Below are 40,658 nucleotides of genomic sequence, written 5' to 3'. Positions count from 1 at the left end.
AAGCTTCCGGCGAACTGCCGGAAAACCGGTAAAGAAGTGAAATAAAATAAGACTGGAGCAAATCTATCTCTATCATACAGGTTTGCTCCAGTTTTGTATAGGTACGGACTATCTACCGTTTACAAAAGAAAAAGCAATGAGGTTCGTCCCCATTGCTTTTTCTTTTTTTATCTTTAAAAATCCTTCTCCATCTCCGCGATCTCCGTTTCACCCAGCACTTCGCACTTCTTATCCCGGATCGCATACACTCTCGTACAGATCCCAAGTACCGTCGGCCGGTGTGTCGTTACAATACAGGTTCGCGGATACGTATCCGTCATAATATTTTTCAGCACCTTCCGCTCTGTCGCCACATCGAGCGCTGAGGTCGCCTCATCCAGCAGCAGAATCGGTGATTTTCGAAGCAGTGCACGTGCAATCGAAAGACGCTGCGCCTGTCCTTCTGAAAATCCGCCGCCGCGTTCTTTTATCATACTCTCAATGCCATCCGGCAGCTTTTCCACAAACTCCCAGGCACATGCCAGTTTTAACGCCTCCACAATCTCTTCATCCGTGGCTTCCGGCTTCACATTGCGCATATTCTCTGCAATCGTTCCGGAAAACATTGTATTTCCCTGCGGCACATAGGAAAACAGCTTTCTTGTGGACGGCGACAGCGTAATCCGCTGTGACCGGTCTTCTCCTGCACCGACCCAGGCTTCTCCCTCCTGTGCACGCAGCAAAGATAAAATCAAACGCAGCATGGTCGTTTTTCCCTCACCGGACGGCCCAACCAGTGCAATGATTTCATGCGGCCATGCCTCCAGCGAAGCTTTCGAAAATACTTCGGTTCCTGTGTGATACGTATAGCTCAGATCTTTCATTTCCAGTCCGATACCGCCGGACTGATACTTTTTCGCAAACTGTTCCACTTCTCCGTCCGCGCTGTAGTCCTCCTGCTGCATCTCCACAATATCCATCAGACGGCCAGCTGAAATGCCAAGTGAAATCGCCGACGGTACAAGGCTCACCAGCGAGTTGACGGAACCGGTCAGCGTACCGGACAAAGACAGGAACATTGTCATCGTACCATAAGATATCGCTCCGCTCCAGACACGGTAAATTCCCCAGCCGTAACAGCTGTAAGAAACGATGTAACTGATCAGGGTCATCAGAATGGAGGTCGCCATCGACATTTTCTGAAAATCGAGGCGCATCTTAATGTATTCCTTCTGCAAGCCTTTCAGGCGGTCCACATAGAAACGAATCATATCGAATGCCTTGATCGTCTGAATATTGGAAAATGCCTCCTGGTTAAAGCCGTACAGCTTCGCACTCATCTGTGCACTCCGCTGGTTATTCTTCGTCATCCGGCGCAGCAGCGGACGCGAAAGCAGCGCACTGAACGGAATGCCGAGCAGCGCAAAGACTGCGAACGTTGGATCGTAATGAACTACGATTGCCAGTGCACTGATAAACTTTACGGTATAAATCACGAGGTTCGGCAGCCAGTTTAAGATGCCGCTTGAAATATTTGATGCATCAGAACTCCAGCGTGTCACCAGGTCACCGGTATGATATGCTGTCAGTGACTCCCAGTCCGTCACCAGAATTTTTGCGAAGATATCGTTCTGAATTTCACGGTCTACTTTCAGATTAATCATCGTGGACGCATAATTAGATGCCTGTGAAATCAATGTGTTTCCAAACGAAAATCCAATCATCATGGCAAACGTCTGCACCAGTTTTCCAGTCTGATGACCCGTGATGATATCGACAAGATCTTTGGAAATCACACTGGATGCCAGAGAGACGCCGGTTCCGAAGATGCCCAGCACCGTATAGAAAATCATGGCTTTCCAGTATCTTCTGGCATACTGACAGATCCACAGAAATTCTTTCCACATCTTCTGCAGCATATCCGCCTGAAGGTACTTTCCTGCTTTCTGCCGAAACTCCGTCATCTTCCTGCCTCCTGCACCTTTTTTTCATCATCCGTAATTTTCTGATGCATAACCTCCGCAGCCGTATCATTTTTCGTGCAGCGCAGGAAATAAACCGGCTTTTCCTCCGCAATTGCTTCGGCAAATTTCAGATTTTTTACCATCAGTTCCGCGGTCCACGGCGGAGAAATCATGCGCTGCATGACGCGGAGCGTTTTCTGTTCTTTTTTCAGAGAGACAATCTCTTCCACTGCCGCTTTTTCCAACAGTATAATACCACCGAGTTCTTTTTTCTCTGTTGTAAAGATCTCCGACGTTCCGCACCATGGAATGCCGTAAACCCAAAAGTGGTTTCCTTCTTTTCCAATCAGGTTCAGATCCCCGTTCAGATACGGTGTGTTAAACAGCTTTTTCCAGAGTGCTGTGTGTGTGGATTTTCCCATACCGGACGGGCCGGAAAACAGCCATGCTTTTTCAAGATACAACAGCGATGCTGAGTGCAGTGCAAACATGCCTTTTCTCTGTGCCAGAAATAAAAATACCGGGCGGATTGCCAGAAAAAGAGAATCCTGCTCCTCCTCTTTCATCGGACGGCGGTAATATATCCGCGCATAACTGCCGTCCTCTTTCATCCAGATTTCATAAATATTTTCCAGTGCATCAAACCGAAGAACGTATCCTTCCTCCCAGGTGCAGACCGTCAAGTCCTTATTTCGGATCAGAAGGGTTCCATTCTGATGACTCTCCGGCATCCGTTCTGCCAGTTCCAATGTGAGATCCGGCATTTTCTTTCCCGAATTATCATCTGCAGAACGAAATGCGCCAAGCTGTTTCGGAATACATCCTTTTGCTCCATACACTGCAATTTCCAGTCCGGCAATTTCCAGCCTGCCTTCACACGTTCCGACGGGGCATCCCAGTTCCCGGCGCACAGCTCCGAACGCGATCAGTTCCTGTACAAAAGCCGCAATATCTTTTGCCAGTTCCTCCTGCCCGCCCTCTGGAATTTCATAATACGCTGCTGTTTTTGCCGCCAGCTCCTCCATCGTCTGCGGCTGCTCCAGTGCCTCCCACAGCACCAGTGCTGTCTCATTCAGCTCCATCCCCCGCTTCTGATCTGCAATTTTCTGTCCATAAGGCAGAAGATGATACGTGTTTCCAATTTTCTGCAGCAGATATCCTTCCTGCCTTCTGATTCTCATTGTTTTCGTTCCTTTCTGTCTTTTCGCTCCGAAAAAGAAATGATATAATAAACATATCTTTTTCAGAACGGAGTTTTTTATCATGTATACTTACGATATTGAACAGCTTTTAAAAGATGGTTCCGCCATCCAGCTGAAACCACAGGGCTACAGTATGTATCCGCTTTTTCATCCCGGACGGGATGAAGCCATCATTGAAGCGTATCCCATTGATCAGCTCCGCCGCGGCGATGTGATTCTCTACCGCCGCGATCAGGGAATCCTTGTTCTTCACCGGATCTGCCGTATTACTTCTGACGGCTTCTATCTGGTCGGGGACAATCAGACCGAGATCGAAGGACCGCTCCGTCCAGATCAAATCCGTGGAAAGATGACCGGCATTGTACGCGGCGGAAAATCCTTTTCTGTCTCCCATCCGCTTTATCGAGTGCTTTCTTCACTCTGGCTTTTCCTGCGTCCCATCCGTCCGCTGTTCTGGCGTACTGCGGCACTTTTCCGCAAAATTCTGCAAAAAAGTTAAAAATGCCTTTTCTTATCTTCTCATTCCGCGTACCATCCGGACGATGCTCTGAAGTCTCCATCCTCTTCCGAAGAATACGGCATCCAGTGCCAGCGGTACCAGAATGCAGAGAAGAAAGCAGATACAAAACAGCACCATACCGCCGTTTCCATAAACAATTGGGACTACTTTCTGCATCAGTGCAACCTCCGCAGCCATCACTGTAAGGTACTCTCCCAGATCTCTTGCATAGCGCAGGGCTTCTTCCCGCATCTGCAGGAAATCACGGAAAAAGATAATATAACGATAGCAGATCTGCAGCAGGTAGGAAACCAGAGTTCCGAGAAGAACACCTGTCATCCCATATGGTTTCACAAGCGCAAGCGATACAACAAGATTCAGAATCGCACTCGATGCACCAACATTTTTTTCTTTCTCAAACAGGCCTGTTACGCCCATCACCATGTTGAGCGGAAGCCCCATAATTCTCACCATCAGAACCACAATACAAAGTACCGCAGTTCCCCAGCCAAGTTCATAGGACGGCCCGAGCCAGATGTCACGCACAAACGGTGTAATCAGGGAAAACAGTCCCACTGCAACGACAGAAGAAATGCAGAAAAATGCAAACGTAATCTGCCGCAGGATCTCATAGTTTCTGCGGTAATTTTTCTCTGTAAAATAGTCCCCGATGGTTGGCTGAATGGTATTTGCCAGAATCGTAAGAATGTTGATGATCGCCTGTGTGATCATACTGTAGTTTGCGTATCTTCCTACAGTAGCAACTCCAATAAATCCGGAAATAATCAGATTATCCGTACAGTTCAGCATCTTCTCTGAAACTCTGGAGATAAACAGACTTTTCAGATCCTTCATAATCCTGCTGGTAAGGTGCGGCGAGCTTTTCTCTTTTCGCATTTCATGCAGAAACGGATATTTCTTTTCCACATACCAGCTGATCCAGAGATTCAGCAGTACCTCGACTACAATATTAAAGGCAAGCGCTGTCAGATAACGCTGTGTATAGGTAACCAGAAGGATAATCGCCCCATAACTGGTAATATTCAAAATCAGGCCGGCTATACTTGCTATATACTCTTTCTGATCCGCAATCAGGAGCGATTTCCGGTATGTCAGCAGATATGACAGCACCGTTCGAAGCAGCCACATCGCATACAGGGTACGAATGTAGGTGAGAGGATAGCTGTTGTTTTTCATGAACAGATGAATAAACGGCAGCAGTACCATTCCGGCTGCAAAAATGATGACAGCGAAGATATGGTATGCTTTCCGGTAGAGATTCATCAGTGAGGCAATCTCATGCTCATCCTTCCTTGCAATCGCTCCATACAGGTGATAGACAATCGCCGTCGAAATGCCAAGCTCTGTCACAGAAAGAATGTTGATGACGTTGGAAATAACACCATTCATGCCAACCAGTTCTGCGCCCATATACAAATTCATCGCTCTCTGACTGAAAACCCCCAGAATCAGGAGTGCAAACTGCGAAACCATGCTGAAAAAGCTGTTTCGAAATAGATTTTTAATTCGCATGCTGTCCTCCTCCGTCTTTTTTTATCTTTGCTATTTTCTGCTGTTTTCATAGATTTTGCAATCTCGAAATGGTATGATACTGATATTACCTGTTTTTATGAAAGGATATTTATCAAATTTTATGAAAAAAAGACCGCTTTCCCGCATTTTGTTTTTTCTTCTGCTCCTGCTGTTTCTCGTACTGTTTGCGTTCCTTGGCATCCGCACTTTTTATCATGCTGCTTACACACCCGAAACATGTACGGAGACTGTTGAAGAATTATCCAATCCCTATATCGGATTTTATCACATGTATGGATATGTCCCCGGCAGCGATACACTCTCCAATCTTCCCTCCGATGATAATTCTGATCCGGAAGAAGCGCCGGGTCTTGTCATGCTGGAACTGAATCTGCGGCAGTTTTCCAATGAAGATCTCTCTGACCTGGCACTCTCGCAGATTGATACAATTCTGTCCGCCTGGCAGAAACATGGAGCTCAGGTGATTCTGCGTTTTCTTTACGACTGGGATGGCGAAGCCACCGCAACTGAGCCGCAGAATCTCGAACAGATTCTGCGTCATATGGATCAGGCAGCAGACATTGTGAACCGCTACACAGACTGTGTTTTTCTGATGCAGGGTATTTTTGTCGGAAACTGCGGGGAAATGAATAACTCCAACTACATGTCCGATGAAAATTGTACCGTCCTGATGCAGCATCTGTCCAGCGTAATTAACCCATCAATTTTTCTGTCGGTCCGCACCCCGGTGCAGCGGAGAAAAATTCTGGATTCCATGGAACTTCCTTCGGCAGAAACCGCCTTTGACGGCTCTCTTTCTTCCCGGCTCGGTCTTTTTAATGATGGAATGCTGGGAACCGCGAACGACACCGGCACCTACGGGGAGACATCTGCTTCCGCCGATACTTACCGCTCTGCATGGGTGCGCGAAGATGAACTTGCATTTCAGAATACGCTCTGCAATTTTGTCCCGAATGGCGGAGAAGTAATTCTTGATAATCCTTTCAACGACCTTGATCGTGCCATTTCCGATCTGACGCAGATGCATGTTTCCTACTTAAATTCAGAGCATGATCTGGCCGTTCTGAATAAATGGAAAAATACGGTTTATGATGATGAAGCCTCCATTTTTCATGGCATCTCCGGCTATGATTATATCGGCCGTCATCTCGGCTACCGCTACGTAATACGCGGCACCAGCCTGGATCGTTCTTCGTTGACCATTCAGCTGGAAAATGTCGGATTCTCTGTCAATTACCGCAGGATGGATCTGCTGCTTACGCTGGTTTCCGATACCGGAGAAGTTTTGTCTTATCCGCTTTCCGATGACTCCAGATTCTGGACACCGGGAAACAGTACAGAACTTTCCGTTTCACTTCCTTTGCGTGAACTGGAAAAGGGAACTTACACCGTGTATTTTCAGATGACCGATCCATCTCTGCAGCGGGAAATTATGATTGCCAATACGTTTTCCCACAGTGAATACGGATTTCAGCTCGGTACTTTTGAACTGGAAAAGCTGATGTGATACGTTCCCAGCAGCACACGTCCGGATTCCGTCTCCTGGTTGGCAAACAGGATCGGCCGTTGATCCCGCCTGCGGTATAATGCAAGAAACAGTCTTTGCTGTTCCGGTGCCGCAGGCAGTTTTACTGTCTGGCGGAGAATTGTTTTTTCTCCGCTGTTCCAGGATCGCGGGTCCGCGGCAATCTGGATTTTTTCGCCTGATTCCGTTTCGAGATAACAGTCTGTTTCTTCGGTCAGCTCAGCAAAACCGCGGTTTTTCAGCGTGATTTCCACCTGAGTTTTCCACACATCCTTCTCTCCTGCCGGATGCATTTCCACATTTTCCACCACAAAGCGGTAGCCAAGACGTTTTCCAATGGCGTCTGTCCCGGATATGCCGTCCACATTTTCCCGTTTCCATTGTTCCAGAAGCCGCAGATCATATGTGCTGTTCAGATACGAAACATGCATTTTTTCCAGATCTTTGATCGCTTCCGCGGCAGAAATATTCTGTTTTCCGTCCACACTCTGTACTGCCTCGCCGCCGCAGAAATGGCCGCGCATTGCCGTATTCTGCCAGGCGAGCTCTGCTTCACGGCTCTGCGGTTCCTGCCCCGGTGTCTCCATGGCAAAGGTACCGTATGTGCCAAGATCGGTTTCCGATCCGAAAATTCCATCATTATACAGATTCAGATGTTCTTTTTCTTCCTCATTCCAGTCTTTCGTAAGCTCCCGCCACTGGGAGGGTCTGCGCACTGCCAAAGGACATGTGCCGTCAAGTGCATTCAGCATCGTATGGGTCAGTGTCTGGAATCCGCCCGGTGTCAGATACCGGGAGCCATGCATTTCTCCCCAGTTCCCAATCAGGATTCCCTGTACAGCATAGATAACCTCCGAAAATTCCCGGATCACTCCGCCAAGCTGCCGCATATGTTCCTGCACTGTTTTGATGCTGCCCGGCTCGTGCTCCAGTCCTTTTCCCTCCAGATCATAAGCGAACCGAAGGATCATTCCCCTTTTTTTACCCCGGAAAAATACGAGGATTTTTCGAATCCACTCCATTGATTCCTGCGGGATCGCGCCGGATGCAAACGCTCCGATGCCGATCCGCAGAAGCACGAGCTCCTCGTCCTCACAAGTAACATACAATGGCTCGTCTGTTTTTGCCGCATCAAACGTATACAGATGATACCATCCGCAGCCCGGATTTCGCACCGCCATGCTGCATTCCGCAAAATCCGCCAGGCAGAAGGTGAAGTTATCCGTTGTTTGCTGTCCCCTCAGAAGGCTTTTCAGTTTTTCTTTCCACATCTTTTCGTCCTGCTCCCGCATCCATTTTTAAAACCTTACACCGGAAAATTACGGCCAGCACGCTGTAAAACATGCGCATCATATACCAGATGGGTTTCAGTCCGGAGTGCATGCTTTTTCCCGAGGTCCGTATGTGCATGACTGCCGGAATTTCGACCACCTTGAAATCGAGCAGCATCATCTGCGTGATCATATTGGTGTCCGGGTATTTATCATCAAAATGATTATACTGGGAATAGTACAGCACCGCTTTGCGGCTGAGTCCCTGCAGTCCCGTCGTCGGATCTGCGATCCATCTTCCCGTCGCGATATGCAGCATACGCCGAAACAGGTGGAAGGCCAGTTTTTTCGCAAAACCCACATGAAACTCTGCACTTCCATCCATAAAGCGGGAGCCCAGCACGATATCCGGTGTTCTTCCGTCCTCATCTTTTTCTTTCAGTCTTTCATAAATCTTTCGAATATTGCATACATCATGCTGGCCATCCGCATCCATCTGGATCACGTACTGGTACCCACGGCGAATGGCATATTTATAGCCAAGCTGCAGTCCGCTTCCATAACCAAGATTAAAGACATGTGTTACTACCGCATAACCGCGCTGTTTTGCCATCCAGTTTGTGTTATCCGAGGATGCATCATTCATAACCAGTACATCGACAATATCGGAGATCTCCGGCTGTGCCAGCTGGTTCATCACTTTTCCTATGTTTTTTTCTTCGTTGTATGCCGGAATAATCAGCAGTACCTCTTTTTGTCCCATATTTCCCGCCTCATTTCATCAGATCCAGCAGCCGCTGAATGTCCTCTGTCTGTCCGTTCGCTTTCTGTTTTGCTGCCGCAGCAAGCCGATTCTTTTTTTCAGGATCATCAATTAATTCCTCTATCTTTTCTGCAATGCCCTCCGGTGTCAGCGGGCAGAGCAGACCATCAACGCCATCTTCCATCTGCTCCCTGTTTCCGGCGCAGTCCGATGCAATCACAGCACAGCCAAGCATCTGTGCTTCCTGAATGGCAATGCTTTTTCCCTCAAACCGCGTCGCATGCACATAGAGATCGCACTGTGCATAGTAGGGAAATGGATTTTCTTTCATTCCAAGCAGTACAAAATCCGCCTGCAGACCCAGCTCTGCAATTTGTTTTTCGAGTGCTTTCCGCTCGGCCCCCTCGCCGATAATATACCACCGCGCCTGATAACCGGCATCTTTAATCTGTCTCATCGCCTGAACGGCAATATCATACGCTTTCTGATATGCCAGTCTCCCGACCGTCAGAATACGGACACCGTCATAGGAATCTGAAAAACCGCCCGGCTTTTTCGCCTCGCGCTCAATTCTTTCGCTGTCTATTATATTATGGAAAATCTGAACTTTTTTCTCATACTCCGGATAAAATTCCAGAAAATGGCGACGAGTCTCTTTCGAAACAGTGTAAATCACATCCATTTTTTCATAACAACCACGGTCCATTTCCCGTGTATAGCCCGAATCGCCGTAAGCAATATGAACAAATGCAGCTTTTTTCTTTGCATTTACGTGATCTGCAACGTAATATGTCGAACCTCCCTCCAGATAGGCAACTGCCAGATCAAACTTTTCATCAAACCGGTCCGCGCCATCAGAAACCACACGCCAGAGCAGTTTGTCTGGTTGGATTTTTCCCGTCTTTTTCATCACGCACAGATTTTTAATTATGTAAGCAATCTTTTCCCTGGTATGTCCATTTCGGAACAGTGCCGCCAACGATGTAAGCAGCATTTTCTGCCGTCCCGCACTGGAAAGTACAGAATCGGTACAGATTTTCTTATTTTTTACATGAATCTTCTGCGGTACCTTTGAGATCATTTCTCCCTGTCCTAAAAGCACATACAAAGAAATCTCATATTCATCCACATCGAGATAGTTCAGAAGTTCGATGAGTGCTGTCTCTGCTCCTGCCCGTCCAAGTGTATTTATCACAAACAATATTTTTTTCATGTATCTTTTCCGCCTGACTTGTTTTATAACTCTCTGGTGCTCTTTCCCGTCAATTTTTCCAATTCCTGCAAAATCCTTTCATTCTCCTGATTTAAAAGCGAAACCTGTATTGCAAGTTCCTGATTTTTCATAATCAGTGAAGAAATTTGTATCGTCATCTGATAAACACCCCATAATACCAGAAATGCAGTTATAAGAAGCACCACAAGACTTCCAAGACTTAATCGGCGGCTCCATCCGGAAAACTTCGGAACTGCACCGCTTAAAATTGCAGCTATACCAAGCAGTTCCCAGGTAACCGCCAGATTTACTGTCAGTTTCTTTTCCGCATGCAGCACAAATGTGATCGCCATAATTCCAATTCCAACCAGAATAACACAAAACTTTACAATCGCAGCCGTACTCATTTACATTTCCTCCTTCTGTTCCTCTTTGTCTGCTCTCTGGTAAACCATACCGGACGGCCGTTTTCCTTTTCCGCGCCGGATCAGATTGCCGCGGCAGAAAACGTGTGCATCCATATTTTTCTCGACCCAGCGCAGTCTCGCAAACGCCATGCTCCAGCCGGCAAATGCGCCCGCTATGACTCCCGCACCGTACCAGATCACCGGCAGATGTGTCGCAATGATGCTTCCGATCCAGGTAACGAGGCAGAACACAATCGCCGTCAGGATTGCGCCAGTCAGATCGTCGAAATAATACAGAAAAATGATTTCCGCATACATGAGAAACAGAATAAAATATCCAACCGCAAGGGACGGATAAATTTTCAGGGTCATGCCGGAAAATCCTTTTCTTGGTAATAGAATAACACAAATCAGATAAACTACAACAGAAATAATAAACTGAAGGCGCGCAAGTGTCATCAATTCACTGGAAAGCTGGCGGAACATACGCTTCTTCGCATTATCAATATCCGCGCCCCTTCCTCCGATGACCGCCTCGGAATACAGTTTATATTTCTCATGGAAACGCATTTCGACGCGCGCAATGAAAATGATCGACGCGGAAATATTCGTAAACATGGCAAGGCAGGAAGCCATATCGTACGGCTGATTGCAGACGAAAGTCTTCACGAGTTCCATGCGCATGTCGGTTGTCCAGAATACAAAGTTGTGAATATACAGTCCCAGAATATACAGGAAATTCGTAAAAATGAGTTTCCAGTATTTTTTGAAATACTGCAGCACCGGCCAGTAACGGTTGCTGTTTTTAACGAAATACCGACGGATCAGCGCATTTTCCAATGTCGCCGTCACAAAGAACCCGACGGTCAGCGAAAACAGCATACTGCGGGTGGTCTCCCACTTCACAATGAAATGCAGAATCAGAGCAAGAACAAACGCAACTAGCATTCCAAAGAAGAAATACTGTGAGATTCTCTGATAATCCTTACAGATGGAAAGGTAAATCATCGAATAGAAAACCAGTACGAGACTGATGTAGCCGCAAAATCCACAGAACACATACGCAGTCGACACTTTTCCGACGAAATGCTCCCATAGACAGAACGGTATGCCTGCCAGACAGCTTAAACCGATGTTCAGAATCATTCCAATATGGTAACACGGAAGGATATCCTGATACCGCTCCTCGTAAATCACGTCCGACATATAGCGGGACAACACCGCGTTGAATGGTGATGCTGTCAGTAAGGAAAAAATAAAGATATAGAGAATCGTACAGGAGAACAGCTCACGCGTGGCATATCCAACGCTGGAAAACTCAAGCAGATACTCCATTAAGATCAGATTGATGATAATAACCATCATCGGCGCGATTGTTACTACGGTACTGTATAAAAATCCAATCAGGTCTGTCGTAATTGTGTTTTTTTCAAAAATCCGGTTCAGACGAACTCCTATTCCTGCCATGTTTTCTGCCCCTTTCCACTCGTGGTGCTGTATTTATTCGTGTGTTTCCGGCAGTTTTACCGGTTCTTCTTTCCACTCCAGACCCATCTGTTCTGCAAAATCGTGGTAAATATCCCAGTATGTTTTCTGCATATATTCCACGCGGTACTTCTGCATCACGCGGCGGTAACCGATCTCGCCCATTTCAAGACGTCTTTTCTCACTTGCAGCCATATCCAGCATCGCCTGCGCAATTTCTTCAATATTCATGATGTGCGTGACAATTCCAGCCGCACCAAAATCATCGCTTTCACCATAAATTAAGCCATAGCAATTTCCGACATCCGTCGCAATGACCGGCTTATGTGCTGCATAGCTCTCAAGGATCGTCAACGGCTGACCTTCACTGATGCTGGTGAGGATGGTTACATCCATGCGTCCAAGATAATCGCGGATATTAATTCTTCCAGTGAATACCACATCCGCAATTTCCATATCGGACACAAGTTGAAAGCATTCTTCCGCATACTCGCGGTCCTCTTCCCACGGTCCCATGATCCAGAGCTTCAGACGGCTGTCACGTTCTTTTGCAAAGGCGAATGCCTGAATCATCGTTTTCACGTCTTTGATCGGCGTGACACGAAGGACCGCACCGATATTGATCTTGCCCTCATCCTCCTCTGTTTTTTCCGGAATGTTCTGAAGATTTTCCACGCGGATTCCGTTCGGTGTTACCATGGTTTTTTCCACCGGGCATCCAAGTTCAATCTGCAGTTCACGGGCATGCTCAAACAGAGATGTGATCAATGTTCCTTCGTTATAGGCCAGCTTTGACATTTTTCGGAACTGATCGATCCAGATGTTTTTGTAGATTCCTGCAACCCATTTCGCTTTGATCAGTTCTTCCTCTCGCTCACGGGTATAGATTCCATGCTCGGAAATCAGAAGACGGCTGCCGTAGAAATGCTTTGCCATAGCCCCAAGCACGCCGGCATAACCGGTTGCAACGCAGTGATAGAGATCTGCTTTGGGGAGCTCGGTCTGCATTGTAAGGAACAGCGGCAGATAGATCGAGCGCATTGTCCATAAAAAGTCTGAGAATACGATCTGGCTGTATTTCAGATTATAGCAGTCTCTTACGGCATTCAGGAAGTCCTCTCCCATCAAAAGACCGTTCAGAGAAATATTTTCTTTCTGGAACAAATCAAACAGGACATTCCACTCGATATCCTGATCGAGAATCAGGCTTCGAAGCGCCTGGTACTGCTCTTTTTTCAGGCGGTGCCGGTACATTTTCTTGCTTCCGCCCCAGTCTACATCATCAAGATACAGTTCGTAGACGGCAGAGACATTTTTCGGCAGTTCATACGCATACTTTCCGCGCTGTGAACGATTCGCCGCAATCGCAAGAATAATAAATTCCGTTTCCGGAAACAGCTGGATCAGACTGTGCACCCAGCTCGAAACGCCGCCCACCACAAAGGGGTAACAGCCTTCTGCTACAATACAGACTTTCATTTGTTTTTCGCCCCTTTCTCGTAATAATAGCGGTGATCCGCCGCACCAAGTGTGATGGTGACTTCGCTCTTTTCGGCTCGGATCAGCCATGCAGAATCTTCCAGCTGTTCTGCGGTTCCGCCGGTGACCTTCTCGACACTTTCATTGTGTGTCCGGATTACATAATAGGCCGTTTTCTCTGTTCCCGTGGTCTTTAAGGTGATCGTATCATCCTCTCTTTCATCCTCGTAACGGGAGTTCAGAAAAGTACGGATTCTCGAATCACAGTCGGAAACGGTGGTTCCGTCAAAGCCGGAAAATGGCTGCCAGTAGGTTCCAACATTGGAAGCAAATTCTTTCACGATTTTTTCCCAGCGGTCATTCTCTGTTTTCGGATAAATCACTTTGTTCAGATCCAGTTCAACGCTGGCATAGCCGAGTGCACTTTCAATGCTCTTCATTTTCATCCAGGAACGGTACGTAAATTGATCGGTATCTTCTGTGACAATTTTCTGCCGCGTCGTCTGTTTGTCCAGATATCCGACAAGATCGCCCTCTGTATCCTGATCGGTGACTACTGTGCGGACATTCTGCAGAATGGACTGCTGCAGTGCGTTCTGTATTTCTTTCTCACTTAAGTTTCCGCTGTAAAAAGAAGAAAACTGAAAATCGGAAAGATTGTTCTTCATAAATTCCTGATCTTCTGTCAGTTTTTCTTTTAAGACTGTTTCGGATTCTGTAAAACCGGAAAGTCCCATTTCTCCTTTTTCTTCGTTGAGCAGTTTCGCATAATAGTTCAGCAGACTGCCGTCCGGCTCTGCCGGATTGTCATAGTCCAGTTTCGGCGCTGTCATACAGGTAAGGCCAAAGTGGTTTTTTTCGTAAATGGATGCAATCGACGGCCAGATAATATCACGGTTCACGCCTTTCGTTCCGTTTCCGTAGATTTCCTGCATCTCATTCGTATTTTCTTCCGCAAGAGACGGAAAGTTCTGCATAATGAGGTTCTGTGCATTGACAACCGGATAGATCAGATAGTTTCTCGTTTCATAGAGCATTCCCGTCAGCAGTCCCAGTCCGACTTCGTCTTCCATGTAATCTCCGTTTACCACAAACACACTGGCCGTCTCAAAATTTTTTCTCCAGATCACAACAGGATAGTCCTGCGTTTTCAGTGTTTCGTCCTCCGGAAAACCCTTCATATAGGCTTTCGTTCCGTTGGCGAGCTTAAACCACGGAAAAGTGAGTTCCAGATCCTGCATTTTTTCTTCTGCTTTCTTCTCGGCCTGATAAATATTTTCTCCGCCGAGCATCAGATTGTCATACAGATCCAACCCTTTAACGGTTGTCGAATCTTCTCTTACTTCTGTAATTCCAATCAGTTCCCGCAGCTTCTGATTCTTTTTGATTACAGATACATCCGGAAGATTTGCAAACACAACGTGAATGCCCTCGTCAACACAGTCCTGCAGATCCATGACATCCTTTAAGGTGGTCCAGTCAATGCTCTCCGAATTTACGACAATTATTTCCGGCTGTACGGCACCTTTTTTCGCCATGGCCTTGTCGTATTTGCTCATGGATTTGCAGGATACCGCTTCATACTTCATATACCGGCACCACTCAGAGATAACGGCTCCCACAGAGCTGTCCATATCATTTCCAATATAGACCATCTTTCCTCTGCTGCCCTCCACGTTTACTTCCCCGGAAGTATCTTCTGCACCAAAGACGTTGCTGTTGTCTTCCAGTTCTTCTTTCTCAGCCGCATACGCATTCCTTTCATAATGGTTCAGCTTTTCCTTCGCCAGATTCAGCCCCTGAAACAAAAAGAGGACGATTGCCATAATCATTGTAATTGCTGCAAAGTTTCTGCGGGAAACCATAGTTACTCCTCCTTGTTCTCCGTTTTCGGCATCGGGTTATTGTAGCCGTAATCAATCGCAAGATTGTAAGGACTGTTGACATTCTGATTAAGCCGATAGCAGACAAAGCTGTCGGACTCATAATAAACTTCCATTTCATCCGGATACAGTTCTTTGAATTTCTGTGCCCAGTAGTAGATGTGGCTCATGGTGATCCAGCGGGATTCCTGTGTATAAGGAAGAATTCCGGAACTCCATGGAACTGGTTCTTCTGCTCCTTCTTTGGTTACTTCCTCATGACCCGTGACTCCATCCACATCCACCGGAATTTTTTCGATAAAGAAATAGACATTCTGCGTCGGAATAATAATTTCCGTATTGTTCTCCAGATTCTTCATTTCCCGCAGGAGTGTGATGATCTCATAGTGATAACCATAAAACTCTATCATTTGAAATTCATCATTGGCCGAACAGATTGTCCAGGTAAAATCTTTATTTTCCCGCAAAATGTTGGTCAGGCAGGTCATGGCTCCGTTATCTTCCAGTGCTCCGACTTTGATCGGTTCTCTTATGAGATCCTGCGATAAAACGCCTGTTACGGCCATCGCAAGTGCCAAAATGGAAGCCGCATTGCTGATCCATCGGTTCTTCCACCAGCGCACTGCCAGATACAGAACCGCATCCACGCCCAACGCCCAGGCAAAACAAACGGAATAGCAGAGAAAAATACCGCAGCGGTTGGCATCCATCAACGCCGGAAGATGAAGCAGTGAGGCACACTGCAGAGAGCACATACTAAGCAGATAAACTGACGCAGAAAGAATGGATCCCGCAAAATCATTTTCCCGCAATACCAGCATCAAAATCCCAAGAACCATTAAAGCAAGAATACTTCCCAATGTAATCTCTACAATATATGGTTTTACGTTCATGACATTAATTCGAATACTGCTTCGAATTGCCGTCAGTTTTTCCTTCAATTTCTCCGACAGCGGTTTCTGCTGTTCCTGCAATTGTCTCTCCGCTTCTTTTCGCAGTTCTTCTACCTGTGACTCGCTGAGTGCAGAACTGTTTGTGTCTTCCCCTGCTGTGCTGCCTGAAAGAGTATCTGACGCATCCGATGTTCCCCCGCTGCCTCCCATTTCACTATCTGCAGAAACGCTGGACGCATCTACCTGAGACGATATGCTCTCTGTGTCCGCATCTTCATCTTTTCCGCCTGTGATAACGCTCATGCCCCAGTACAGCGATCCCTGCAGACCCTTTCCCATGGCAACGCCGGCCGCCATCGGCAGAACAGAAATCAGAACGCTTAGAATTCCCGTAACCATGATTCTCCGGAAGTATTTCCATCTGACAAACCGAAAACAGAAGCCGGCAGCAACGCCGATGCAGAACAGTCCGGCAACCATGGTACTGTAAAAATGAATCGTCAGGGTCAGCGAAAATCCAATTGCAAACTGCACCAGATACCAGCTGCAGTTTTTGTCCAGTTCTTTTTTCTCCTCCTCCGGCGCTTTCTGTTCTTTGGCAAATTCCTGAAAGAAACGGATTGCCATACAAACGGAAGTCAGAATAAAAATCATACTGAATTCCTGCGGAAGCGCACTCTCAAAGCGTGCATACGTATTCCGGTTGAAGATATCCATCACATAAAACAGCACCCCCAGATACGGCGTAAATCTCCCCTTACACACCATCTTCAGTGCCGCAACCAGTGCCAGATATACAAAGTACGTCTGCACCACGCCGAAAATCCGCAGCAGCACATACGTCTTAATTCCAAACACCACATGAAGATAATAAATCACAATGTGGAATCCATACGGATACACGCCCGCAGCCCAGATATTGTTCCGGTCAAGTTCATTGATCCAGTAGTTGTGTACCGGGATATCACTCGCCTTGTAGCCGAACACTTTCACCATATTCGGCCCGTACACATACGTAACCGCGGCAATCGCAAATCCCAGCACCGCCAGTTCCGGCAGCACATTCATCCACTGCCTCCGTCTGCCACGGAAACACCGCTCGTAAATCATCCTCCGGATCTGCACCAGCGAGGTCTTCTTTCCCCGCTCCCCGCTCAGCAGCCGTTCGATCAGCACCAGCAGGCTTTCAACCGCCCCCGGAACCAGGCTTCTTCTCTTCCAGATCCAGACCCCAAGAAACGGTCCCGCAGTTCCGAGGATCAGCGTCACGCGATTGCTGATATGCAGAAACTGCAGCAGATACACCAGATAAATGATATAAAAATTCCCCGCAAAAAAATATCCGGTGATCTGTTCCGCAACGGAAAACCGGCGGAACCGCTTCCGGAGTATCAGCCAGGGGAGAAACAGGGTTACGATGCCATACGCAGCAACAATTTCCAGAAATTGTAAAATTGTCAGCCATTTCATTGACATCGGCCTGCTCCTCCTTTCTTAACAGTTTCAAAATTCTTCAGCTGAAAATACGTATCAGCTCCAGTGTTTCATTATCAATGATGACATCAGAGTGTTTCAGTTCATCCAGCACCTGAAAGAACTTTTCCCGCTCTCCCATCGTAAAATACAGTTTTAACCGGCATGTATACGCCGCCAGTGTGTTTCCATGCTGCTGTGCCAGTCTCTCGCACCATTTTTCGGTTTCCGGAAATTTCTTCAGATCCAGCAGTTTGATGCAGAGTCCTTCATACCGGTCGGCTGACAGCCGTGCACAGTTTTTCTGGTACAGCGACTCCGCCGCCTCTTCCAGCATATTGACATACTTCGTCTGCTCCAGCGTCGTAAAGATTTTCTGACTTAAAACACGGTTCATATAGTCGATCAGCATCTCTTCATAATCGGTCTCTGTCTCGGATTCCTGCTGCATCTGCGTGTACATTTTCTGTACATTGGCACGGAAACCGTTCAGCTCATCGCGGAGCACCGATGCGGCATAGTGGGATGTCTCGGAATCCTCGCTGTTCAGCGCCATCGTGATGGATTCCAGCGATTCCTGCATATCGCCGCGGATGACGTTCAGCATCAGCATCCGCAGATTCCGCTTATCGCTGACGGCAAGCGCCTCCTCGAGCGGCGCCATGTTGCGCTCCCGCTCCTCGTCTGCTTTCAGATGCGTCTGCACGCGGTCCTTGCTGAAAATAACGTCTTCCAGATCGACCGCCTGGCGGAAGACGGTTTTATAAAGCAGAAAACTGCACAGGAAAAATGCCGGGCCGACGACCGGACAGAGAACCATGACGATAAAACGGATGAAAAAGGCTCTCCGGTTATCGTACTGAATCTCCTCACCCTGCTCCCGTTTCAGATCGCACGCCGGAACGTACACGAAAATCCCGACCAGCAGATAGACGAGCGCAATCAGGGCATTGACGATCCACAGGATCACGAACGCCAGCGTTTCATGACTCATTGCGCTGCCACCTCCCCGTCTACAATCGTGCTTTCATAGCCTTCCTCTGCAAAACGGGAGATAACACCCCTTGCATTCTGCTCATCGGCGTTGGAGAGCAGCACGTACAATCCGCCTTCGAGCAGGCCGACGTAATCGGTCTGACGCAGTTTCTTTTCAAGAATTTCGGCCGCTTCCTTGTAATTCTCCTCACCGCACGTAACCTGCACCAGCGAGCACTCGGTCAGGCCGTTCCGCTTCGCATCAAAGAATGCATTGACCAGCTGGGTAAATGCATCCTTCTCAAGAATACTGCTGTTTTCCAGATAGCGTCGCTCATGCAGCGCTTCCAGATAACGGTTCGCACGGACAACGGCATTCTGGATCAGATAGCTGATGACGGTCAGACGGTTGGATTCCGCAAGGTTCATACGGTCCCACGGAAGACCCCACAGCATCAGGATGATCTGCATTTCATCCTCCGCATAAACGGCCTGTGCCATCAGCGGATAGCGGTCATCCATAGTTTTGTTGATATAAACGCAGTGCTCCTTCAGATCCTCGTACATATCCTCCATCTCCGGATAGCGGATGGAATTTCCCAGTTTCCGCGCCGTCGGCGATGTGAACGAAAAAAGACGCGCATATGTCCGGTTGGCGACGGTGTAGACCGCCACGTCCTCGGTGTTCATCAGTCTCGAAATCATTTGGGCCGCGTAGAAAAGCACCTCGTAGGCACCGTAGCGGTCGAGCGACGATGTGATTTCATAAATTTTTCCAAGGCTGTCCTTCTGGTTGACGAGCTGAAGTTCAAAAATCTGTTTCATCCGCACGTTGCTGTCATTGATCTCGGTCATATCGCCGAGCTGTCCGTGCAGATAGCCGATCTCTTCCTCATCATCCTTTTTGATGTGGCCGATCTGGTCACGCATATAACCGACCACCATTCCGAGGATGAAAAGCTGCGCCATCCAGATATAGGTGCTGTAGTCCATCAGCACTTCCAGACCGCTCTGGTGGTACATCTGCCGGAAACAGTAGCCAGCGGTTGCAAGCAGGGCCGAGAAAATCGCCTGCTGCTGGCCGTACACGATCGCGAACAGCAGTACATAGAGAAGATACGCATCCAGTTTTGAGAAATACTGGCTGCCGACCGCACGGTTGTTGATCATGAAAAACGGGATAAAGCAGATCAGGTTCTCGATATACGGGATCAGCATGATGAAAATCCGGCGCAGCAGCTGCACGACACGGTTGCCCCATCCGGCGCCTGTGTCTTCTCTCTGCAGGAACGAACTGCTGTATTTGCGCATGTACGTTACAACAGCTTTGACGCCTTCTTCATACGGAACGAAAATTTTCCCGTCAAATTCCTGCTGATACCGGCTTCCATCCAGTGCCAGGCGGAATCCCTCGCCGACCGTGTCATCACGGATCTCCACACCTTCGCCTGCGTTCTGCTGAATCAGTTTCGCCAGATCCATCTGTGTGATGACTTCTCCCGATGTGATGTGGTACAGCGGATACTTCGGGTGTTCCTCCATCATCACGCGGTACGCAAATTCGACGGCGTCGTTCTGGTAGATCATCGAAAACGTGTTGCGGCTGTTGGCTGCAATCTGATTTGTTTTCAGCATCTCCAGCGTCATCTGGAAACACGGATTGTTGTCTGCTTTTCCTTTCCGCGGAGTATCATACAGATGATCAAACCGCAGAATCCGTGTGTCCATCTCTCTCGTGTCGCGGTAGCTCTTGCAGATATTTTCGCCCTGCAGGATCGCCATCGCCTGAAAGCTTTTGGCGGATGCCGGTTCTGTCTCGTGAATATCCTCCATATAGGACCGGCCGTAAACTGCCTCGGAGGACAGGTAGACGAATCGTCCTTTGGGATTGAATGCGTAAGCGGACAGAAGATTGGTCAGATCCGCCGTGAAACGGACAGACTCTCTTCTTGCATCGCTCCAGTCATAGTTGGTATCATAGGCTCCGAGAAAAATCACAAGATCCGGGTTTACGTTTGAAAAGATTTCGCGGACGCTCTCGCTGTCGTACGGGAAATTGTACCGTTCAAATACGCGGCGGTACTTTCCTCTTCCATCCCGCTTTCCCGTAAGCAGATATGTTTTATGTCCGTCTTTTTCCATTTTGGTGATCAGGGCATCCATCAGTCTGCTCTCGCCACCGACCAAAAACACTACCATACTTTATCCTCTTCGTTTTCGTAGATTCCTCACTCCAGGATCCCGCAGTTCCGAAATGTTTTCAGCACCGCGCTGACATCCTCCTGCACTTCCTCCGCCGGCACATCGTAGGCTTTTCCAAGCCGCTCCGCAATCTCCTCTGCGGATGCGGCATCGCCGGTCTGCTCGTAAATAAAAGCAGCAGTTTCGCTTAGTGTGAGTACCTGATTCATTTCTTCTGTCGTCGCCCCATATGGAACCAGAACATATTCGTCTGCAAGCTGTCTGAGTACAAAATCACCTTTTCTGGTCATTTTTATCTCCATTCACTTAAGTTTTGCTTTTCTTCCTGACGGCAGGAAAAAGCAATTATACTAATAGTTTTATTATAGCTCTAACCTGTTGCATTGTAAACTTTATTTTATTTTTTATTGATATCTGTAATAAAGTTTTATTTATTTTCCATTTTATGGTATACTAAACCATATCAAACTTTTTCCCAAAAGGAGTCTCTTATGCAGCCACTTGATACCGTTTATTTACAGATTTTGAAAAATTTATGCACGGATTCGTCCGATCCGGTTCCGCTTACCGGGGTGGATCCGTCCGCTTTATACCGTCTGGCAGAAAAACACTGTTCGCTTCCGTTTCTTCTGCCGTATTTTGAACAGCAGCCGCAGTTTTCTGCCCTCAAACAGCAGACAAAGCAGATGCTGCTCTCCTATTATCAGCTCGAACATTTTACACGCCTTACTTTTTCATTCCTTCTTGCAGAGAACACTCCGTGTTTTCTCTTAAAGGGCATCAGCCTCGCCGCCAATTATCCGGTTCCCGAATACCGGAAACTGGGGGATCTGGATCTTTATATTCCGGAAAAGGATGCGTTTTCCCGCGCCTGCCGGATTCTCGAGGAGCACGGCTACGTTGAGGAGCCAGAAGACAGCGATCATCATGTCACCTACCGTTATACGTTTCCGGAGACCGGCCGCTCATTTACGCTGGAACTTCATTACCGCATCGTCGGCATCTATCAGTTTGCCCGGGCGAATGAGCTGGTAGACGAGATTTTCTCTGCCGATCACCTGAAACCGGCTTTCGCGGAATTCTACGGCCAGACGTATCCGGTGCTGCCGCCGACGGAAAATGTTTTTTACATGCTGCATCACATGCTGAAGCACTACCTCTACAGCGGCTTCGGCAGCCGGCTGCTCTGTGATTTTACGCTGTATCTGAAAAAATATGCATCCGAAGTTGATTTCGAAAAAATCCACTTCTGGTGCAGGGAATCGAAAATTTTTCACCTTTATGAGCTGATTCTGGAATCCTGCCGTATTTTTTTCGGTCTTTCTGCTTCCATTGACCCGCAGGTCCGCTGTTCTGCCGCCGACTGTGCTGTCTTTCTGGAGAAAATCCTCGCGGACGGTGATTTCGGCAGTGACACAGAACGAAAAATCGTCAGCAGCGGCTCCTACCAGCACACCGGTGTCCGTGCATGGTTCCACGAAGGCCATATTCAGATGAAGCTACGGTTTCCAAAGCTTTACAAATGCATCCTCCTCTGGCCGGTGCTGTGGGGCATCACGTTTTTCTGTTTTCTTTCCAACACATACCGTGTCCGCCGCACCACGCTGCGGCAGACACTGGCAGACTTCCGGGCGGATAATCAGAAAACCAAGCTTCTGAAAATTTTTGATAATAACGATGCTTCCTGAACATCTTCCAAAACAAAACAGAAAAAGAGTAAACGAACGTCTCCCCTTGTCCGCTTACTCTTTTTCTATTGAATCCATCTATCTATAGGAATGCATTTTCCCTCCGCCTATCCCCTTGCGAAGGTTCCATGCTTATTTTTTAATAAAAGTGCTGATATCCAATCTGGATTCCGCTGCCGTAGCCGCTGTTGAAATACAGGCATCCGCCAACCGGACTCTCTCCTGCAAGTGCCGCCTGTGCAGCTGCGTAACAGTCACTTCTTGCTCCGCGCGCCAGCACGCTCTGGAATGTTCCGGTCGCAACCGGTGTGAACTGTCCGCTCTGATAAATAACGCCGGAAATGCTGTTCGGGAAAGAACCGCTGTTGACACGGTTTACCACAACTGCTCCAACGGCCACCATTCCGGTATAACTCTCGCCGCCTGCCTCGCATTCGATCAGTGCCGCAAGCATGGCCACATCATTGCTGTCTGCGGAAATGACAGAGGAACTGCCTGCTGATACTGTCTGTGATGCCTGATACTCTTCCATCGAAACGGCGCCTTTCAGCTCTTCGGAAAGCGTCACATAATCAGCATGAACGTATGCGCTGCTTCCGCTGTACTGGATCTGATACCAGTCAGCCTCTTCGCCGAATACGCTGACCTCACCATTCTGTGTCAGTGTTCCAATCTGCGCGGAATCTGTGGATGCTGCCTCACGGACACGAAGGCTGTCCGCCTGAACAACTCCGGTGATACCGCACATATTGCGGTAATGTGCTTTTGCCTCTTCCCCAAATACCAGATATTCATTCTTTATGTAGCCTTCTACACCATTGGAAGAGATCTTGCTCCACTCGTCTCCTTTTTCTGTTACGGTAACCGCATAGCCCGGCATCAGAACTCCGACGATCTCGGAATCTGCGTTTGCCTCGCTGCGGATGTTGGCATATCCTTCTACGTTTGCTGCAGCCATTGTGCTCCAGTCTGTTTTATTTAAAATAGTTTCCTCATTTGTCTCTGCTTTTACGGGTGCAGCCATGATGACAGTCAGTGTGAGCACGCTCCCCAGGATGCCCGGCACATAACTTTTTTTGAATGTCATACTTACCTCCTGAATAATTATTACGTTTTTGTTACATCTTGTTACGAACCGATTCTACCAGTGTTACATCTTTTTGTCAACTGGAACATTTCGACAACATTCCTGTCTTTTTCCATCGTTTTTTTCATAGAACCCACAATTTTTCACCACTTTTCCGCTTTTTTGACGAATTGGATCGGTTTTTATTCCCACTTTTTCTTTTGCAGAAGACCTGCCCGGAATGCTTTTCCGTGTCTTGTTTTCTTCTTTTTATTTTGTTTTCGTTTCACATTCTGTCCCTTTTTTCGTCTTTTCCAGCAAATATTTTTTAAGAAATTGTGACAGTTCTTTTTCTATTTTTCGACATGCATTACAAACCTTTTCCACTTTTGACGCATTTTCAAATTTTCTTTTAACTTTTTATTTTTACATGATATTTCTTTCTATATGTGGTATAATCTTTAAAAAGAAAGAAAATTTATATTATACTAATTATTTTTCTTTCAATTTGTACGTGAAACTTATCGCATGGAAATAAAACAGACCGACATCGAAAAACGATCAGGCGAAAGGAGGATGTCATATGTTACGCAGCACACAGACAACGAAAAAACACACAGGAAATTTGATTCTGAGATTCGGAATGGCAGGCCTCCTGGCGGCCGGATTATTTTTTTCCGCTCCGTATTCGGCAGCAGCAGAGACAGTTCCAAGTGCAGAAAATACAGACGCTGGTGAAATTACCATTCACTTCACCCATTACGATGCACAGAACCTGGAATTCTATCTGAACACCGATCAGGCAGCTCTTGCTTTTACCGATGCTACCCTGACATTTCAGGATTCCACAATGGATGCGCCGGTCACCATGTCATATCTTTCCGATGATGGTTCCTATGTCCTGTATCAGAACAGCGAACCGGTCGAGGAAGTAAACGGAACATTCTCCGTATCGATGGTTACAGAACCTGGCTACACACTGGATATGGATCAGATTTCCTTCTATGTTAATGGACAGGCCGTTTCCAATGGCGGTTCCGTTGTGATTACGGATTCTTCGGCGGCGATGACTTCTCTTGTTTACTGTACCGCAATCCCGGAAACACCGGCAGCTGACCCGGAGCCATCTCTTCCGGAAGAGCCATCTGCACCGGAAGTTCCGGAAGAACCGGCCGCTCCAGAACCATCCGTTCCGGAACAGCCATCCGCACCGGCAGAAACCCCGACCGCGGTACAGCCATCTGCTTCGGAACAGCCGGCACAGGAAAATATTCTTCCGGAAACCGCAGCTCCTGCATCCAAAACCGCACCGGAACAGGTTCCTGCATCCGAACCGATCGCAGCAGAACCGATTGCCAGCGCAGTTGTTACAGAAGACGAAGAAGTTGATCTTTCCACCATTCACCCGGAAGTTACCGCATCCGCTGTTACTTCTTCCAGCCAGCTTCCAGCCGCAACACAGATTGTACCATCTGTCAGAACAACAGACCCGGATGCACAGATTCTTACTTCGGAAACTGCTGCTCTTGAAAATGCTGCACAGGCCGAGAATACACAGACTGCACACACAGGAATCGGCTCCTGGTTCCATCAGCGGACAAATCAGATCCTCGCAGTCATGATCGCTGTGATCCTGCTTCTGATCCTGATCGAATCACTTCTGACACTGAAGGATTCCATGAATCAGAAAAGATCGCATCGCTTCTATTAAAAATAAGGTCCATAATAAAAAATAAGCATACAAAAAGAAGGAACGTATCTCACGAAACATGGGATACGTTCCTTCTCTTATATTATTTTTTATCCTCTTTTTTTCGCAGCCGCTTTCTGAATCTCACAGAAATCGTGCAGCGCCTGACGGCCGATTTTTACGATTTTACGGATGTTGATGGAATTTGTTCCGCCCTGACGCGGCTTGAAGCTGATCGGGATGAAACGGATTTTACGGTGAAAATACGCTCCGAAGGCAGTCAGCAGTGCGTTCGGCAGATTGTAGTTTTCCGGCATCAGCGGCAGATACTCGGCCACGTAGTCTGCTTTCATCAGACGGAACGGGGCATTTGCATCCGGCACGGATACGTGGAAACAGGTCCAGAGCACCGCGCACAGCACTTTTTCCACGACAGCGCGGGAAAAGCCGTCGCCGCGGCTTGTGCGGTTTCCGAAAATGGCGTCGTAGCCCTCGCGGATCTGCCAGAACTTTTCGAACTCCGCCGGATCGGTCTGACCATCGGAATCGGTCTGGAAGATATAGTCCGCACCATTTTCAAGTGCATAGCGGTAGCCGTACAGAACGGTGGAACCGTGGCCGCCGTTTGGCTTCGTCAGCACGGTGAGCAACGGGCGGGTTTCGCACTCTGCTGAAGCAATTTCATACGTATCATCGCGGCTTCCGTCGTTGATGATCACAAGACGGGACGCACCGCCGCCGTTATGCTTCTCCACGACGGGATACCATTCCCCGATCGTTCTTTTGATATTTTCCGACTCATTATAGGCTGGTATTACAATATATAAGGTATCCATTGGTATTCTCCTTGCATTTCCTTCCATCCATTATACAGGATTTCTTTTCATTGCGAAAGATGCGCTCATGGAGAAAATTTCCCGGTACCGTTCGTTTGTTATTCTTCCCACAGTTTCTGCGGATAACGGCCCTCGTCTTTTAATTTCTGCAGTGCTGCCATGACATTTTCTTTGTCCTCTTTGTACGTTACGCCGTACCAGTTATCATAGGAGCGGAGTACGGTGACTTCCGCTTTTTTCTCCTGCAGCAGTTCATCGACAACGAACGGCAGGAAGTATTCGCCTTTTAACGGGTTGGTTTTGTATACATCCTCGAGGAACGGCAGGAAGCGGCGTTTCAGCTCGATCAGGATACTCGGTGTGAAGCCCCAGAGGTTCATGGAAACGATGGTTCCCTGCGGCAGTCCGGTCCAGGTTGCGCCGTCATCCTCGGTGTATTCGGCCTGTCCGCCGTGGTTTTCGATTCTTGTGCGCTCATGAATGCCGACAAGGTGGTTCTGGTCGTCTGCGGTGCAGATGCCGCGGGCTACGTGGCCATTGTCGGTCAGGGTTTTGTACAGGTCGTAGGCAACCATCGCGTACTGATAGGCCGCGCCATCCTGCTCGGTTGTCAGCTGGCGGTAGATCTCCTCGAATGCCGTTCTTCCATAATAATCATCGGAATTGATGACCGCGAACGGTGCGCCGTCGATGGCTTCTGCCGCACAGAGAATCGCATGACCGGTTCCCCACGGTTTGACGCGGCCTTCCGGCACTTCGTAGCCTTTCGGGAGAACGTCGAGTTCCTGGTAAACATACTCTACATCCATGTATTTCTCAATTCGCTTGCCGATGCCCTCGCGGAATGCCTCGTCGATGGCTTTTTTGATGATAAAGATGACTTTCTCAAAGCCTGCCTGTTTTGCATCATAAATGGAAAAGTCGATAATCATATTTCCGTACGGGTCAACCGGATCAATCTGTTTTAATCCGCCGTAACGGCTTCCCATTCCTGCTGCCATGATGACTAATACTGGTTTTTTGCTCATGATGTTCTCTCCTTTTTATTCTCCAAAATAAGCTTTTAATCTCTCCGCAAAGTCTGCCGGGATTTCTCTTTCAAATGGAAATGGTTCTGCATCCGCCAGATACTCGGCGATTTCGCCCAGGACACCGGCGCTCCGGTTCAGTGACCAGGCGGAGATCCAGTCGATCGTATCGTGGCAGGTGTGCATGCCGAAACCATCGCGGTTCAGAGTCATCGCCGGGATGCCCTTCCATGCGAAGGTGTTGGAATCGCTGCTCCAGATGTTGTTGATGAGCGATACGCCTTTGTCCGCCTGTTTTAAGTGCTCCATGATCGCGTCGCATGCCTCTTTCGTTGCTGCCACGCCAAGCACGGTTCCGCCGATGGCCTGTCCGGCGAGGTCGACGTTCATGTTGAAGCGGTGCTGCGTGAGCTTGTCTTCATGCGCTTTCACATACGCCCGGCTTCCGCAGAGACCCAGCTCCTCCGCGCCGAACCAGATGCATTCCAGTGTCCGTTTCGGGCGGTTTTCGGCGAAGTAGTGTGCCAGCTCCATGATGATCGCTGCGCCCGCCATGTTGTCGTATGCACCAGGTCCCTGCGGAACGGAATCGTAATGAGCCGTCAGCGTCAGGATTTCCTCTGGCTGCCCGGTTCCCGGGATGCGCAGGATGATATTTTTCGACGTTCTCCTGATTTTTTTCTGCTGTAAAACGAGGCGTGCACGGCTCGCTCCCCGTTCTACCAGTTCCATCGCATCAAGATAATGAATGACGGCGCACGGCAGTTTCGGATTTTTTACACCGCGCAGGGTGCGGTAGTCCGGCAGACGGTCCTCGTCTTTGTCCAGCGGCGTTCCGGTCAGGATCAGAAATCCGACGGCTCCTGCTTTTTCCAGTTTTTCATAGTTTTCTGCATTGGCACCGCCGTTGATCAGGACGATTTTCCCTTCTGCATGGGAAAGGCTGACCGGGTCGCCGTTTTCTACGTAGAGGAATGGTGCCTCCACGCCTTCCGGAGCGGTATTGGCTGCCGCGAAACAGCCGCGGACGGTGTATGTTTTCTCATATGGCTCTGTGACCGTAAAGACAGCTTCGTCAACCTGCCATGTCTCAATCTCGAACGGCTCGCGGCGGATCTGTAATTCGCCCTGCCCCCATTTTTCTGCGATTTCAGAAAGTTCTTTTTCGATCCGGCAGGCTGCTTTTTCTTCGCCTTCCGTTCCGGCTTCGCGGATGTAGTTAAACTGGCCGACGAACTCGTACTGCCGCTGGCCGCTGATGGTATTTGCTTTCATAATAATGTTATGTCCTTTTCTTAAAATTCTTCCAGTACCGCTTTCGCGCTGCGTACGGCTTTGACGTCCGTGCGGTAGAGGGTGTATTCGCTTAAGGATGGAAGTCCCATGTTCACATTTTCTTTCCGGTACTGCATCGGGCTCGCCAGTTCGATTTTTCCGGACATGTGATAGGCGGTCACGCCGGTTTTCGGATACAGCTCGCGGATCGCATCCGCGCAGATACCGCCGCCCGCCTGAATACGGATGCGTCCCGCCGCCTGGCGCTGCAGTTCGGCGAGAAGCTCTGCTCCTTTTACCGCACTGTTCTGCTGACCGGAGGTGAGAATGGTGTTCATACCAAGCGATACCGCCTGCTCAAGCGCTTCTTTGGGATCGCGGCAGACATCGAACGCGCGGTGCAGCGTCACGGACATGCCGTCGGCTGCCTCCATCAGCTGTTCCATTGCCGCCATATTCATCGTTCCGTCTTCTTTCAGCACACCGATGACAACGCCCTCTGCACCGAGTTCGCGGTACATTGCGACTTCCTCACGGATTTCTTCTAATTCATATGGGGTATAGCAAAAATCTCCGAACCGCGGGCGGATCAGTGTATGGATCGGAATGGTTGTCTGTCTGCGGATCACCTCAAACAGCTTCGGACTCGGCGTTGTTCCGCCGATCACCAGATTCTGACACAGCTCCAGCCGGCCCGCTCCGCCTTTTGCCGCCGCAAGCGCCGACTCCGCCGAGTCCACGCAGACTTCCAGGATATAATCGTTCATAAAATTCCCTCTGTTTTCGTAAGTTTTCTTTCTCTATCATACCCTATTTGGGGCGATTAGGAAAGAGCTTCTTTGGTTCACTTTCGTTCACTTCTGCTTTTGATGCAGATATTTTTCTCTCGTTGCCATGCCGCCGCGGATGTGCCGTTCAGACTTGTTCACATCCAGAATTTTCCTCGCCTCTGCCGCCAGACCCGGATTCACCTGTACCAGACGTGATGTCAGATCTTTATGCACGGTACTTTTGCTCACCCCGAATTTTTTCGCCGTCTGCCGTACTGTCGCTTTCGTCTCGATCATGTAAATCGCTGTTTCTACAGCACGCTCCTCGATATAGTCCCTCACAAAAAGCCTCCGAAGACGCTGTTTTTACAGTGTATTCGGAGGCTATGATGGGTATGTCTTCTATTTTATTATTTGTAATATACCCATACCGCTTTTGTCTGTTCCAGCACCTGATCGATATCCCAGGTTTTTTCGGAATTTTTTCTGCTGTTTGGGTCATTGATTTTCAGTCTGCCGTTCTGCAATCCGGTAAGAACGATGAAATGGCCGTTGCTGGTAAACTCCCCGGGACCCATCAGCGCAATGATGGGATTTCCGGCCTGCAGGTTGTTTTCCACCCGTTCCCGTTCCACAGGGATTTCTTTGCTGGAAAGGCCGATCTGCCGGGCTCCTTCCAGCATCAGAGACCAGGCGGTTCCGCTGCCGTCTACGGCGTAGCCGTTCTGTGAGGCAAAGTCGGCGACCCAGCGCGGATTTTTTGTGATATCGCCGGTCATGAAAATGGCAACCATGGAAAGCGCTGTCGGCCCGCAGCCGCTTAAACCCATCACTTCACCGGCATACTGGTGATAACCCCATCTCTGATCCCACTGTAAAAGAAGCGGGATTTCTGATATGTCTGCCAGGTCACTTAAATCAATCTCCGGTTCCACGTCTTTTTTCAACGGATACTCTTCGACAAATGTCTCCGTCTCTTTGTTTCTTTCATAAAGTTTCAGCAGCTCCTCCGGGTACTCGTCCATGGAGATTCCGTTTGCTTTGGCATATCGCTTGATCGGGTTCTGGCCGGCCCTCAGCACACCGGCAAAAATCAGAATGCAGCCGAGCAGGAGCACCGCCCGCATCCGCCGGACTTTTCGTCTCCGCCTTCGCGCTTTTTCTCTCCTGCGCGCCGTACTTTTCCATTCTGCCGCCTGTCTCCATTCCAGTGTATTGTTTTCGTTCCTCATAAAAACCCCCTCCTGCTCTTTTCATTATTTTCGGGGATTGCTATAAATCTGCCCATATGCTATCATATCAGATTTTAAATTTTTCTTTTTGCAGATTTTCCGAAGAAATGCGGCATTTTCTCTGTCTGCTTTCTTAAGATTCTTTTAATCCTGCATTTTGACCGTGCAAAAGGAATTCGACTACCTATGAACGGTAACAGATCATAATGAAAATCGGAAAATCCGGTAAATATCGTTGAGAAAACATATCAAAAATGGTAGAATAAGGAAAACACAAACTTTAAGCGGAGGATAAAACAAATGAAAAAACTGAAAGTAAAAAAAGGCAGTACCTGTATGGCATGTCTTGCCTGTGTGGGAGCATGTTCTGAGGCATTTTATAAGGTATTCGATCCGGACAAGGCATGTCTGCAGATCGTAGAGAAAAAGGCAGTCCGCCCGATCGCCTGTCCGCAGTGCGGAAAATGTGCAGAGGCCTGTCCGGAAGGCGCCATTACCCAGAATCCGAAGGGCGTTTACATGATCAACAAGAAAAAATGTACGGGATGCGGAGCCTGTGCAAAGGCCTGCCCATTTGGCCTGATCGTAAAGACCGAGGGAAATCCGGCTTCTAAATGTATCGCCTGCGGTATCTGCGCGAAAGCCTGTCCGATGGATGTACTGGAAGTTGTGGACGAATAATGATCCGAACTCTTAGATATCGCCAGGATCTCGTGTAAGCACAGATCCTGACTCATTGCTCACATAAACATAAAAATGCACTGTGGAACGTCGTCTGACAATTCCACAGTGCATTTTTATGTTAAACGAAAAACAATTTATTCCCATTCACTGTCCGGCACGATGATGGACACCCGTTTCCGAAGACGGCATTCCAACAGACAGGAACAAAATTTACAATTTTACTCCCGCGCCAGCAGAACCATCGATTTTGCCGGAAGCATCATGCTTTCTTTTATCTCTGCTCCGTCCTCTGCACAGCGTTTTCCATCGCAGAGCAGTTTCCAGTTTCCTTCCGGGAGTTTCTGCAAAGCTTCTTTTTCCCACGGATTGTAGAAGACGCAGACCGCGCGGCCATCCGGGTATTCCAGTTCGTAACCTGCGATCTGGTTCTCACGGAAAAATGTCTTTTTACAGTCCGGCTCGCACGTTCCGTATGCCTGATATTTTCGGCGCAGAGCGAGAAGACCGCGGTAATAGTCCACCAGCTCTTCCTGCTCTAAGGCGCGTGTCCAGTCAATTTTGTTGAGCTGCCACGGAGATTTGAAGCTGTTTCCCTCACCATGCTTCGTGCGCGCAAATTCCTCACCTGCCTGGAAAAACGGCATTCCCTTACAGGTCATCACAATGCCCGCTGCCAGACGGTTCATCGAAAGCGTCCTCTCATCCATCTTGTCAAAATCCGGCTCCACATTCTCCTTCCGTTTCGGGTCGGACAGTTTTAATTTATCCCACAGCGTATAATTGTCATGTGCCGACACGTACGGAATAAGCTGGCTCGCATTGCGCGGCTCATAGGCTCCTTTTCCGTCCATCCAGCCATCTGTTGCGGAAAGTATTCCTGCGGAAAGACGCTCTTTTCCATTGACATAGCCGCCCTCTGCGGCAATGAAAACACTTCCCTTAATAGAATCTCTCGTATCGTCACAGAACATGGAAATGCCGTCCATCAGCTTTCCGATATTCTGTTTATCCGATGGGAAATATCCCTCCTGCATCGCGCTTGCCGCTGCTTTCCATGGTTCACCGTAGACAAGAATCTCCTCACCGCGCGGCATCCGGTTCAGTGCTGTGCGGATCGCATTCATGGTTTCCGTATCGTGCAGCGCCATCAAATCAAAACGGAATCCGTCAATGTGATATTCCTTCGCCCAGTAGCAAACCGAGCGCACCATAAAACGGCGGAACATCTCCCGCTCACTCGCCGTCTCGTTTCCGCAGTCGGAGCCATTGGAAATCGTGCCGTCCTCCCACTCACGGTAATAATAGTAAGGAACAGTTTTCTGAAGCGGCGAATCGAGATTGTACGTATGATTGTATACCACATCCATAATCACGCCGATGCCGGCCTTATGCAGCGCCTGAACCATTTCCTTCATTTCCCGGATACGTACCTCGCCGTGGAACGGATCGGTTGCATAGGAGCCCTCCGGCACATTGTACTGTACCGGGTCATAGCCCCAGTTGAACGCTTCCGCATCGTCTTCCGGCACACTGCCGAAATCAAAAACAGGAAGGAGATGCACATGAGAAATGCCAAGCGATTTCAGGTAATCGAGCCCGGTCGCATGAATCCCGTCGCCGTTCAGCGTTGTGCCTTCTTCCGTAAAGGCCAGAAACTTTCCACGGTGCTTATCTGAAACACCGGAATGCGGATCACTCGAAAAATCCTTCACATGAAGCTCATACACGCAACGGTCCTCCGGCCGGATTTCCGGCCTTTTATCCTGCTTCCAGCCCACCGGGTCCGTCTCTGCAAGATTTACTACCATACTCCGCTCCGAATCAATACCGGAAGCCACGCCATACGGATCTGTCGTATCAAAAACGCCATCCGAGTGCAGGATATGATACGTATAATACGTTCCATACCAGGCCCCCTGCGCTGCACAGCTCCAGACACCCTTTTCGCCGCGTGTCATTGCAAGCGAAGCTATTTTTCGGTCTCCGTTCTCCCGGCTGCTGCCGCAGGAAAACAGCTCCAGCGAAACCTCCATCGCCGTCGGCGCCCAAAGCTTCCATTCTGTCACAAGCTGTTCATCCTTTTTCACCGAAACACCGAGGTCATCCCCTTCGTACGTAAAATTTTCCACAAATTCTTCCGATTCAAAAAAGCTTTTCCACTCCGCCGGCGTTCTTTTCACCACTGCATTCATCTTCTTTCCCTCCATCTCTTTGTAAACTCGCAGAATCTCTCCGACACTCCACGCCTGCGCATAGCAGCCCTTCGACATCACCGGCGCCGCACCATCATAAATCTCCGCAAGATGGAACAGACATCCTTCCTGCATCCAGCTTGCAAGACGGTCCAGCCCGCGGCGCACCTCCTGTTTTCCCTCCTTCGGGAAATAGTTCAGCACCGCACGGAAATACGCTCCCAGCGGAAATCCCCAGACAGTCCCCTGATGATATGCCCTGTCACGCTCCGGCTGGCTTCCGCCGATCCATGGATGAAACGCCGGATCCTCCATTTCCAATGACCGCAGTCCTGCTGTCGTGTACAGCTTTTCCTTGACCGCCTGTAAAATCCGCTGTCCCTGCTTCTGACTCACCATCTGAAACGGAAGTGCCAGCACAAACACCTGATTGCATCGGAACTGCATCTCTTCATACGTGCCGTTCAGCACATCCTTCAGGTACCCTTCCTTTTCCATCCAGAACTTTTCGAGGAAACTCTTTTTCACCTGCTCCGCAAGCTTCCCATATGCCGATCCGTCCTTTCCGACAAACGACGCCAGTTCTTCCAGAATCCTCAGACCATTATACCAGTATGCATTAATCTCCACCGGCTTCCCGTGACGCGGTGTCGGCAGCTCCTTGTCAATCCGCACATCCATCCACGTCACCTGCTCCAGACCGCCCCCGGCCATAATCAGCCCGTCACTGTCCATTTTAATGTGGAAATCCGTTCCCTTCTGATACCAGAACACAATATCCTCCATCACCGGAAACGCCTCGCGCACAAACTCCAGATCTCCTGTCTCAAGGTAATACTCATACACCACATCCAGAAACAAAAGTGCCGCATCCACCGTATTATACATCGGAATCGCATCACCCTCCGGAAACAGGTTCGGCATCAGTCCTTCTTTTGTATACGCCATAAAAGTCCGAAGAATGCTCTTGCACTCCTCATACTCCCCAATTGCCAGCGTACACCCCGGCAGCGAAATCATCGTATCCCGCCCCCAGTCCGCAAAATAAGGAAAGCCAGCCATAATACTCTTTCCGCCTGTCGATGCCCGTTCCGTAATATACTGACTCGCACTCACCGCCAGCCGCTTTCCCACCGGATCAGAAATCCCGGACTTTTCCGCAATCGCCTCCTGCCGCTTCGGTTCAGATAGTGAAACGGCATCTGCAAATCACTCTGCATCTTTTCAATCTGTTCGCTGTTTATCTGTTCAAAATAGTTGTCGGCACACTCCAGCAGTACCATACGGCAGAAATCCCGGACAAAGCTCATGTCGAGAAGCATCTGTGTTTTCTCCTGCATTGCGCTGCGGCTCTGCCCATTGACCATCAGATACAGCAAATGCTCCCGCAGAAACTCCATGCTTTCGTCCTTCCGTTTTTCCTCGCGCTCACTCTTTGCAAGCTTTTCGGTGATTTCACCAACCACCTTTTCAAATTCCTCCGGGTTGACCGGTTTTAAAATATAGGCGGAAACCCCGTAGGAAATCGCCTTTTTCGCATAGGAAAACTCGTCATACCCACTGAAAATCACTGTTTCCGTCCCAGGATACTCCTCATGAATCCGGGAAAGAAGTTCAATTCCGTCCATGAACGGCATATTGATGTCCGTCAGAAGCACGTCAATTTTCTCTTTTTCAAACACCTCCAGCGCTTCCTCTCCATTGGAGGCCTCCAGAATATTCTCCCGGATATTCATCCGCGAAAGCAGCATCCGAATGCCCTTTCGCTCTATCATTTCATCATCTACAATCAGATATGTGTACATGCATCGATCCTCTTTCTAAGCAGCCTGCCTAAAGCGGCGCATACTGGTTTTATTATACCATTCCCGCGGCAGAATTGCATAGCATTTACCGCTCAAAACCGTTACCGGAAACGCCAGGGAAGTAAAAACAGAGTCGGTGAAAATATTCTTATCCGACTCTGTTTTTATATTACATACTTTCAAAAAGCATCCCTGGATTCCCAACGCCGCTTTTCTTTCCGCCCAGTCCAGATCTGTTAAATCCGTCAGTTCTATAGCAAGACCCGAAAATAAGATCCTCCAAATCTCCTCTCCCTTTTACTTCTGATATTCCTCAATTCTGCAGACATGTTCTTTTGTCTTTTTATTATAATTAATTCCTACCAGAAGCAAGTTTCCCTGATATTCTTCCAGACTTCTGCAATATTCTTTGTCCTTAATCTGTGCAAGCGCACCCTCTGCTGTTTTGTCCCATTTCAGTTCTACAACCAGCGCCGGTTTGTCCTGGTATCTTTTTCTTGGTACGAAAACAAGATCCGCAAACCCTTTTCCCCCCGGCAGTTCACGGTAAACCGTGTAAAAATTCCGTGCTGCATACAGTGCCAGTGAAATCGTATAGCTCAACGCATTTTCGTCATTGTACTGAAGCTGTGACGTTTCAAAATGTGCCAGCCGAATTCCCTCTGCTACCTGTGTTTCCTGTTTTTCCCACACAGCCTGCAGAAGATCTGCGGAATTTTTCAGTGCCTTTGAAATATCTCCCCATTGGGAAACGGTTACCGCACTGGCATATTCTGACTGTACCTCGGCATTCGGAATAAAAACATATTTATTCTGTTCCTCATAACCAAGATATCCAAGATGAATCAGCAGTGTCAGCACATCATCCTCTGTCCGGAAAGTTGTCATATCATTCGTAAAACTGCCCGTGTTCACCGGAATCTTTTTCCCTGCCATCATCTGCAGTACGTCATCCCGCAGGCCGTCAAAATTCAGATCAATATACCACTGTAGTGCTTCAAATGTTTCTGTCTGATTCCAATAATTGCCGATTTTCCGGAATCGCATGGCATTGACAACCGAACGCGGGCTGTAAACCGAACTTTCTCCCGGGAACGAATAGCCGTCATACCAGTTTTTAATTTCTGCCAGATCCATCTGATACCGGCCGCAGAGTTCTTCTACTTCCTGCGCCGTAAATCCTACATATTCTGCGAGCGGCCCTGGATCAAGCATTGTAAATTCATCAAACATATTCAGGGCAGAATGGGTTCCATATTTTTTGATCGGCAGAATTCCTGTCAGATAGGCAAGTGCCACGTAAACCTTATCTTTCAGAAAATCCCGCAGGAAATCAAGATACTCTTCCTGTGCTTTTTTATCCTGCTGATATTCCCGGAAAACGCAGTCCCATTCATCAATGATAATGACAAACGACTGTTTTGTTGCCGCATAAATATCCTGCATCGATTCTACCAGATCTGTATCGTCAAAGTAGTCCACGTCCGGATAACTGTTTTTCAGTTCCCGCAGCAGCATTCTTCGAACACGGTCAATCACCTGGCCAATTTCCTTGCTCCGGCTCAGAAATTCCTGCATATTCAAAAAAATCGTAGGATATTGATTTAAGTGCTGTGCAAATCCGGCATTTTGAGAAATTTTCAATCCAGAAAAAAGTTCTCTGGAATCGCATTCCTTCCCATAATAAGCCGTCAGCATATCCGCCGTCATAGATTTTCCAAAGCGCCGCGGACGGCTGACACAAACGTATCTCTGCACGGTATTGAGCACCTGATTGGTATACTCGATCAGCCCTGTTTTATCCACATAAATTTCCGACTGGACCGCTTTTGCAAATTTTTCATTTCCCGGATTCAGATAAACTCCCATATTCCACCTGCGCCTTTCTCTTTCTACCTCTATCATACGATATTCTTTCCGCAAGTTCAATCTATCACAAGTTAAAAACACCAGAATGTTTTTAACTGAGGCAAAACATTCTGGCTGTTTTTTCTGGGATTGCTATGAGTCAATTAATTAATGAATAAAGAACGCATCTTCTTCCTCGTCTTCCACAACTGGCATCATCGGGTTATACTCGGTTTCCACCAATTTTTTCACCAGATCGTGATCGAAGTTGCGGCGGATTTCACAGGTTCTGTCGAAAATCATGGTTGCTTCATCCTCTGGGGTGCATGCCGGCCAGTTCGGGAGGGATGGGGTTTCCGGGCTTCCGTAGCGGGCAAAGTTGATCCAGGCGGTGGCCATACGCTCCTGCAGACGGTCTGTTTCGCCCGGGACATTACATACGGCAATGCGGTCGATGTTATGGAATACGAACGGAATCTCGGCACAATGCCATGCGGCTTTTCCGCCATCGATCGGGAATTCATAGGTAAACTGGTAGGAATAGGTCGGCGCTTCTGTAAACTCCGATTTCTGACGAATGAATTCGATCGTTGCCGGACGGAAGAACGTATCCACAGACCACAGGTCGGCAATTGTTTTGTCCGGATATGCTTTTTCAAAAAGAGAAATCAGCTCCGGTGTCGCATCCCCATATTTTCTCGTCAGGAACGCAATCTGTTCCTCACGGTTCATCTCATGTTTTCCCGGCACAACCGGTCCAAAATCAAACTCACCGATGTTGGTTCCTGCCAGCACAGGAATCGTTTTAGCGTGATCCGTAAATCCGCACTTGATCGGATTTCCGTGGAACCAGTCATTTTCCATCGGTCCCTGTCCGATATAGCAGCCTTTCGCGGCAACCTCTGCCTCAACTTTATTGTACGCATTTGACAGCTCATAATACGGGATCGTCTCAAGCTTCTCCACTTCGGACTCGTCCAGATTCAGTTCTTTTAACAGAGCCTTCACAATCGCGGTGCCGTCTCCGTCCTCTTTCTGATAAACCTTTGCCTCATAAACACCGCTCTCGATGATACCCTTCTGGAACAGGCCGTCTGCTGCCGGCGTATTCATCAGCGTTGCCACCTTCATACCGCCGCCGGACTGGCCGAAAATCGTAACATTCTCCGGGTCTCCGCCGAATGCCGCGATATTGTCATGTACCCACTGCAATGCAGCTACCATATCTGCGTTTCCTGCATTCGCAGAATTTTTGTATTTTTCACCAAACGGGGAGAGATCGAGATAACCGAGGATATTCAGCCGGTGGTTCACGGAAACAACAACGACATCTCCGAACTCACTTAAGTGATCCCCCTCATATGCCACATGCTCAATCGCAGAGCCGGCGCTGAAGCCGCCGCCGTGGAGCCATACCATGACCGGCTTTTTCGCACTCGGATCAAGACTCTGTGTCCAGACATTCAGGTTCTGGCAATGCTCGTCCTGCGGCCAGTAGCGATGCGGTACCAGCACCTCCATGTTCGGCTCATCCTGCTTTAAAAGCGGGCATACATAGCCGTATGCCAGCGCATTTTTGATTCCTTTCCACGGTTTCACCGGCTGCGGCATCTGGAAACGGTCCGCCTCAGCGTAATGGATTCCATGAAACGCGTATGTCGTATTCAGGCGGAAGCCGCGTACCTTTCCTGCCTTTGTCTCTACTACCGGATCTGTTTTACTGCATACAAAATAATCTCCCATATTTCAGCTACCTTCTTTCTATCCTGTTCTGTGACGCGCAGTTTTCAAAAAACCACCGCAAAATCCCCCTGATTTTTCCGTTTTTGCACCGGTCTTTGAAGCATCTGTTGTTTTTGCATTTACGCATCTGCTCCCTATTATACCAGACAATTTTTTCAGAAACAATTCTTTTTGCTTTTGTTTTTAGCAATTTATATCAATAAAGTCCGAAAATTGCGTCAAAAATGGATATTTCCATCACAAATTCAAAGTGCTACAATAAAAAAGAAGGTAAAATCAACGTAAAAAAGGGGACTACTATGACGAAAACAGTACAAAAGAGTAAAGCCCGCGATATGACCCAGGGCTCGATCTGGAAGCAGTTACTTCTCTTCTCGCTTCCGCTGATGGCCGGAAACCTTTTCCAGCAGCTTTACAACACCGTTGACAGCATCGTTGTCGGCAACTTTGTCGGCAAGGAAGCGCTCGCCGCCGTCGGTTCCGTCGGTCCGATCATCAATTCCCTGATCGGCTTTTTCATGGGGCTTTCCACCGGTGCCGGTGTCATTATCTCTCAGTATTATGGAGCAAAGGCGGATGAAAAGGTCAGCCGTACCGTCAGCACGACACTGGTGATGACATTTTTTCTCTCTATTGTCTTTACTATTCTCGGCATCTTCATTACACCGTACATGCTCCGCATGATGAGTACGCCGGACGACGTCATCCGTGAATCGGCAACGTATCTTAAAATTTACTTTGGCGGTGTTGCCGGTCTGATGTTCTACAACATGGGCTCCGGCGTTCTCCGTGCTGTCGGCGATTCCCGCCATCCGCTGTATTTCCTGATTTTTTCCGCCGTTGTCAATACCGTGCTCGACCTTTTATTTGTCGTTTCCTTCGGCATGGGAATCGAAGGTGTAGCGCTCGCAACCGTTATTGCACAGTGCCTTTCGGCGGTTCTGACGCTGTATGTGCTGACCACAACAGACGGCCCATACCGCATCCGTTGGAAAAAGCTCTGCATGGACTGGTCTTTGCTGTACCGCATCGTCTGTGTCGGACTGCCGGCTGCGATCCAGCAGATGGTAACTTCTGTTTCCAACGTTTTCGTGCAGTCCTACATCAATGTATTCGGCTCGGATGTTATGGCGGGCTGGAGTGCCTGCATGAAAATTGACCAGTTTATGATGCTGCCGATGATGAGCGTCGGTCTTGCTTCGACCACCTTCACAGGGCAGAACGTCGGTGCCAGCTACATTGACCGTGCAAAAAAGGGCGCCACAACCGCATTCCTGCTTGCCGAGTTTGTAACCATTGTGATGATGATTCCTCTGCTGATTTTCGCTCCGCAAATGGTTTATCTGTTTAACCAGGAGGCAGCTGTGATTCGTTACGGAACCCTGTTCCTGTATCTGCTCTCCCCGTTCTACATTCTCTGCTGCGTCAACCATGTTTACTCCAATGTCCTGCGTGGCGCAGGAGACACCAGAACGCCGATGATCGTGATGCTCGGAAGCTTCGTCGTGTTCCGCCAGATTTATCTGTTTGTGATGTCTCATATATTTGATTCCATCATTCCGATTGCACTTGGTTATCCGGCGGGATGGCTGGTATGCAGTGTTCTGATTTATGCCTGCTATCGGAAATTCCGGTGGGATAAAGGGATGCGGAAAAATTGAAGAATCTCTTTCCTGACATAAGCAAAAGGGACTGTTGCACTAATGCAGGGACTCCATAAAACAGTATTTTGACCTGATAACAAAAACCCAGAACTGTTGGCTGAATCAGCTACGCAGTTCTGGGTTTTCTGTTGTTTGTGAGCGCAAGAATCGTCCTGTGGCCACAAATTTTCAATTCTTGAAAATTCTTGCCTCCTTGGGACAGCTTCTTGTCAGGGCGTGCGTGCCCCAAACCCTGCTGGGAGTGAGTACGGCAAACTGGAAGTTGTTATTGTAAATCATTTTTTGATATTTCAATCGATGGATAGTGCTCTAAACTTGTTAAGTCAACATCTAATGGAGTAACGTATTCCATATAAAATTTTTCAGGATT

31 protein-coding genes are annotated in these 40,658 nt (G+C 48.4%); 6 read left to right on the top strand and 25 right to left on the bottom strand.

All coding sequences use genetic code 11. From position 1 onward, the window contains the following. Positions 1–173 precede the first annotated feature (173 nt). Together ACY2VW_RS07070 and ACY2VW_RS07065 are read right to left on the bottom strand one after the other, a co-directional pair. Complete coding sequence (locus tag ACY2VW_RS07070) at positions 174–1,943, bottom strand: peptidase domain-containing ABC transporter (RefSeq protein ID WP_461877564.1); 1,770 nt, start codon at positions 1,941–1,943, stop codon at positions 174–176. Further along, positions 1,940–3,124 (bottom strand): PqqD family protein, encoded by a 1,185-nt coding sequence (locus ACY2VW_RS07065; RefSeq protein ID WP_461877563.1) that lies wholly within the window; start codon positions 3,122–3,124, stop codon positions 1,940–1,942. Before ACY2VW_RS07065 ends, ACY2VW_RS07070 begins: the two co-directional genes overlap by 4 nt. Before the next feature lie 82 nt (positions 3,125–3,206). On the opposite strand from ACY2VW_RS07065, the gene ACY2VW_RS07060 reads away from it, so the two are divergent. Continuing rightward, entirely contained in the window at positions 3,207–3,644 is a 438-nt protein-coding gene (locus ACY2VW_RS07060) for a S24/S26 family peptidase (RefSeq protein ID WP_461877562.1), read from the top strand. Positions 3,645–3,656: 12 nt separating this feature from the next. On the opposite strand, the gene ACY2VW_RS07055 is transcribed toward ACY2VW_RS07060, so the two are convergent. Next, the gene (locus tag ACY2VW_RS07055) at positions 3,657–5,177 is read right to left on the bottom strand and encodes a lipopolysaccharide biosynthesis protein (protein WP_461877561.1); all 1,521 of its coding nucleotides are present in this window, start codon (positions 5,175–5,177) and stop codon (positions 3,657–3,659) included. Positions 5,178–5,298: 121 nt separating this feature from the next. Between ACY2VW_RS07055 and ACY2VW_RS07050 the strand changes: the two genes are divergently transcribed. Further along, positions 5,299–6,705, top strand: coding sequence for a DUF4832 domain-containing protein (locus ACY2VW_RS07050; RefSeq protein WP_461877560.1), 1,407 nt, complete (start codon positions 5,299–5,301; stop codon positions 6,703–6,705). Here ACY2VW_RS07050 and ACY2VW_RS07045 read toward each other — a convergent pair. The 11 genes from ACY2VW_RS07045 to ACY2VW_RS06995 are packed head-to-tail and all read right to left on the bottom strand — an operon-like array spanning position 6,669 to position 21,057. After that, on the bottom strand, positions 6,669–7,994 hold the full coding sequence (locus ACY2VW_RS07045) for a DUF4832 domain-containing protein (protein WP_461877559.1): 1,326 nt from the start codon (positions 7,992–7,994) through the stop codon (positions 6,669–6,671). The genes ACY2VW_RS07050 and ACY2VW_RS07045 overlap by 37 nt on opposite strands. Next, positions 7,942–8,757, bottom strand: coding sequence for a glycosyltransferase family 2 protein (locus ACY2VW_RS07040; RefSeq protein ID WP_461877558.1), 816 nt, complete (start codon positions 8,755–8,757; stop codon positions 7,942–7,944). Before ACY2VW_RS07040 ends, ACY2VW_RS07045 begins: the two co-directional genes overlap by 53 nt. A 10-nt stretch (positions 8,758–8,767) precedes the next feature. After that, positions 8,768–9,970 (bottom strand): glycosyltransferase, encoded by a 1,203-nt coding sequence (locus tag ACY2VW_RS07035; RefSeq protein WP_461877557.1) that lies wholly within the window; start codon positions 9,968–9,970, stop codon positions 8,768–8,770. Positions 9,971–9,993: 23 nt separating this feature from the next. Further along, positions 9,994–10,377: a DUF2304 family protein gene (locus tag ACY2VW_RS07030; protein WP_461877556.1), complete on the bottom strand. Its 384-nt coding sequence runs from the start codon at positions 10,375–10,377 to the stop codon at positions 9,994–9,996. Continuing rightward, positions 10,378–11,844 (bottom strand): exopolysaccharide Pel transporter PelG, encoded by a 1,467-nt coding sequence (gene pelG, locus ACY2VW_RS07025; protein ID WP_461877554.1) that lies wholly within the window; start codon positions 11,842–11,844, stop codon positions 10,378–10,380. 33 nt (positions 11,845–11,877) lie between these two features. Further along, on the bottom strand, positions 11,878–13,341 hold the full coding sequence (gene pelF, locus ACY2VW_RS07020) for a GT4 family glycosyltransferase PelF (protein WP_461877553.1): 1,464 nt from the start codon (positions 13,339–13,341) through the stop codon (positions 11,878–11,880). Further along, positions 13,338–15,206 carry a DUF2194 domain-containing protein gene (locus tag ACY2VW_RS07015; protein ID WP_461877552.1) on the bottom strand — a complete coding sequence of 623 codons (1,869 nt, stop codon included), beginning with the start codon at positions 15,204–15,206 and terminating at the stop codon, positions 13,338–13,340. Before ACY2VW_RS07015 ends, pelF begins: the two co-directional genes overlap by 4 nt. Before the next feature lie 2 nt (positions 15,207–15,208). Next, the gene (locus ACY2VW_RS07010) at positions 15,209–17,593 is read right to left on the bottom strand and encodes a hypothetical protein (RefSeq protein WP_461877550.1); all 2,385 of its coding nucleotides are present in this window, start codon (positions 17,591–17,593) and stop codon (positions 15,209–15,211) included. Positions 17,594–17,630: 37 nt separating this feature from the next. Next, a complete protein-coding gene (locus tag ACY2VW_RS07005) occupies positions 17,631–18,584 on the bottom strand; it encodes a hypothetical protein (protein ID WP_461877549.1) in 954 nt (317 codons plus the stop codon). Next, the gene (locus ACY2VW_RS07000; protein WP_461877548.1) at positions 18,581–20,764 is read right to left on the bottom strand and encodes an NAD-dependent epimerase/dehydratase family protein; all 2,184 of its coding nucleotides are present in this window, start codon (positions 20,762–20,764) and stop codon (positions 18,581–18,583) included. Before ACY2VW_RS07000 ends, ACY2VW_RS07005 begins: the two co-directional genes overlap by 4 nt. Positions 20,765–20,793: 29 nt before the next feature. Further along, on the bottom strand, positions 20,794–21,057 hold the full coding sequence (locus ACY2VW_RS06995) for a PqqD family protein (RefSeq protein ID WP_461877546.1): 264 nt from the start codon (positions 21,055–21,057) through the stop codon (positions 20,794–20,796). Positions 21,058–21,258: 201 nt separating this feature from the next. Between ACY2VW_RS06995 and ACY2VW_RS06990 the strand changes: the two genes are divergently transcribed. Further along, positions 21,259–22,455 carry a nucleotidyltransferase domain-containing protein gene (locus ACY2VW_RS06990; protein ID WP_461877544.1) on the top strand — a complete coding sequence of 399 codons (1,197 nt, stop codon included), beginning with the start codon at positions 21,259–21,261 and terminating at the stop codon, positions 22,453–22,455. Between the two features lie 139 nt (positions 22,456–22,594). On the opposite strand, the gene ACY2VW_RS06985 is transcribed toward ACY2VW_RS06990, so the two are convergent. Continuing rightward, positions 22,595–23,542 (bottom strand): SH3 domain-containing protein, encoded by a 948-nt coding sequence (locus ACY2VW_RS06985; protein WP_461877543.1) that lies wholly within the window; start codon positions 23,540–23,542, stop codon positions 22,595–22,597. A gap of 562 nt (positions 23,543–24,104) precedes the next feature. Here ACY2VW_RS06985 and ACY2VW_RS06980 point away from each other — a divergent pair. Continuing rightward, positions 24,105–25,232 carry a hypothetical protein gene (locus ACY2VW_RS06980; RefSeq protein ID WP_461877542.1) on the top strand — a complete coding sequence of 376 codons (1,128 nt, stop codon included), beginning with the start codon at positions 24,105–24,107 and terminating at the stop codon, positions 25,230–25,232. A gap of 89 nt (positions 25,233–25,321) precedes the next feature. Here the strand turns inward: ACY2VW_RS06980 and ACY2VW_RS06975 are convergent, their stop codons facing one another. The 6 genes from ACY2VW_RS06975 to ACY2VW_RS06950 form a co-directional block, all read right to left on the bottom strand. Continuing rightward, a complete protein-coding gene (locus tag ACY2VW_RS06975; protein WP_461877540.1) occupies positions 25,322–26,047 on the bottom strand; it encodes a glycosyltransferase family 2 protein in 726 nt (241 codons plus the stop codon). Positions 26,048–26,145: 98 nt separating this feature from the next. After that, positions 26,146–27,075, bottom strand: a complete 930-nt coding sequence (locus tag ACY2VW_RS06970) for a nucleotidyltransferase family protein (RefSeq protein WP_461877539.1) — start codon at positions 27,073–27,075, stop codon at positions 26,146–26,148. A 15-nt stretch (positions 27,076–27,090) separates the two neighbouring features. After that, positions 27,091–28,350: a M20/M25/M40 family metallo-hydrolase gene (locus ACY2VW_RS06965; RefSeq protein ID WP_461877537.1), complete on the bottom strand. Its 1,260-nt coding sequence runs from the start codon at positions 28,348–28,350 to the stop codon at positions 27,091–27,093. Between the two features lie 20 nt (positions 28,351–28,370). Continuing rightward, the gene (locus ACY2VW_RS06960) at positions 28,371–29,117 is read right to left on the bottom strand and encodes a copper homeostasis protein CutC (protein ID WP_461877536.1); all 747 of its coding nucleotides are present in this window, start codon (positions 29,115–29,117) and stop codon (positions 28,371–28,373) included. 87 nt (positions 29,118–29,204) lie between these two features. Next, positions 29,205–29,462, bottom strand: coding sequence for a sporulation transcriptional regulator SpoIIID (spoIIID, locus tag ACY2VW_RS06955; protein ID WP_055220903.1), 258 nt, complete (start codon positions 29,460–29,462; stop codon positions 29,205–29,207). Between the two features lie 68 nt (positions 29,463–29,530). Next, positions 29,531–30,352, bottom strand: coding sequence for a C39 family peptidase (locus ACY2VW_RS06950; protein WP_461877535.1), 822 nt, complete (start codon positions 30,350–30,352; stop codon positions 29,531–29,533). 300 nt (positions 30,353–30,652) lie between these two features. On the opposite strand from ACY2VW_RS06950, the gene ACY2VW_RS06945 reads away from it, so the two are divergent. Then, the gene (locus ACY2VW_RS06945) at positions 30,653–31,033 is read left to right on the top strand and encodes a 4Fe-4S binding protein (RefSeq protein ID WP_022463049.1); all 381 of its coding nucleotides are present in this window, start codon (positions 30,653–30,655) and stop codon (positions 31,031–31,033) included. 221 nt (positions 31,034–31,254) lie between these two features. Here the strand turns inward: ACY2VW_RS06945 and pulA are convergent, their stop codons facing one another. From pulA to ACY2VW_RS06925, 4 genes are all read right to left on the bottom strand, one after another. After that, complete coding sequence (gene pulA, locus ACY2VW_RS06940) at positions 31,255–34,344, bottom strand: type I pullulanase (protein WP_461877533.1); 3,090 nt, start codon at positions 34,342–34,344, stop codon at positions 31,255–31,257. Then, the gene (locus tag ACY2VW_RS06935) at positions 34,341–35,033 is read right to left on the bottom strand and encodes a response regulator (protein WP_461877532.1); all 693 of its coding nucleotides are present in this window, start codon (positions 35,031–35,033) and stop codon (positions 34,341–34,343) included. The genes pulA and ACY2VW_RS06935 overlap by 4 nt, the downstream gene beginning before the upstream one ends. Positions 35,034–35,330: 297 nt before the next feature. After that, on the bottom strand, positions 35,331–36,902 hold the full coding sequence (locus ACY2VW_RS06930) for an AAA family ATPase (protein ID WP_461877565.1): 1,572 nt from the start codon (positions 36,900–36,902) through the stop codon (positions 35,331–35,333). Between the two features lie 147 nt (positions 36,903–37,049). After that, positions 37,050–38,624, bottom strand: a complete 1,575-nt coding sequence (locus tag ACY2VW_RS06925) for a carboxylesterase/lipase family protein (RefSeq protein WP_461877531.1) — start codon at positions 38,622–38,624, stop codon at positions 37,050–37,052. A gap of 299 nt (positions 38,625–38,923) precedes the next feature. On the opposite strand from ACY2VW_RS06925, the gene ACY2VW_RS06920 reads away from it, so the two are divergent. Further along, on the top strand, positions 38,924–40,285 hold the full coding sequence (locus tag ACY2VW_RS06920) for an MATE family efflux transporter (protein WP_461877529.1): 1,362 nt from the start codon (positions 38,924–38,926) through the stop codon (positions 40,283–40,285). The last annotated feature ends 373 nt before the right edge of the window (positions 40,286–40,658 follow it).

It is taken from the genome of Fusicatenibacter sp., assembly GCF_977045365.1.
The sequence above is the reverse complement of the archived record's forward strand: the minus strand, read 5'-3'. Positions and strand labels throughout refer to the sequence as shown.

What these genes read in the sequence shown, in the direction of transcription:
- ACY2VW_RS06995 (WP_461877546.1), bottom strand. Translation starts at nt 21,057, where the DNA reads ATGACCAGAAAAGGTGATTTTGTACTCAGACAGCTTGCAGACGAATAT.
- ACY2VW_RS07050 (WP_461877560.1), top strand. Translation starts at nt 5,299, where the DNA reads ATGAAAAAAAGACCGCTTTCCCGCATTTTGTTTTTTCTTCTGCTCCTG.
- ACY2VW_RS06950 (WP_461877535.1), bottom strand. Translation starts at nt 30,352, where the DNA reads ATGAGGAACGAAAACAATACACTGGAATGGAGACAGGCGGCAGAATGG.
- ACY2VW_RS06960 (WP_461877536.1), bottom strand. Translation starts at nt 29,117, where the DNA reads ATGAACGATTATATCCTGGAAGTCTGCGTGGACTCGGCGGAGTCGGCG.
- ACY2VW_RS06930 (WP_461877565.1), bottom strand. Translation starts at nt 36,902, where the DNA reads ATGGGAGTTTATCTGAATCCGGGAAATGAAAAATTTGCAAAAGCGGTC.
- pelF (WP_461877553.1), bottom strand. Translation starts at nt 13,341, where the DNA reads ATGAAAGTCTGTATTGTAGCAGAAGGCTGTTACCCCTTTGTGGTGGGC.
- ACY2VW_RS07000 (WP_461877548.1), bottom strand. Translation starts at nt 20,764, where the DNA reads ATGGTAGTGTTTTTGGTCGGTGGCGAGAGCAGACTGATGGATGCCCTG.
- ACY2VW_RS07010 (WP_461877550.1), bottom strand. Translation starts at nt 17,593, where the DNA reads ATGTCAATGAAATGGCTGACAATTTTACAATTTCTGGAAATTGTTGCT.
- ACY2VW_RS07045 (WP_461877559.1), bottom strand. Translation starts at nt 7,994, where the DNA reads ATGTGGAAAGAAAAACTGAAAAGCCTTCTGAGGGGACAGCAAACAACG.
- ACY2VW_RS07060 (WP_461877562.1), top strand. Translation starts at nt 3,207, where the DNA reads ATGTATACTTACGATATTGAACAGCTTTTAAAAGATGGTTCCGCCATC.
- ACY2VW_RS07035 (WP_461877557.1), bottom strand. Translation starts at nt 9,970, where the DNA reads ATGAAAAAAATATTGTTTGTGATAAATACACTTGGACGGGCAGGAGCA.
- ACY2VW_RS06965 (WP_461877537.1), bottom strand. Translation starts at nt 28,350, where the DNA reads ATGAAAGCAAATACCATCAGCGGCCAGCGGCAGTACGAGTTCGTCGGC.
- ACY2VW_RS07055 (WP_461877561.1), bottom strand. Translation starts at nt 5,177, where the DNA reads ATGCGAATTAAAAATCTATTTCGAAACAGCTTTTTCAGCATGGTTTCG.
- pelG (WP_461877554.1), bottom strand. Translation starts at nt 11,844, where the DNA reads ATGGCAGGAATAGGAGTTCGTCTGAACCGGATTTTTGAAAAAAACACA.
- ACY2VW_RS06975 (WP_461877540.1), bottom strand. Translation starts at nt 26,047, where the DNA reads ATGGATACCTTATATATTGTAATACCAGCCTATAATGAGTCGGAAAAT.
- ACY2VW_RS07065 (WP_461877563.1), bottom strand. Translation starts at nt 3,124, where the DNA reads ATGAGAATCAGAAGGCAGGAAGGATATCTGCTGCAGAAAATTGGAAAC.
- ACY2VW_RS07005 (WP_461877549.1), bottom strand. Translation starts at nt 18,584, where the DNA reads ATGAGTCATGAAACGCTGGCGTTCGTGATCCTGTGGATCGTCAATGCC.
- ACY2VW_RS06985 (WP_461877543.1), bottom strand. Translation starts at nt 23,542, where the DNA reads ATGACATTCAAAAAAAGTTATGTGCCGGGCATCCTGGGGAGCGTGCTC.
- ACY2VW_RS07070 (WP_461877564.1), bottom strand. Translation starts at nt 1,943, where the DNA reads ATGACGGAGTTTCGGCAGAAAGCAGGAAAGTACCTTCAGGCGGATATG.
- ACY2VW_RS07015 (WP_461877552.1), bottom strand. Translation starts at nt 15,206, where the DNA reads ATGGTTTCCCGCAGAAACTTTGCAGCAATTACAATGATTATGGCAATC.
- ACY2VW_RS06945 (WP_022463049.1), top strand. Translation starts at nt 30,653, where the DNA reads ATGAAAAAACTGAAAGTAAAAAAAGGCAGTACCTGTATGGCATGTCTT.
- ACY2VW_RS06980 (WP_461877542.1), top strand. Translation starts at nt 24,105, where the DNA reads ATGTTACGCAGCACACAGACAACGAAAAAACACACAGGAAATTTGATT.
- ACY2VW_RS07030 (WP_461877556.1), bottom strand. Translation starts at nt 10,377, where the DNA reads ATGAGTACGGCTGCGATTGTAAAGTTTTGTGTTATTCTGGTTGGAATT.
- ACY2VW_RS06920 (WP_461877529.1), top strand. Translation starts at nt 38,924, where the DNA reads ATGACGAAAACAGTACAAAAGAGTAAAGCCCGCGATATGACCCAGGGC.
- ACY2VW_RS06935 (WP_461877532.1), bottom strand. Translation starts at nt 35,033, where the DNA reads ATGTACACATATCTGATTGTAGATGATGAAATGATAGAGCGAAAGGGC.
- ACY2VW_RS06925 (WP_461877531.1), bottom strand. Translation starts at nt 38,624, where the DNA reads ATGGGAGATTATTTTGTATGCAGTAAAACAGATCCGGTAGTAGAGACA.
- ACY2VW_RS06970 (WP_461877539.1), bottom strand. Translation starts at nt 27,075, where the DNA reads ATGAGCAAAAAACCAGTATTAGTCATCATGGCAGCAGGAATGGGAAGC.
- ACY2VW_RS07040 (WP_461877558.1), bottom strand. Translation starts at nt 8,757, where the DNA reads ATGGGACAAAAAGAGGTACTGCTGATTATTCCGGCATACAACGAAGAA.
- ACY2VW_RS06990 (WP_461877544.1), top strand. Translation starts at nt 21,259, where the DNA reads ATGCAGCCACTTGATACCGTTTATTTACAGATTTTGAAAAATTTATGC.